Here is a 57,671-nt window from a genome sequence, read left to right as displayed (position 1 = left end):
GTTTGATACCAATAAGCAGAACCACGACAGGGCAAGTACGCCAGACACTGAATATGCTTTTGGTATGAAAAATGTCAACATTGGCAGTGATGGTGTCGTTGTTATTGATGGTGGTTCAATCAAAGGCGGTGACGTAGTCTGGTTAGTTGATGGTGATTTTACCATGGGCGGAAACAGCAGGCTGATAATCAAAGAAAAGTCTAGCCTGACTATCTTTGTAACAGGTAAAGTCAACTTAGGGGCCAGCGCACAAATTGTCACTGAAAAACCTGGTATCACAGCCAGTGGTTGGGGCACGTTTAGTATTTTTTCATCGTATCAGGCTGATCCTAATGATCCGAGTCAAAAGAATAAGCCTGGCGTCAAAGTGAGTGGTACCTCTTCATTATATGCGGTTATCTATGCACCTTTAACTTCTATTTCGATGACGGGGAGTGGTCAGTTTTTTGGTACCGTTCGAGGTGCCACAATCGAAGCGCATGGTGGCAGTGGTGTACATTTTGATGAAGCATTGAAAAACCTGAAAATAGGCAGTGGCGGAACCGTAAAAACACCGGCTCAATTGAAGTTTGATGGCTGGCGATATAAACACCCTGAAGCATTTAGTAATACCGATGAAACGTCCGGCAATGCAAAGTAAAGTTTGTATTGCTGGAAGCTGTAGTGACCAATTCCTTTCTTTATTTTGGCCTCCCAAGTTAGCTAATCAAAAACTTTTTAATTCCCTTTAAACCTTTTCTGTTTCGTTTGCGTCTCATTAATTAAATAAAAACACTGCAATGGCGGGTGAATTCTCCACATAAAACATGAAAAAGTGACTGCATTAAACTTTGATTTTATTTGGTTATTGCTTTTTTTCTTGGAGAGATATGTCATCATCTTCGCCTTGTAGTAAAGGAATTTAAATATGTTGGTTGATGCACAAAACGCATTTGCAGACGATACGCTTGACGAGCTAGTGCTGCGCACTCAGCAGGGAGATCAGGTTGCTTTTGCCGCGTTGTATGAACAGTGTCATCGGCGCGTATATGCGCTGTGCTTGAGGCTACTTGCTGACCAAGCACATGCGGAAGATGCTTGCCAAGAGGTGTTTGTACAGTTGTGGCACAAAATCTCTCAGTTTAATGGGCAGTCACGTTTCACCACTTGGCTTCACAGTGTGACCTCGAATATTGCTATTAGTTATCTGCGTAAGCATAAAAACTGGCTACAAAAGGTTGTTAGCATTGAGAATAGTGGTATGGATGAAGCGGGTATAGCTTTGTGTGGGGACTTGAATGGGTTGGATAAGTTGATATTACGATTGCCTGAGCGAGCACGATTGGTGTTTGTGTTACACGCAGTTGAAGGGTACAGACACGAAGAAATTGCAACTATGCTATCGATGGCGGTTGGATCGAGTAAATCTCAGTATCACAGAGCCAAAAAGTTGTTACAGGAGTGGTATGAAAATGACTAAATCGAACTTTGACGAGTTTTTAGCGAAGGGGTTGGAGCAAAAAAACAATCCAGAACAAATGCCAGAACCTCAAAAGTCGCTTTGGCCTGGCGTTGAAAAAGCCATTAACTCCGCGCCTCACTCTAGTATTGATAGTGAAAGTCGAGCAACGCGCAGTGGGGCATGGCGAAATCTCTCTGCCATTGCTGCTTCAACACTTATTGGTATGTGCGCGGTGTATTTTAGTATGAAGCCACCAGAGCAAAACCCCGTAGTGCAAATGAGCGCTTACTTCGAACAGCAAAAGCAGACTCTACTTGTGCAGTACGGTTCTCAGCCTGCGCTGACCAATGATTGGCAAGTACAGTTGCAAGAATTAGAGCAAGCAGAACAAGCGATTAAAACGGCGCTAGAAAACGACCCCGAAAACGCCGCGTTACTGCAAATGTTGGCGCAAGTTTATCAGCAGCAATTAGATTTAATTAACCGGGTGCATCAACCCCGTTGGCAACAGATTTAGGAGAAGTAGGATGAAAGCAATTATATTGAGTTTGGCATTGTTGCCCGCAGCGGTACTGGCTGGCGAGAAAATTAATAAAGAGATTGATATTGAGCAAGATGGCAAAGTATTTATCGAAAACCAGCGTGGTAATGTCGTTATCAAAACGTGGGACAAGGGCAAATTTAAAGTTGAAGGAGAACTAGACGAAGCGGCTAAAGGCTTCAAGCTTGTCAATAATGGTAGCAAAACAGAATTTATTGTAGAGATGCCTTCTCGTGTTAAAGGGTGGGGCCGTCAACATGAAGGGTCTGAATTAACTATTTTCATGCCACGGCAAAGTGAGTTGGTGTTCGAGGGAGTCCAAGTTGATATCGAAGTGTCTCAGCTTCTGGCTGGCGCGTTTATCAAAACGGTTAATGGAGATATTAAAGCGAGCCAAATTGAAGGTAAGGTAAGGTTGGAAACCGTGAATGGCAATATTGATGGCAAGGATTTAAGCGGCCGCGTACGATATGAGACTGTCAATGGTGATATAGAGGATATGGGCTCTGCGGGAAAGTTGCGTTTTAATGCCGTAAATGGATCTATAGAGAGCAACACTTCAGCCAAAGAGATCAGGCTCGAAAATGTCAATGGAGAGGTCGAATTTGAAATCGCTGAATTACAAGAGCTTAGGTTGAATACGGTAAATGGGGAAATTGAAATCCGCACCAAGAAACTGTTGCCAAATGCAAGGATGAATCTTGAGTCTGTCAGTGGTGATGTCGATTTATATTTTCCGAAAGATCTTTCTGCGCGATTTGACATTGATGCCCATGCAGGTGGAAAAATCATTAATGAGCTAAGCAGTGACAAAGTTAAAAAAGCGAAGTATGGTCCTTCTCGTGAGCTAGAGTTTAGTATAGCAGGTGGGGATGCAGACGTTGAAATTGATACGGTCAGCGGACGTATCGCTCTGAAAAAGAATTAATTGAGCGGAACGACCTGTGTGAACAGGTTGTTCCTTTTCCTTGTATAGCTTTAGACAACTAATCAGCATTCAGTTTTTTTTGATTTAGGGTTACAATAACAAATCCACTCATTTGTTTTTGTCGTAATATGGCCAAACCTGATCAACAAGTCGATACACTAAAAGTTCCTCCACATTCAATTGAAGCAGAGCAGTCTGTTTTGGGTGGTCTGATGCTCGATAACCAAGCATTTGACCGCGTAGCAGAGCTTGTCGTTGCTCAAGACTTTTACACCCGCACACATAAACTGATCTTTGAAGCCATGACTAAACTCGTTGAGCTTGGTCAGCCAATTGATTTAATAACGATTTCTGAAAACCTTGAGAAGAATAACCAACTCGATTCTATCGGTGGTTTTGCATATTTAGCTGAAATCGCAAAAAATACCCCCAGTGCTGCCAATATTGATGCGTATGCCAGTATTGTGCGTGAAAGGGCGGTAGTAAGAGAAATGATCTCTGTTGCCAATGAAATCGCGGAGGCGGGCTTTAACCCTGAAGGTCGCACAAGTCATGACCTATTAGACCTTGCTGAAAGTAAAGTATTCAAAATTGCTGAACAACGCAGTAAGAGTACTGAAGGACCTCAAAATATTCACAGCATCTTGGAAAAAACCATAGATAAAATTGAAGAATTGTATCAGTCTCCGCAGGATGGTGTGACAGGTGTGAGTTCGGGTTATTCAGACTTAGACAAAATGACGGCGGGCTTGCAGCCTTCGGATCTAATTATCGTTGCAGCGCGTCCTTCAATGGGTAAAACGACATTTGCAATGAACTTGGCAGAGCATGCTGCGATGACACAAGACAAGCCTGTACTTATTTATTCTTTAGAGATGCCCTCCGAACAGATTATGATGAGGATGTTGGCATCACTTGGCCGCATCAACCAAACCAAAGTGAGAACCGGTCAATTAGATGATGACGACTGGGCAAGGCTCTCTTCAACTATGGGGCTGTTGATGGAAAAAGGCCAGATGTACATTGATGATGCATCAGGCCTAACGCCAACAGATGTGCGCTCGCGAGCACGCCGTATTGCACGAGACCATGGTGGTATCAGTATGATCATGGTTGACTATTTGCAGTTAATGCGAGTACCAAGTTTGTCTGACAATCGTACTCTAGAAATCGCGGAAATTTCACGCTCATTAAAAGCACTGGCAAAAGAGCTCGAATGTCCAGTTATTGCCCTTTCACAGCTAAATCGTACTCTAGAGCAACGTGCAGATAAGCGACCTGTAAACTCTGACTTGAGGGAATCGGGATCGATCGAGCAGGATGCCGACTTAATTATGTTTATCTATCGAGATGAAGTATATAACGATGATAGTCCAGATAAAGGTACTGCAGAAATAATTATAGGTAAACAGCGTAATGGTCCAATTGGTAAGGTCAGGTTAACCTTCCAAGGTCAATACTCACGTTTTGACAATTATGCTGGGCCTGCACTGGATGATGAGTATTAAGCCCAAATAAATAAGGGTATTAAAATGCGTTTAGCAACAGCCGAAATAGATATTAACGCGCTGCGACATAATTTGGCTATCGTAAAACAAATGGCGCCGTCTTCAAAAGTGATGGCGGTACTGAAAGCCAATGCCTATGGGCACGGGTTAGTGAAAATTGCGCAGTGCTTACAGGGGGCAGATGCGTTTGCTGTTGCTCGTATAGATGAGGCTTTAGCACTTAGGGCGGGCGGCCTGACAAAGCCTATTATTCTCCTAGAGGGCTTTTTTGATTCAAGTGATCTGCCTATTTTATTGGCCAATAATTTTGAGACTGTTGTTCATGATGAAAATCAGCTCGCTGCTATTGAAGCTTGCCAGTTAGAAGCACCGATATCGGTATGGCTGAAAATAGATACAGGCATGCATCGCTTAGGTATCGAGCCTGAACAATTTGAGGAGTTTTATACTCGCCTTAAACAATCTCCGAATGTTAAAGCTGATACTAAGTTGATGACCCACTTTCCTTGTGCTGACGATCTCAACAATCACTTTACCGCCCTGCAAATCGCCTCTTTTACCAAATTGGTCAAAGGTCAGAGTGACGCGCTGTGCTTGGCCAACTCCGCTGGTATTATTGGTTGGCCTGATGCGCATTTTGACTGGGTACGCTCAGGTCTCATGCTATATGGTGTATCGCCTATGCTTGATTGCGTTGGTGTCGATCATGCATTGAAGCCAGTGATGCGTCTAAAAACTCGTGTTATTGCAATTAAGCACGTTGTGTCTGGTGACCGTATAGGATATGGCGGTCGTTGGACCTGTAAAGAAGATACGACACTTGCAGTGGTTGCTATGGGTTATGGCGATGGGTATCCTCGCCATGCGAGAGAGGGGACACCTGTGGTTATTAAAGGTGAACGATACGGTATCGTAGGTAGCATATCCATGGACATGATTACCGTGGATATAGGCAGCAATGACAAGAGTATTCATGTTGGTGATGAAGTGGAAATGTGGGGGCCTAGTTTGCCCGTAGAGGAAATTGCAATTTGTGCAGACACTATTCCATATGAGCTACTCTGTAACATTACACCGCGCGTTAGCTATGACTATCAGGCTGACGGGTAACCAAAGTTAAGGGCAACTTAACAACATTTATTACTCAAGGAGCTGCCCTTGCATGGTTGCCACAACTTTGCGAGGCCCACCATGATCTCTGTGTTCGCCTAAATAGATACCTTGCCAAGTTCCAAGCTTTAAAGTGCCCTGGTAAATTGGAATTGTTACCTCACAACCCAGTGTACTGGATTTGATATGCGCTGGCATATCGTCATCGCCCTCATAATCATGTCTGTAGTAGCTTTGATTTTGTGGCACGTAGTGGTTAAAGTGGCTTTCCATATCCATTCTTACAGTAGGGTCAGCATTCTCATTTATTGTGAGACTGGCAGAGGTATGTTGAATAAATAGGTGTAATAGGCCGACTTTGTAATAGCCCAATTGAGGAAGGTGTGTGAGTAATTCATCGTCAACGAGATGAAAGCCCCGAGCTCGAGGCCTCAACGTGATTACTGTTTGGTGCCAACTCATAGTTTATCGAAGCTGACCTCTATGTTTGCGTTACCATCATCAGATGTGAATGGCATAATGATTTTTGCGCCTTCACATTTATGTGTAATGGTGTGCCCTGGTCCCGAAACAACCAATGGGGTCGCCATGTCGAAATCATAACCTTTTTCACCTAGTAGGTTTTTGGCTCCGCCAGTAACCATATTGGTGATTTCGCCTACCATGTCCGTTACTTCTTCATTAATACCGTCAGGTCTTTCACCTAGCATTCTTTCCATAATGGCCAGTGCTAAGCTTTCGTCAAAAGTAATTGAAAAAGAACCTTTGGTTTGCGGGCCAACCATACCAATTAGTCCCGACACATCTCCTCTGGCGACTTCATCTTTTTTTATCTTTGGCTTCCCTGGCGTGAGCTCAGTTTGTGCCATTGTAGCTAATACATTTATTAGTGAAGATAAAAAAGGGTTGATGAACTCAACATTCATATTATTGTTCCCTTGTTTTATTCATTGTTGCAGTCATTGTCTTAAGTGTAGTGGCTTTTTTACCAGCTGCACTACTGTTGGCACTTTTCGCAAAGCCCGTGAGCTTCAATCGTCTGTGCTTTAACTTTAAAGCCTTTTTCTGCTGATAAGTTATTCAATTCGTGAGAAATTGCACCAGAGTGCAGCTCTTGCACATGTCCACAGCTATCACAGATCAACAATTGAACTGGATGGATATGATCAAAATGGTGACACAGCATAAACGAGTTAGTGCTTTCAATTTTATGGATGAAACCAAGTTCAGCCAAAAAATCCAGCGCACGATACACGGTTGCAGGTTTAGCACTGGCCTCTGTCAATTTTAATTCTTCTAACAGATCATATGCACCTACGCCACCTTGTTTTGTCGCGAGCAATCGAAATACTTTTTCTCTAATCGGTGTAAAACGGGCTCCGCGGTTATCGCAGACCTGTTTCGCTTTACTAACAAGTAGTTCTATATTCATCTTCTAAATCCTTACACTACTTCCCAATACTAACATATTCATTTTAATAGTCTTGTATCGACAAGGATTTATTCTCAATATTCAACGGTTGAAGAGCATATTGCGTCAACCACGCCTCAAAATCAATTTTTGACATAGGTTTACCTAAAAAGTAGCCTTGACCAAAGTCACAATTCATTGCGGCCAAGGTCTCTAATTGTAGTTGTGTTTCTATACCTTCGGCGATCACTTTTATACCTAAATTATGCGACATGACGATGATCGCATTAACCAGCTGTTGCACTTGCTCACTGGTATTCATATCGAAAATAAAACTTTGATCTATTTTCAACACGTCGAATGGATATTGCCGTAAATAGTTAAGAGAGGAGTAACCTGTACCAAAGTCATCCATTGAGATGAGAATCCCCAGTTGGTGTAGCTCAAACAGGGCATCTCTGACGAGCTCATCGCCACTGAGTAATACGCCTTCGGTAATTTCTAGTTCTAGTAGAGCAGTGTCGATTTTAAACTCACTGATTAAGTGGCTTATGGTATTAACTAAACTGGGGTCTTTGAATTGCCTTGGCGATAAGTTAACCGCGATACGAAAAGGTGTGCTCAGAGTTATTTGCAAGTTGTGGATCTGCTTGATTGCCGTTTCTAAAACAAATTGTCCTAGCTCTATGATGTAACCCGTTTGCTCGGCAAGTGGTATAAACTCGCCAGGCGATATCCACCCTAATTCATCATCATGCCAGCGCAGCAACGCTTCGGCGCCTACGACATATTGGCTGCTCAAATCATATTGAGGTTGAAAATAGACCTCAAACTGTTCATTGGTTAACGCCAAACGCATTTTCTCTTCAAGCATTAAGCGCCTATTTAAATCTTGGCTCATGCTTTCGGTGAAAAATGAAAAGGTGTTACGACCAAGTTGTTTTGCACTGTACATAGCTGAGTCAGCTTTGCGTAGCAATTCATTCGGGGTTGTCGCGTCATTTGGAAACACAGCTAAGCCCAAGCTTAGGGAAATTGTAAAAGAACGATCGTCTATTTCAAAAGGTGAACGAAAAAGATGTACCAACTTAGTTGCGATGGCGGATATGTGATGCTGATCGGTGATATCTCCGAGCAAAACAATAAACTCGTCTCCTCCAAGCCGAGCCACAGTGTCGTGTTTGCGCAAGGCGTTTTTCAAAATTGTGGCTGAGTGCACCAATAGTTTATCGCCCACCTCATGGCCCATTGAGTCGTTTACTTTTTTAAAATCATCTAGATCGATAAACCCAACCGCTATTAACTGTTGATTTCGCTTAGCTTCATGGATCATCTGCTGAAGCCTATCAAGCGCGAGAAAACGATTTGGTAATTGGGTCAATGTATCGTAAAAAGCATGATGTAATATCACCTCTTCTTGGCGTTTTTTATCCGTAATATCACGCACTGCGACGACCAATTTATGGGATTCGGGAATGGCACTTAGGCGCGCTTCAAAGTGCTTTATAACATCGTCGGCGTCGATTCGGTATTCAATTTGGGTGAGCTGCCCGCTTTGCTCTGTGGCTGAAATTGCTTTGGTAAAATGCTTCGCCGCATGAGCGGGCAAAACATCAATGAGTTTTTGACCTATAAATGGCATTTTTGGAATATTCATTGTGCCGTTACTGCCATAATGGCATTCCAAAATCTTACCTGTTTTGTCCACAATAAAGAAAATATCCGGTAGCGCTGAAAAAATGCCTTCTAACACACTTTGCTTTTCCAGAGCGCTTTGCTGAGCTTGATTTTTTTGCTCAAACCCTTGTTGCAGTGTATTTGAAGCACTGTGCAAATTGTCTGACAGTCGCTTTAACTCACCACTCCCGGTTACATGGGTCGCATGGTTGAACTTAAAATCGGCTAGCCGATCACTGAGTTCGAGCAAAACAGCAATGGGTTTGTGAATAAAGTGATAGCTGATGGTAATTGCCAGTAGGGAAATCGCCAGTACCGCAGCAATAACAATCCACACGTTGTGATTGTAGTGTGTATACAGGTTGTTTATTTTCTCAGACAATGAATATTGAGTGACTATAAGGAAAGGTCGGGAGTTGGCGTTATCATCTTGGGCACCTGCATGATGAATTTTTCCGAAACTAGTGAAAAGCGCATGCTGTGTGTTATACAAATGCTTTATTGGAACTTCTTTTGAGAGCCCAACCAGATTATTTGAGATTCTGGGAAATAGCGTCAACGCATTTGCCCCAATTTGATTAGGCGTTGAACTATACAAAATGTTCAACTGCTTATCGGTGACGATGACTTGCGAAAACTGCTGAACATGCAATGTGCTTGTGATAATACTGCTAAGTGTTGATATTTGTGGTGCTACTTCAAGGCTTTTTATGGTGTGGGACAGCGTTGTTGATAAATGTGCTTGAGTATCCTCTATCAAAAAGTCCTTCTTCACCTGAAAGCTAAATAGGATCAACGACAGTGCGAAAATTGCAGCACAGCATGTAGAGATCAAGGTTAGCCAAAATTTGAGGTTTATAGAACGCGCTTTATCCATTATTAGTCCTTCAGCACTCAGTTAGTGACCAGCGATACTCTCTATCACTTAATCATTAGTCCTTTAATTTGCTACTGTTGAATGTGCGTATACACTCCTGTTAGAACAATAACACCAGCTAAACGCTCGCTAACAATGTTTCTGTGCTGGCTACCTTCGAGCTAAGTATAGTTTAAATCACAAGATGTGAGCGGGAGAATCGTCAAAGCAAACCCCATGAGTGTGTTGTTGTGTGTTGCCGGTTGCTTAGTAATGGGCTGATGGTGTGTACAATTAGCTTATCAAAAAGATTGATTAAGCGTTTTATATTCATGAGTTAGATGGCTCTATTTATCAGTCAAAAAGAATTCATACTGAGCCTATATGGTTATTATACGAGCCAATGCAACGATACTGTCTTGATGTACGTGTTCCTATTTGTATTGATTGGTGTAATGGCGGGTAATTTACCCCATTTGGCGAATTGGGTAGTGTTCATAAGGAAAACACAATAAACCTCTGTGTTGTTCGGTGTCAAAAATTAAGTCAATGTTAATTTTAAGTAATTTTGATTTATTTTTTTGTTTTGTGTGTTAGCATCATAAACACAGTATTTTTTAAAAAAAAGAATATTCAGTATTCTAGGTATTGTATTTTGTAGTCTAGTTGTCGTGCCTGCGTGAGTAGTATTTTCTTTTATTGGGCCTACATTAAGTTTTTGTTATTTATTTCTTTTTTGTGGGTTTTGGCGCAGTTTTTTAACTAAATTCAATTCGAATTTTAGTTGATCAGCCATGTTAATTTACAACTTAAACGCCCTTACTGGTGACCAAACAAGGTAGTGCACAGTTCGGTTTGTTCGTTGTGAATTTTGAATTGATTATATTTATTCAATTTTAATGGTTAAAGCTAGGATTGCGAACAAGTACCTAATTGCGAAACCTCCAACTTAGTACGTCGACCTAGCTCTTAACTGAGAGATCAATTAATCACTCTTGTTGCGGGCATGGCATGAAAACAGACTTAGTGACTGCATTAGTTACATTGGCAAAAACGCGTGGCGACGATACCGCTTTTCATTACTTTTTCTCTGACGACCAACCTGGTAAAACGCTTTCTTATCAACAATTAGATTATCGCGCTCGGCAAATCGCCGCGCAGCTTAGCCTTCACTTTGAAAAAGGTGATAGAGCTCTATTACTTTATAATTCTGGATTTGAATTTGTTGAGGCATTCTTCGCTTGTTTGTATGCGGGTGTCGTCGCAGTACCTGTTTATCCTCCTAAAAAAAATCAGAACATAGCGCGATTGAGGAGCATTATTTTTGATGCAGGTGCGAAAGGGGTATTAACAAGCGAAAAAGTCAATGCCATAGCGAGGCCACTATTTGAAGCCGAAACAAGCCTCAACAATTTGGCATTATTTGCAACAGACTCGATACAAAATGAGGTTCCAAAAAACTGGCAGGTGTCGCAAGCTGAACCCCATGAATTGGCATTTTTGCAGTATACCTCAGGTTCTACAGGCGCACCCAAAGGAGTGATGGTAAGTCATGGCAACATTGTAGATAACGAAGAAATGATGAAAGTGGCATTTGGCCATGATGAAAGCACTCCGATTGTGAGTTGGCTACCTCATTTTCATGATATGGGTCTCATTTTTGGAATATTGCAACCTGTTTATATTGGCGCCACTGCTTGCTTGATGAACCCTACCTACTTTTTACAAAAGCCGTTTCGCTGGTTAAAACTCTTGAGTGAATTTAAAGGAGTAACATCCAGTGCCCCCAACTTTGCCTATGACTTATGTGTTGATACGATAACGGAAGCGCAACTAGCTGAATTGGATTTATCTCATTGGCAATCGGCGTTAAATGGTGCAGAGCCAGTCAGAGCAAGCACGTTAGAGCGCTTTTATCAGAAGTTTAAACAATGCGGTTTTCGCCGGGAAAGCCTAGCCCCTTGCTATGGTATGGCTGAAACCACCCTATTTGCTACGGGTGGTAACATTCTTGAAAAGCCAACGATACTTTGCCTCGATAGTAAAGTCATGTTGCAAAACCGTGCACAGGTAAAGACGTCACCCGCAGATGCTGCATTTATCAATGATGGTGATTATTACTACGCCGTTTCAAGTGGCCATAGTTGGCAAAATCACCAGATTACAATTGCTTGTCCTGAGACTAAGCAGCGTTGTTTAGATGGAGAAATTGGCGAGATTTGGGTAAAAGGAAATAGTGTTGCAAAGGGATACTGGAACAAACCAGAACTAAGCACAGAAATTTTTGATGCGTATATCGCAGGGGAAGAAGATGGGCCTTATTTACGCACTGGAGATCTTGGCTTTTTACACCATCAAGAGCTATTTGTGACGGGCCGCTCTAAAGATGTGTTGATCTTTAGAGGAAAAAACTACTACCCACAAGACATTGAACTTTCGGTCAGTGAGTCTGACCCCGCACTTGATGCAAATGGCGGCGCCGCATTTTCCATTACTGTGGGCGACGAAGAGCGTCTAGTGATTGTGCAACAAGTTAAACGCACAGCAATCCGAAAGCTAGACGCAGAAAGCGTTTTTGCCAATATCACTGCCGCAATTGTCGAGCAGCATGGCATTACACCTTATGACGTTTTATTGATAAAGCCTGGTCGAGTATGCAAAACCTCCAGTGGTAAAATCCAACGCCAAGAAAACAGAAAACAATACCTTGAAGCACGTTTTGAACCTTTGGCAGCGCACAAGGATAAAGAAGAAGTCAAAACACAAAAGCCCGCTGAGTCAACTGGCAATTCAAGCGATAGTCAACAGGTACGTTTGTTAAAGGCCTGCGCGCTGCTGCAGCAAGTTATTGCGTCAGAAGTGGGGGTCGAAGCTGCGTCATTGGAGCTAGATGCTTCCTTTTTGTCTTTGGGTGTGGACTCGATGAAAGCTGTACGTATTTCTGGCGAACTGATGGAGCTACACGGTATTGAGCTGGAGTCGACCGTTTTGTACGAGTATCCAAGCATCAACCAGCTAGCGGAGTATTTATGCCAATTTGAAGAAGTATGTAAAGCGCTGGATGGCGTCACAGAGGTGCGATTAAATACATCAGTTCAAACTGGAGAGCGTGGTACTACGCAGGGCGCAATGCCTGCAAATCAAGCTCCTTACCAAGAAAACTCGAAGGCACAGTCGAATGACATTGCTGTGATTGGTATGGCATGTCGTTACCCACATGCAGAAAATACAGAAGCATTATGGCAGTTACTTGAGTCGGGCAGTGACGCCATTTCATTACCTAGCGAGACACGCAAAGCGTTAGGACAGGACATTAATAGTGAGCGGTTTGGTGGATATCTGTCTGAAATAGAGCTTTTTGACCATGCATTATTTGGTATTGCACCCAGTGAAGCCAGCCATATTGACCCCCAGCAAAGGTTGTTGTTAGAAAATAGCTATCATGCAATTCAATCAGCTGGGTATGTGCCCTCTACGTTAGCTGGCCAGCGGGTTGGTGTGTATGTCGGGATCTCGCAAAGCGATTACTTTTCACTTTCTCAACAAAGTCAAAAAAGCCACGCTTACCTTGGTACAGGCACAGCGTTAAGTATTGCTGCAAATCGATTATCGTATTTTTATAATTTTACCGGTCCAAGTCTTGCAATCGATACGGCATGCTCTTCTTCACTGGTTGCACTGCACCATGCCATGCAGGCGGTTCGTTCAGGTCAAATTCCTATGGCTATGGTGAGCGGCGTCAATTTGATCCTGAGCGATGAAGTAAGCGCAGCATGTGATAACGCGCAGATGCTGGCCAATGATGGTCGATGCAAAACGTTTTCAGCGCATGCAAATGGATATGTGCGAAGTGAGGGCGTCGGTACAGTATTGTTGAAGCCTTTAAAGCAGGCCTTGCAAGACCATGATGTGATTTATGGTGTGCTCAAAGGTAGTGCGGTGAATCAAGATGGTCGCAGCAATGGGATTACAGCGCCAAATGGGCGCGCGCAGCAGGATGTAATTCGTGCGGCACTCGACAGTGCACAGGTTTCGCCGCAGCAAGTGCAATACGTAGAAGCACATGGAACAGGCACTGAGCTTGGTGATCCAATTGAAGTATCGGCACTTCAGCAGGTATATGGTGAAAAAAGACAAGGAGAAGCGCTTTGGGTTGGCTCTGTTAAGGCCAATATAGGACACCTTGAGTCTGCTGCTGGGCTGGCTGGCTTAATAAAAACACTACTGTGTTTTGAGCATCAACAAGTCCCCCCCCAGCGTTACGTGGGCAAGCTCAATCCGCATATCGCTTGGGATAAGTTTTCAATAAAAGTACCCAGCACACTCGCCTCTTGGCCAAAGCCAGTAAATAGCGCAGCAATTGCAGGCCTGAGTTCGTTTGGTTTTGGTGGCACCAACGCACATGTGATTTGTGCATCTGCACCTGTGAATAAGCACGAGCACGCGGTACTTTGCCAAGATCCACCATTTTATGTCTTGCCATTGAGTGCGAAAACAGCAAGTTCGCTGGCAAGGTTGGCCAAGCGTTATGGAGAACGTTTAGCAGACGCCGATAAACAAACGTTTAATACTCTAGTTTACAACTGTGCTGACAGCCTCCCTTCCACAGGAGTAAAGCAAGCTTTTTATGGTACCTGTAAAGAAGACCTACTGCAGCATTTACACTCTTTAAATGACCCTGCCAAACTCGAGAAACAAGGGAAGAGCATATTTAATGGCTCTGCGCCTAAAGTTGTGTTTTTATTTACCGGCCAAGGGGCGCAGTATCCAGATATGGGTAAATCCCTTTATGATACCCAAGCGGTTTTCAAGGCTGCAATTGAAGAATGCGATACGTTACTGAGCGAGCATTTTGAGGAGCGCTTGCTAGATGTTTTATACCAAGGTGACAAAGCGGGCTTGATACATCAAGCCCGCTGGGCACAATTGAGTGTATTCGCAGTTGAGTATGCTTTGGCAAAATTGTGGCAAAGTTTAGGCATCGAACCTGATTTACTGATCAGTCATAGCGTTGGTGAATATGCTGCGGCATGTATCGCTGAAGTTATGTCGTTACCAGCGTGTATTGAATTGTTGGCGGCACGCGCAGAGTTGATGCAACAACTCCCGGCGCAAGGGACAATGGTCGCGGCGCGGTGTTCCAGTGAGTTTGCGCAGCAACTTATTCAACCTTTTACGGCAGAGGCTGCTATTTCGGCATATCATGGTGAAGCCGGTGTGGTATTTTCTGGCAGTGACCAAGCGATGGGTACAATTTGCCAAGCGCTTGAACAAAGCAAGATCCGGTTTAAGAGCCTAAATACCGCACGTGCATTCCATTCACCATTAATGGAACCAGTATTACCTCAATTTTCTCAAGTAGCTGATAAAGTCACTTTTAATCAGCCTAAATACAAGTTCGTATCTTCTCAAACAGGGGAGGTAGAGCATACAGCATTAACTACTGCCAATTATTGGGTAGAGCAAATTGTTCAGCCCGTTCGATTTGCATCATGTATAAATGAGTTAAGTGCATTAGAGTCCTTTGTCACTTTGGAAATGGGACCAAAACCAATTCTAAATGCGCTGCTTCAAGAAAACCTACCACGTGTTGATGCACTGTATTTAAATGTTTTAAATGCAGTTGGAAGTGACAACGAAAGATTAGCTGCAGATGTGGCGAGCTTGTGTGAAGTCGGTTACAAGTTGAATTGGCAGCACATCTATCAGGTGTTGCAAGATTTACAGCTACCTAGAGTGCCACTACCACTTTATCCTTTTGAGCCTTCTCGTCATTGGATCTCTGATGCAAAGCAAAAATCAGTTAAGCAAACACCAGCATCATCGACGGCAGGTTTTGAGTCCGCGGATGAAGATACACGGCGAGCCGCCATCTTAGAGTTTGTACTTGATACATTAGCCAATGAACTTGGGATGCTTGCTACGCAAATCGACACTCGCATGCCGCTGCTAGAGATGGGTGTTGATTCGTTGATGATAATGCGCGCCGTCCGCACTTATGAGAAACAGTTTGATTTGGAATTTAGTGTTAGACAGTTTTATGAAGAATTGAGCTGCGTTGAGTTATTAGTTGAGCATGTTATTGAACACAGTGACTATCTGAAAGTATCAACTGTGGTTGCTCAGCCCCAACACACGGCAGCAGCAACTTACAATGAATTAAACGAGTTAAAACAGCCTCACCAAACAGAGCAAGGGCTAATTGCCGCTATTTGTCATGCGCAGCTTCAAGCTGCGGCATCGATTACCAACGAAATTGCAAGGCTGGGAGTAGAAACTGTAACCGCACAGCAATTACGGTGGCTGACTAATCAGGCAACCAGCGATCATGATTTGGTTAAGTCTCAAGACGAAATGCCGATACTGCAAAAGAGCAATACATCGCCAGCGGCCAGCAAACAGCCTACTCAGACTATTTTACCTGGGTTTCAACAAAAGCAGCTTCAGGCTGTAACTAGCTCTTTTGAAGTTAAGACGCACGCCACAACACTTTGTGAACATTACTGCGAAAAAACGTCGAGTTCAAAGCAGTTAGTGGCTGCCCATCGTAAGCACCTAGCCGATTGTCGTGCTTCGGCTGGATTTCGTTTATCGAGCAAGGAAATGCTCTACCCAGTCTTTGCCAAGCGTTGTGAAGGTTCACGGATCTGGGATATAGACGACAACGAGTACATAGATATTACGATGGACTTTGGGGTCAATTTATTTGGCCATAAGCCAGAGTTTGTGAATGCTGCACTGGTGGCACAGTTGGACAATGGAATGCAGCTTGGACTCGCTAGCCCTGCGGCATGCGAAGTGGCTGAACTCGTCGTAGAGTTAACTGGACTGGAACGCGTAACGTTCTGTAACTCGGGTACAGAGGCAGTCATGACAGCGGTGCGATTAGCGAGAAACAAAACAAAGCGAGATCGCATTGTACAATTTTCAGGGTCTTATCATGGGCATTACGATGGTACGCTTGCGACCCATGCACCTGATGGTTCCGGAGTAGAGCCGATGTGCTCAGGTGTTCAAGCTGGTGCAATAAGCGGTAATCTGGTGTTAGATTATGGCGAACAATCGGCTTTAGCGCAGATCCGTGAACACGCTGAGTGTATTGCTGCAGTTTTAGTAGAGCCGGTACAAAGCCGCCACCCTGCTTTACAGCCTTTTGCCTTTGTAAAGCAGCTTCGAGAATTAACGAAGGAACTGGGTATCGCGTTAATCTTTGATGAAATGATCACTGGGTTTCGTGCACACCCTGGAGGTGTTCAAGCGCTGCTTGGGATCCAAGCTGACATGGCCACCTACGGGAAAATTGTCGGAGGAGGATTGCCAATCGGTGTGGTCGCTGGTAGCGCGGAATACTTGGATGGTATTGATGGTGGTAATTGGCAATATGGCGATAACTCATATCCGCAAGCGGACACAACATTTTTCGCTGGGACGTTCTGTAAGCACCCGTTAAGTATGGTCAGTGCGGCTGCGGTGCTCAAGGAAATTAAGCGTCAAGGGCCGCAGTTACAGGCACAATTGGCACAAAAAACTACATACCTGCAAACCACACTCAATGACTTTTTCACCCAGCATGGCATTCCTATTGGCGTCGAGTCATACACATCTCTGTTTCGCTTTACCTTTGCACAAAATCTCGATGTTTTCTTTTATGAATTACTTAATCGTGGCGTATTCATTTGGGAAGGCCGCAATTGTTTCATCAGCGCAGCGCACAGCGATGCAGATATTGAGGCGATAATTGCAGCTGTTAAGGCCAGTGCATTGGCGTTAAAAAACGCAGGTTATTTTAGCAATGAGCAAGCGTTACCAGAACAGAGGTCGCGTAACACCGCTTTTGCACTGACGGAGGCACAACAACAGTTGCTGGCCTTGGCAATGCGTTCAGAGCAGGGGGCTTTAGCGTATCATTTACAGGCGAGCGTTAAACTAAGTGGCATGGTCAATATTGACCAGCTAAGCCATGCTGTTGACCGCGTGATTGCTGAATTTTCGATACTGAGTTTAGGTGTTGATATTGATGCATTGACTCACACGGAGCGTCCAGCGCCGCGATTAGAGGTCATAACATCATTGCGTCTCAATGAGGCAGAAGCGTTGCAGCAGTTAACGCAGTGGCGCTATGCTCCATTTGACTTTGAACATCAAGCATTGTGCCGCTTTGCTATCGTGCAAGCTGAAGAAGAACAGCATTATTTGAGCATTGTTGCACATCATATTGTCAGTGATGGCTTATCTCTACAGCTCATTATCGACAGAATCGCAGCCCACTATAATGATGATGCTGAGGAGTGTGAAGATCTTCCACAGTACGCAGACTACGCATTTGAGCTGGCTGCCTACCGGCAATCTAAGCTGTATCGAGCAGATCAAGAGTTTTGGATAGATAACCTAGCCGACAGTGAAGCACTGGTTTTACCAACGCAGCAACAGACTTTCGAGCAAAATGGTTATGGAGTTAAGCAACTCAGTTTGCGGATCCCTCCAACAGTCATTGCTAATATATCGGCACTTGCTAAGTCACAAAGCTGTGGTCTGTTTGCTACGTTATTGGCGGGATACGTGGTGTGGTTGCATAAGTTGAGTCAGCAACAAGTGATAGCTGTAAACGTACCAGTATCTGCGCGTCAACTATTGGCCAAGCAATATGACGTGGAATTATTGGACCAAAAATTGGTAGGGTATTGCACCAATATGATGCCATTGGTTGTGCGTGTTTTGCCACAAAGCACTTTTGCAGATGTCATCAAACAAGTTCAATCTCAAATGTTACATGGACTAGATCACGCTAACTTCCCTTATTCTGCACTGACAAATCAAAATCTTATTTTGCCCACGACCGTTTTTAATTTAGATAGAGTGACTCAATTTCCACAATTTCACGGTGTTGAGCTGAGCCCTGTCAGTACCCACACGCGTTACGGTCACTTTGATCTAAACTGTAATATTCTTAACGTCGGTGACAATTGGCTATTAGAACTTGATTTTAACAGTGACAAGTTTGATGAAGTTATGATGCAAAGCTATGCACAGGCATGGCTTTCGACACTTGCTAAAGCGCAGCCAGAACAAGTGTTATCTAGCACCGCATACGCCCTGCTAAATGAGGATGCACAGCGTATGTTGGTGACTGAGCAAATTGCAAAATTGCACAGTGAACAGTCAGGCATAACATTACTCGATATGATTGAAGAGCAAGTGTTTACTTCTGCTAAACGCATTGCAGTTCAGGATTCGGATTTACAGTTGAGCTATGAGGTTTTACACCAACGTTCAAATCAGCTAGCCCACTATTTAATTCAGCAAGGAATCAGTAGTGAGAGTCTTGTCGCTGTGGCGATGATGCGTAGTTGTGAGTTGCTGGTAACGTTGTTGGCCATACTCAAAACAGGTGCCGCGTACTTACCATTGGATTTAACTTTTCCTCAAGCGCGAGTCAGAGATATTGTGACAGATTCTCAGACCGATTTAGTACTCTGTGACGCGCAGTGTAGCAGCATTCAAGAAATGCTTAGCAACGGTTGTCCTTGTATCAATTTAGACAGTGAATCAGAGTCGATTTGTGCTTGCAATGACACCGTGCCAAGTCGCAGTGTCGCACCGCAACAACGTGCCTATGTTATTTATACTTCGGGCTCAAGTGGTCGACCCAAGGGCGTTGAGATACGCCACGATGCATTGGCAAACTTCCTACAATCAATGGCTCGCATGCCTAGGGTGCAAAGTGCAGACAGAATGCTGGCTGTAACTACCGTTGCTTTTGATATTGCGGCACTTGAATTGTACTTGCCGTTGGTATGTGGTGCGTTTGTCTATATTGCTGATGACGTTGTGTGTAGTGATCCTTTGGCGATTACTGAACTGTTGGATACCGAGCAGATTACGATAATGCAGGCGACGCCAACATTGTGGCGTATGTTATTAAAAGCTTCTGCGAGTAGTGTCTCGGGATTGAAGCTACTAACTGGCGGCGAGCCCTTGGAGCCAAATTTGGCTGAGACTATGCTGCGCCATAGTGCACATGTGTTTAACATGTACGGGCCAACCGAGACCACCATATGGTCGAGTGTGGAACAAATCACTGATGCCAATGATATTTGTATTGGGCACGGGATAGACAACACAGCATTGTTTGTGATGCCTGAGCAAGCCGAATGTGACAGCTTACCATTGCCTGTAGGTGTTTGGGGAGAGCTTTGGATTGGTGGAGTGGGTCTCGCGAATGGTTACTTAAATCGCGCAGAACTAACACAGCAAAGTTTTATTACTCAGCACTTTGAAGGTTCACCAATAAGACTTTACAAAACGGGTGATAGAGCTCGCAGGTTACCTGATGGCCGTTTCCAGCTTCAAGGCCGATTAGACAACCAAGTTAAATTACATGGTCACCGCATTGAGCTTGGTGAAATTGAATATCAAATTCGCAAACTCATTGGCAGTGATGACGTTCGGGTCTTGGTTAAGCAAGATCACGAGGGAGCTGCGAGTTTGTGTGCTTATTGTATCGAACATGGTGAGCTTAAAGTTCAGTGGAGCTACGGCGCAATTCGCCAGCACCTATTGATGAAACTGCCAAGCTATATGGTGCCTGAGTATATTAGCTGGATAGAGACCTGGCCTCTAACCCCAAATGGCAAGCTAGACCTTAAAGCGCTCACTTTACCGCAAATAGAGGTGACTCCAACAGACGTACTACGCCTCCCTGAAACGCCCGAGGAAACTCAATTACATGCATTTTTTAGCGCATTACTACCGATAGAAAAACTCAGTACAGACGTGAGCTTTTTTGACTGCGGAGGCAATTCAGTACTTGCTATGCAGTTGATATCTAGAGTGAACCAGTGTTTTTCGGTGCGTTGCACTGTGGCGGATGTCTTTGAATATCCAAGCATTCAATCCTTGGCGAAACGCCTTATTGAAATTGGCAAAGGTAATACATCAAGTAACCCTCAGGTAGAGATAGTAAGCGATATAGTCAGTGGCCGAGATATTAGCGCCGCTTTTGATGATCAATCCATGACAGAGATGGACTTGTAGAATGGAAAATTCAGCGATAGAAACTTTGTTGGCCGAGTTAGATGGTCAAGGGATATTTGTGTATTTACAAGACGGGCGCTTAAAGCTCAGGAGTCGCAACAGCGATGTTCCCGCCGAAAAGTTAGCGCTGATCCGAGCTCACAAATCGGAGTTAATCGCCTATATGCAAAGGCATCACCAAAAGGTGGGGAGACTGTCTCGAGCGCAGCAGCGTATCTGGTTTTTAGAACAGTACGAAGGAGAGCTAAATGCATACAATATGACTGGCTTGTTGAGGTTGTCACAGTCATATTCTGTAGAGCAAGTGGAACTCGCTATTAATAAGGTGCTTCAAGATTACGACGTGTTACGCAGCCAATTTCGTCAAGAAGGGGGGGAGGTCAAGCAAGTTGTCGATCAAGACGCAGTACTCCATGTTAGTGAAATTGCGGCCTCATCAGAGTTGGACTACAAAGCAGCAGCCACATTAGTCCAAGACAAACTTCAATATCGTTTCAACCTAGCTTCAGATCTTTTAATGCAAGCCAGTTTGCTGACTCACAATGGACATGGCAATTGGTTGTATCTGTGTATGCATCATATTGTCGCTGATGGTTGGTCCATTAAACTCTTTACTCAAGCGCTGTTAGATGAATTAGCCGGTCATGTGCGCCAAGTGCCTGCATTGCAATATTTGGATTTTGTCCATTGGGAAAGTCAACACCAGCAAACCGCAGAATATAAAAAACAACTTGCGTATTGGCGGTCAACTTTGGCTGACTTTACAGTGTTTGAGTTGCCAACCAGCATGCCACGTAATACTTATAAGCATTATCAGGGTGCGCAAAATCGTATCTTATTAAACCCAGATGAGTCTGCGCAGTTTGAGCATTACTGCCAAACCCTGGACGTTACCTTATTCTCAGGATATCTGGGGCTTTTTTACGGCTTACTTCATCGATACAGTCAAAACACAGATATTACCGTGGGTGTGCCAGTATTAAATCGAGAACGACATGACTTTGAATCCGTAGTTGGGTGTTTTATTAACACGCTTCCTATGCGATTAAAGGTGTCAGGTGAGCAATCGCTTAACGCGCTATTGACACAAACACAGGCTCAATCTGTTGAATATCTGGCGAATCAGGCAGTGGCAGTTGAAGATATTATTGATGCGATGGAGCTGGCCAAGTCCACTGCACATTCGGCCTTGTTTCAAGTGTTGTTTAATTATAATGGGGTTGCTAAGCAAGCCCTAGCGAGCGGGACCCTGACAGGGACCTTGCAGGAGCTGGATAATCAAACTGCAAAATATGATTTAACCTTGAGCATCAGTGATGTTGAACAGGGTACTGAGCTTTGTTTTGACTATGCGAGTACTTTATTTGATGCACAGTTTATTGAGCAGTTTGCAAGTGATTTTAAGTCTGTCATCAATGCTGTGGTCACTCATCAAGGGAGTACACCGCTTTGCCATATCAGATTGTGCTCGACGGATGAAGAGACCACCAGTTCGGTACAGCCTTTCACTGACATGACCAAGCCTAAGACCGTCATTGAGGCCATTTATCAAGGAGCGCAAAACTATCCAAATGGCTCAGCTCTGGTGCAAGTAAGCCCAGATACATCAAAGGCCATAACTACCCTGAGCTATCGTGATTTATGCTTACAAGTAGACACTTTAGCTTGCCAGTTATTGACTATGCGCGATACCAGTTCTGGGCCTTTGACTTTACTGGTAAGTAAAGAGATAGACTGCATAATTTGGATGCTCGGCGCAATGCGTGCTGGGGTAACTTACTTACCGATAGATGCGGCAACACCTGCAGCTCGTATTTTAGAGATTATGCATCAAGCTAAGAGCGACTGGTTGCTAGCGCCCGAAGCGCATATGGAGGCGCTTGTTGAGTTTGAAGCGCATAGAATTAATGTCTTTTGCCCGAAAGTGCTTCGCGCTCAGCAGCTTGAAAACGACAGTCTTCCTGCGTTCCCTGACGCGAGAGATGTTGCTTATATTATGTTTACCTCGGGCAGTACAGGCAAACCAAAAGGCGCAGAGTTGAGCCATGAGGCGCTTGATTGCTATGTGAATGGCGTGTCTGAGTCTGTGCAATTTAGCCAAACTACTTGTGCTGGCGTAGTGACTGGGCTTGCAACTGATCTCGGCTTAACAGGGATCTTCCCTGTGCTGGTGGCCGGTGGGGCCGTGGTCATAACGAACACCCAAGAACCGGCTTTGCTTGTCGATTGTTTAGTTAAACAAAGGGTCAACTTTGTGAAACTTACGCCTTCTTTTGCTACAGAGCTGTGGCCATGGTTTGAATCTGCTGATGGGCTGAATATTGCTCAGTGGGTTTTAGGCGGGGAGTCACTCAGTGCGCAATTAGTGGCAAATTTATACTCGTTACCGAGTACAGAAGGTGTTTTAAACCACTATGGTCCCACAGAAGCATGTATTGGCGTGAGTGCATTTGCTGTACCAAGGGGTTTTGATGGGCAAAATGTGCCAATTGGGCAAGCATTTTCTCATGTCTCATTTGCAATACTAGATGCTCATCAGCAACCCGTACCTAGAGGGACTCCTGGGGAGCTCTATATTGGTGGGCCCAGTGTAGCCAAAGGATATGTAAACGATGAATCGCAAAGTGCTAGAAGCTTTGTCACGCTCATAGACAAGGGGGCTGAACCTCTGCGTTTTTATCGAACTGGAGATCGTGTAAAACGCAGTTTTAATCATCAAATTGAATTTTTGAATCGTCTCGATAATCAACCAAAAATAAATGGATTTAGAGTTGATTTGGCTGACATTGAAAACAAGCTTTGTACATTGCCTGAGGTAAACTCTGCAGCCGTGATCAGTCGAGAAATTGCTGGCACAGAAACACTACTGGGGTATTTTGTTGCCAGCGATGAGGCACAGGATTTGGTACTGTGTCAGCAGCATATTCGACAAAAGCTCAAGCAACTTTTACCCACGTATCTACTTCCAACTTATCTAGTTAGCTTAAAAGTGCTGCCAAAACTAGCGAATGGGAAAATAGATCGTAAACATTTACAACAACTAACGTTGTCAGTGAATGGGTCAAGTCGATTGCCTCAAACTCAGTTACAGCGAGAGCTCATCGCGTTATATGAATCTCTCACTGGGTGCACAGGTATTGGCATTGACGATAGCTTTTTCAGTGTCGGAGGTCATTCGTTATTGGCAATGCGGTTACTCAATGAGTTAGCTGCAACATGTTCAGTCTCGCTAAGTTTAAAAGAAATATTTGCCAACCCTAGTGTGGCAGAGCTTGCGGATTGCATTAATCGTCATGAAGCAGACAGTGACGAAATTGCTATTAACAAGGTCGCGACTCAGTCTCGATACCCCTTATCGTTTGCACAACAACGCATTTGGTTTGTCGATCATATGCAAGGTCATAGTGAGCAATACAACCTACAAGGTACTTACACGCTGAATGGCCAGCTTGATTTTAACTGCCTAGAGCAAGCCTTTAACCATGTGATAAATACGCAGCAAATACTGGCGTTTAACTACCATCAAGACCAAGGTGGTGATGTTTATCAGTCGCTTAATCAGGCACTGTCATTTAAGCTTAATCTCGAGGACCTTACGCAGATTTCTCCTCAGCATCAATCCCGTGCCGTGGAGCAATCAGTGGCACAAGATGCTCAGCTGTCATTTAAGTTATGTTCGGAATTACTACTGCGAGCAAAAATACTCAAACTCGCTGACACTGAGCATGTTCTGATTATCACAATGCACCATATTGTCTCAGATGGGTGGTCGATTGGGGTTTTGGCGACAGCCATAAGTGAAGCCTATCGAGAATTGAAGGCTGGTAATGTCTTACCATTGAACGCGGCAGGGCCATATTCCTACATAGACTACATTGATTGGCAATTACGCGGAGCACAGTCTGAAAAGTGGCAAACGAGTTTGGCGTTTTGGCAAGAAGAACTCAGTAACTTGCCGCTTGAGCATGCGCTGCCGACAGATAGAGCCAGATCTAACCAAGTTATTCAAGGTGGTGGATTATATTGTGTAGAACTACCTAAAGCACTTAGACAGTCAATCAAAGCATTTTGCCGAGACTCAGGTTTTACACTGTTTCAAGTGTTAAAAACGGTATTTAGTTTATGGCTAAGCCGCGCTCAGCAGCGTCGTGAAGTTGTGCTGGCAACACCTGTATCTGGGCGAAGCATGCAGGCATTTGAGCCGTTGATAGGCAATTTCATTAATACGCTAATTCTGCGTGATAGATATACCGATAGCACTGATTTTATGAGTGCACTCCAGTTAACTCAAACGCAGCTTGCGACGGTTCAATCTCATCAAGAAATCCCGTTTGATATGTTGGTGGAAGAGCTTCAGGTACCTCGTAGCTTGGCAATACATCCACTGGCACAAGTGGTTTTTCGAGTAAACAATGAAGTCAATGAGACCCTTAAACTAGACGGATTAGATGTTACGCTGCACGCTCAAGCTCAGCGCAGTGCCAAACTAGACTTGGAAGTATCGGTGATAGATGGTCAAGCTAGCTGCACCATTGAATGGTTATATGATACCGCAATTTGGGATGAGCAAAGTGTGATTGAATTTGGCGAACAATTTCAATTGGTATTGCAACAATGCCTAGCTGATCCAGAGTTGCCTTTATCTCGGCTACAACTTTGGTCGCCACAGGCCCAGCAACTATTTATCGCCAAATCTCAACCAATTGAATTTGCTTCAAGCGAGCTGATTTCGTGGTCGACACAGTTTTCAAATATGGCGGCTCGCTTTCCGCAAAACACAGCAGTGAATTTTGCTGGTGAGCAGTACTCATATCAAGCTCTAGAGCAGCTATCTAATCAGTTAGCCCATTGCTTATTGGAGATGGCATTCCCTGCACAAAGTTGCATTGCACTGTTGCTACCGTCTGGGCCTTTAGTACCTTTGGCCATGCTTGGCATCGCGAAAGCTAACCATATTTACGTACCACTGCATAGCGATGCACCAACCAATGTGGTCACACATATTGTGGAAGATGCCGAAGTGATGTTGACTCTGGCTTTAAGTGGGGATGCAGAAAAACTGATTGAAGCGGGTACAGACTTCTTGTTGTTGGATGATGTTTTAAATGCCGAATCTGTGCTCAGTGCATATCCTGCTCACATACCATCTGGAGATGACTTAGAGCCCTGTGATATCTCTTTAGCTAAGCGTCTTAGTTATATTATTTATACCTCGGGGTCGACTGGACAACCAAAAGGGGTGCCGATATCTCATGGAAATTTACAGGGTTATTTGCAGCATGCACATCGTCAATACGTAGCTACTCATACACAACCTATATGCGCTGTAATGAGTACTCCGGTTGCGTTTGACGCAACCGTGACAGCAATTTTACCAACTTTGACAATGGGTGGTGAACTCACTATTACGCGACAAGGAGGGGAGTTAATTCCTGATTTGATCGAATTGCTTTGGCAGGCTCAGGAAAGCTTATTTAAATTGACACCCGCACACCTTCGAGCAGTATTGGCACTAACAAGTGATGCATCGGTGTGTTTGAGTGCGCATACAGTCGTGATCGGGGGTGAAGCACTTGAGAGTGATGTCATTGCTGCACTTCGGGCCAAGTTGCCAAACTGTCGCTGGATCAATGAATACGGTCCGACAGAAACAACCGTTGGTGTGAGCACTTTTGAAATAACCAATGAAATATCGACAGACTTGCTGACTCGAACACCTGATGTGCCGATAGGGTTGCCGATTGAAGGTGTTACTATGCTGGTGGTGGATGAGTTTAATCAGCCGGCAGTGCGCAATATGCCCGGAGAGCTACTCATTGCTGGTAAAGTGGTGAGTAATGGCTACATTAACCAACCTGAATTGAGCGCTGAAAAATTCACAGAATGTGCGCTTTGCCAAGCGCAGTCAATGCGCTGTTATCGTTCAGGTGATATCGTGAAATGGCAAATAGACGAGCAAGGCTACCCTGAACTCCTACGTTATCTTGGACGGATTGACGAGCAGGTCAAATTGCGTGGCTATCGTATAGATTTAGAAGCAATATCGCACCATATAAGAGCATTACCGGAGGTTGAAGACTGCGCTTTAACACTGGATGAGGCTCAGCAACGCCTTGTTGCGCACCTTGTATATCAAACTGGAATGGCACTCAGCGAGCGGCAAATCCGTCAGTCATTAACAAAGCACTTACCGCCTTATATGATACCTTCAGCATTTCATCAAGTTTGCGCGATTCCGCTGACTCGAAATGGCAAGGTTGATAAGCAAGCGCTAATGGACGCCTTGCATGACAGTCAAATGGTGAGTAGTACTGCAACGCGTGTGCATTTCGAAGCGCTGTCAGACATGGAAAAGTACATACTTGATTTATATAAAGGAGTTCTACTGACCGAACACATTGGCCTCAATGATAGCTTTTTTGAATTAGGTGGACATTCATTATTAGCCATCCGCTTAATCAGCCAAATTCGACAGGAAAAGCAAATTGACATTACTTTGCCGCAATTGTTTAAAACGCCAAGTGTAAGTGCGCTAGCAGCAGCCATCCCTCAATTTGACAAGATCACTAAATCACATCAAATCCCCACTGTTTCAAGAGAAAACTCGCTGCCACTTTCATTTGCACAACAACGCTTATGGCTTATTGATCAATTACAAACGGGCAGTGCCCAGTATCATATGCCCGCAAGCTTTATATTCTCGGGTGAACTTGATCTAGTCGCTTTTAGTACTGCCTTGAATAGCGTGATTGCACGCCATGAAGTGTTACGCTCAATAATATTGCCGGGCGCCAGTGGTGAGGCGCCAGAACAATTGCCCAGAGCTCAGGTAGAGACGCCATTGGTGTATGAAGATATAACTGCACTGGAGCCTGCGCAGCAAGTACAAAGAGAGCAGTTATTGGTGTCTCAAGTGTGTGACAAGCCGTTTGACTTAAGTCAGGACGTGATGTTGCGCGTTACGATAATTAAACGTGCTGAGCACAATTATTGGGTGCACTTTAATATGCATCACATTGCCAGTGATGGGTGGTCCATGGCTATCTTAGTACGGGAATTAATTGCTTTTTATCGCTACCACAGTGATGAGCAAAGCTTTCCGCTACCTGACCATTTAGCGACTCCATTATCGATTCAATATGCGGATTATGCGCATTGGCAGCGCGAAACACAGTTTGTAGAAATGCAAAACGCGGCACTTGCGTACTGGCTAGAGGCGTTAAATGATTGTCCTGTTTTACACCAATTACCTTTAGATTATGTCAGGCCGAAAGTGCAAGAATTGGCGGGCCTTCGTCATAACATCAAATTGAATGCATCAATTACTGAAGCGCTTCGAGTGCATTGCCACACCCAAGGTGTCACCTTGTTTATGTGGTTGCACAGTGCGTTTACACTGTTAGTGATGCGTTTGAGTGGAGTAAACGATGTGGCAATAGGATCTCCTGTTGCCGGTAGGGAGCAACAAGCCCTAAACGATCTAATTGGCTTCTTTGTAAATACCGTCGTGATCCGTGGAAAAGTTACGCAGGAGATGAGTTTTAATGCATGGTTAACACAGCAAAGAGACGTTATTCTAGGCGCGTTTAAACATCAATCTTTGCCGTTTGAGCAATTAGTTGAAGCGCTCACTCCAGAGCGTAGTTTAAGCCACCAGCCTGTGTTTCAAATTCTTTTTGCCCTACAAAATAATGAAGCTGCTGATTTTGCTCTCCCCCATCTGCATATAGAAATGGAGCCTGCTCAAGCGCCTCGAATGAAATTTGACTTAGAGGTCAACGCGATAGAACGCGGTGATGGCATTGAATTCGAATGGAATTTCAGCCGTGCTTTATTCAGTGCTGATACGATTAAAGGCTTTGCCGATGCGTTTCTTGTGCTGGTGGAGTCTGCATTACAATCCCCTGAACGCCCTATTTCGCAACTACCTATACTTAGTACTGCCGAGCAACAAGCCATTATAAACGCAGGCGCGATGCAAAATGTGCAGGAGTGCGCGCCGCTTTGTCTACATGATAGATTTGAAAATATTGCTTATTTGCAAAAAGATAAACGAGCTGTCAGCGACAATGCTGGAGTGAGCTTGAGTTATAGTGAGCTTTGGCAACGTTCGGGTGATTTGGCTAAATATTTGTTAGATCAGGGAGTTCGGCCGAAACAACGGATTGCGGTTTGTCTTTCTCCATCAACTGATATTGCGGTTTCTTTATTGGCAATTTTAAGAGCAGGGTGCGCCTATGTGCCTATTGACCCCAAACTGCCAGCTAAACGCATTCAATTTATTCTACAAGACAGTCAAGCAACGGGGCTCGTAACGTGTAACGAATTGAAGCGGACCTTGGCCAATTTATCTGACTCAATTAAGCAAACACCGCTGATTTTATTTTGTATTGATGAGTCAGAATTGTGGATGGGTAGCAAAGAAGAGCTGCCGAAATCAGAGGTATCAGACTTGGCTTATGTGATCTATACCTCGGGGACGACAGGTCGGCCAAAAGGGGTGCAGATCACTCACCAGAATTTATATCACTATTTGTCATATGTAGTAAGAGACTACACCAATTGCGACTTACAAGGCAGCATCGTCAGTACACCGCTTGCGTTTGATGCGACTGTGACTTCCTTGTGGGGCGGTTTGCTCGCAGGACTTGGTATTGAATTTTTGGATGATGGTGAGCAAATGCTGCCGCAACTAGCCAAATGCTTATTCTCAGATCAAGCAAAGCTATTTAAAGTTACACCTGCACATCTTCAAGGTGTTTACGAAATCATAAAGGGAATGTCATTGCAGCGCACCTTTAATGCTAAGCATCAAGTGGTGATTGGTGGTGAGGCTCTCACCTGCGAGATATTGAGTAAACTAGAGACGTTCCTACCTAAAGCTTTATGGATTAATGAATATGGCCCAACCGAAACCACAGTTGGGACCTGTGTTTATCATTGTGACGGTGATGCACTTAAAGCACTCACCAATGCGAATTTCAGGCATGTACCAATAGGTGCACCTTTGCCATACAGCCAGTGTGTTGTGCTTGATGAAGCACAGCAGATCGTACCCCAAGGCGTAATCGGTGAGCTCTATGTGTGTGGTGAAGGGGTAACGTCGGGTTATGTCACGGATGTACCAAATCTTGAACATAAATTTGCCTCTTTGTCATTTGGGACTAGCAATAAGGCCCATCGATATTATCGTACGGGAGATAAAGTTAGATGGGTGATAGATCCGGTTTCTAATAAGGTTCAGTTGAGTTTCGAAGGGCGCACAGATGAGCAAATTAAATTGCGAGGTTATCGGGTTGAACTACATGAAGTAGCGTATTATTTGCAGCAATTACCTGAAGTTGAAGAGGCATGTGTATTACTTAACGAGAAGCAGGATAATTTAGAAGCATTCGTTGTAACAAGTCAAAGCACAGAGCATGCACAACCCAAGCTCATGGATGAAACATTACACACTTTATTGCAGTCTCAGCTGGTGATGCAATTACCGAGCTATATGTTGCCCCATCGCTTTATACAAGTGAGCAGTTTTCCCCTGACTGTTAACGGTAAAGTCGATACTCAGAAACTAAAAGGTATGGCACGCAATGTCCATGTGAGCCATGAGGTGGTTGCTCCTCAGACAGAATTAGAGAAGTCTCTTCTGGCGATATTTATCCAAGTGCTTGAAGTCAATCAATGTGGCGTGACAGATAGTTTCTTTGTTATGGGAGGTCATTCGTTATTGGCAGTGCAATGTGTCGGTTTGATACAAGAGCAGTTAGGCGTGACGATGCCGGTACGGATTCTGTTTGAACGGCCCAATGTCGCAGCACTGGCGAAGTGGGTGCGGATCAATGCGTCTCTTGATGCTGTCGAAAAGGGAAATGCTCAAGACACTCCACTAAATGACTCTTCGAACGATTCTTCGAACGATTCTTCGAACGATTCTTCGAACGATTCATCAGAGGAGATGTTCCTGTGAATGGTGGTGAATTACAAGCAATTGAATCCTTGATCGAAGAAGCACTTGATGCCGGAATTACGTTATATGCCAAAGAGGGGAAGCTAGCATTTCGCCAAAAGCATGGCTTTCCTGATGGATTGAAACAGCGCGTTATTGCAAAAAAAGATCAATTGTTGGCCTATTTTCAGCAGCACAGTGCCATAGGCGATAAAGCACAGAGAGTTGAAATTCCCAAAGCGCAGGTATCGCAATTTATGCCTTTGAGCTATGCGCAAGAGGGGCTGTGGTTTATTGAGCAGTTACAGGGGAGTCGTCAGTATTATATGCCGGCAGAATTTCAACTGCTTGGTAACATCTCGGCAAACGCATTAGAGCAAGCGGTTCAATTTGTGATTCAGCGCCATGATAGCTTGCGTAGCACTTTTCATGCGGATCATGCATCGCAAGGCAAGCCGTTTGTTAAGGTCCAAAATGCATTTGAAACACCGTTTGAATACGTTGATATAAGTGGCGTTGAAGGCGACAAGCAAGTACACATGCAATCTAGATTAGAAAGCTTTTATGCGCGCCCATTTGACTTGTCGAAAGACCTGCTTATACGCGTATTGCTGGTTTCAGATGAGCAGCGTCATTGGTTGGCTTTTAATATGCACCATATCGTGTCTGATGGTGCATCAATGGCTAACTTAGTGGCCGAAATAGAACATTGCTATAGCGCCTTACTCAAAGGTGCTCCAAAAACTTTGCCGCCATTGATGTGTCAATTTGGCGACTATGCCGAGTGGCAAAAAGCACACTTAAACGACGCCTATTTTGAGCCTCACCTGTCATATTTTGAACGTGTCTTACAAGACAAATCACCTCTGCAATCTTTACCACCAGATAAGCCCAGAGCTGCGGTGCAGAAACTGCAAGGCGCGCGCTATGTTCAAACCTTGCCAGCTTCGCTAAGCAAAGCTCTGGTTGCGTTAGCTGCACAGCAACAAAGTTCCTTGTTTATGTGGTTAATGAGTACCTTTATGTTGTTTATTGCTCGTATCAACCAGCAATCCTCTGTTCTCATTGGCACGCCGGTACTCGGGCGAGACAACCCGCAGTTAGAAAAACTGATAGGCTTATTTGTGAATACGCTTGTCGTTGAAGCAGAGATAGAACAAGACTTAGCATTTTCAACTTGGCAAAGTGCCCACAAAGCACAAATCCTTGAGGCGCTTGAGTACAGAGCCTTGCCTTTCGACCGTGTAACAGAATTAGCTGCGGGTGGTCGAGATCTAAGTCACCACCCAGTCGTGCAAATTTTATTTTCCCTCACACAGGGCCAAGATACTTCGTTGCATCTCCCTGGACTTGAAGTCATTGAGACCGCGCCTGTAGATGGCGAACCTGTTGCAGTGAAATGTGACCTTGAGCTAAATGTGCAACAGTTAGACGACACTTTGGTGTTACATTGGAAGTATGACAGTAACTTGTACGAACGAGCCACAATAGAACAGTGGGCGAACAGTTTTTCAGTGATGCTCAATGGCATTATTACTGCGCCCAATACACCGGTCGGGCAACTCCCACTGATGGATGAAGCGCAAAAGTCAGCGATGTTGGCTCAGCCCCAATGCCAATATGTTGATTGGCCTAAGCAAGACACTATTGTCTCTCTTTTTGAGCAGCAAGTAGACAAGTTTGCGTCTAGAGTTGCATTGACGGATTCTGACACGGCTTTGAGTTATGAAGTGCTGAATCAGCAGGTCAATCGACTCGCTGCTGTATTGCAGGCACAGGGTATAAAACCTGAGCAATTGGTACCTGTTAGCCTGTCTCGGGGTATCGATATGGTAGTGACTCTATTAGCTATTCTCAAAGCTGGTGGTGCATATGTGCCTATCGATCCTAGCTACCCGATTGAACGTATTGAATACATTGTCGGTGATGTCGGGGCTGACATACTGATTTGCGATAAGCTGACACGAGAAATATTCTCCCATCTTGCAGTGGACGTGTTGGTTGTAGAGGAAGCATTGAATAGTCGTGCTTTAGAGTCTACTAAACCTTATAAACATGTCGCGATACACCCTCAGCAGCTCGCTTATATAATTTATACATCGGGTACCACAGGCAAGCCAAAAGGCGTGCAAATCGAGCACCGTCACGTGGTACGACTTTTACACCCTACACCCAATTTATTTGATTTTAATGAGCGAGATGTATGGACCATGTTCCATTCATTTTGCTTCGACTTTTCTGTTTGGGAAATGTATGGCGCGCTGTTGTTTGGCGGCAAGCTCGTGATGGTCAAACAGGATGTTTACAAAGACACATCGGCGTTTGCAAAACTGCTATTGTCAGAACAAGTGAGTGTACTAAATCAAACCCCCAGCGCTTTTTACGTATTGCAGGCTTGCATGCTATCACTGCAGGCTGAGTTGGGCACAGTGCCTTCTGTGAGATATGTAATTTTTGGTGGAGAAGCGCTGCAGCCCAGTAAAATCAAGCCTTGGCGTTCTATGCTACCCCACTGTGAATTAATTAATATGTATGGGATCACCGAAACAACGGTGCATGTGACGTTTAAGCGATTAAGTGATTCTGACTTAGAGCTTGGGGTTAGTAATATAGGTAAACCGATACCAACGACTTCTTGCTATGTGTTGGATGAGCATCAGCAGTTGCTCCCACAAGGTGCTGTTGGTGAGTTATACGTTGGCGGAGAGGGGGTCGGGCGTGGTTATTGGCAACGTCCCGAACTAAATAGTGCGCGCTTTATTGAAGTAAGCTTGTCATCACAACATCGTGAGCGTGTTTATCGCTCGGGTGATTTAGTCAGGCTATTACCCAGCGGTGAGATGACGTATGTAGGTCGCATCGATGATCAAGTCAAAGTACGTGGCTACCGCATTGAGTTGGGTGAAATTGAAAATCAGCTCAGGTCGCATCATTGGATTGATGAGGCGGTAGTACTGCTGGACACGAATGCTTTGCTAGGCGCGACGATTGAAGCGTTTGTAAGTGTGAATTCCGACGCTCAATTTCATAAGATGACTAATGAGCTAATCGCGTTTTTAAAAACAACCTTACCTGATTTTATGTTGCCGCGCAGTATCGTTAGTGTGGTGGAAATACCGCTTACCAGCAATGGTAAAGTTGACAAAAAACAACTGCTCTCATTGCTGGAAAACTGTGAGCAGATTAGTGAATACGAATCTCCAAAGAGTGAGGCAGAGCAACAAGTCGCAAATGCTTTTGAACAGGTATTGCATTGTCAGCAAGTCGGTAGAGACAGTGACTTTTTCAGTTTGGGTGGACACTCATTACTTGCCGTTGAATTAGTCAGCTTTTTACAAGCCCAATATCACGTATCGGTGTCGCTCAAAGATGTCTTCCAATTTTCAAGCGTGGCTCAACTCGCAGCACAACTTGATAAGGGAGCAGCGGTATCGGATGAGATAGGTATACCCGTATCCAACGATCAGCTTCGTGCGCCGTTGTCGTTTGCTCAGCAAAGGCTGTGGACATTAGATACGCTTGACACATTGGGGGAAGATGCTGCGCTTTACCATGTGCCACTACTGTTTGATATACAGGGGCCATTAAACCAATCTGCTTTCGAGCGAGCATGGCTAAGTGTTGTGAAGCAACACCCTGTGTTACGCACTGTGTATAGAAAAGCTGAGCAGGGCAATATCGAGCAGCATGTACTGCCAATAAAGACAATGCCAATTGTATTTGTCGATGCGAGTGATAAATCTCCAGCGGAAATAGAGTTTGCTTGGCGCAAGCTACAACGCGATGATGGTCAACGCGCATTTGATTTGCAACATGATCTTATGCTGCGGGTGCACTTACTAAAGGCATCCTCATGTCATTTTAAACTGTTAATTAATATTCATCATATTGCCTGTGATGCTCATTCGCTACGCTTGATCGTCAGGGATTTTACAAAGGCATACACCGCGCTATGTACAAATAGTGTATTTAACACTGCAAAAATAAGTAAGCCTAGCTCGACGAGTTATATTGATTATGCTCAGTGGCAACGGGCTTGCATGCAACAACAGTCGCTTGAACAACACCGTGAATTTTGGCTGGCGCACTTATCAGGTGCGCCAGTGGTACATCAATTGCCCCTTGATAGGGCTCGTGCCAAACAGGCCGCTCAGCATGGTGGGCAATATGTTCAGCATTTTAATAAACAAAAATATAAACAGATAACCGAGCAGAGCCAGAATTTAAGTGTTAGCACTTTTATATGGCTTCACACTTTATTTTCATTATGTGTAGCGCGCTTTAGCAACACCCGTGATGTGGTCATAGGTTCCCCATTTTCGGGTCGAACAGCACATCAGTTGGATGAAGTTGTTGGGTTCTTTATTAATACATTGCCTATTCGTATGTGCTTTGACGAGCAAATGACAGTCAAATCACTGATGGAGCAGCAAAAAGAAGTGATGCTAGCTATTCATGAGCATCAAGCAATGCCATTTGAAAAAATAGTGGATACATTGCAGCAACCGCGTGATTTAAGTCATCACAGCATATTTCAAATTAGCTTTGCTTTTAACCCTAAAGAACATACTGAGTTGAAGTTGCCTGAGTTAATTGTGACACCTGCTATGACAGAGCAGGTGAAGGCCAAGTTTGAACTGGATGTCACCTGTAGTGAAGGTGATGAAGGGTTGACTTTAAATTGGATCTACAACAAATCATTATTTGAACCTGTGACCATTGAGCGCTTGGCCAAGGCGTTTGAAGTGCTTGTCACTGGCGCTTTAGCGTCTACGAGTGACAAGGTCAGTTTGTTACCGATGGTTTCAGACTGGCAAGGGGCAGTTCTACATGGGCGCAGTTGCGCACATCAGGCAAATGATGTGATCTCGCAAGTATTGTCCCACCAAGCTGATCCTGCTCTTTGGCAACGTACCGCGCTGTTAGAGCCCGATGGTCGGAAGGTCAGCTATCAAACACTTGAACGCAGTTCGCAACAGCTTGCGCATGAATTACTAAACGTAGGCGTTACAGTTGGTGATACTGTGTTGCTATGCCTTCCCGCGGGTATTGATTGGGTGGTAGCAATGTTTGCAGCTATGCGTATTGGCGCGAGTTATGTTCCCGTCGACCCTGACTACCCAAAAGACAGGATACGCTATATCGCTGAAGATAGCGGCTGTACGTGTGTTGTAACATACACCAAGCTGGCCCATTTGATCGGTTCTCCAGAAAACCTCTCAGCCCAGATAATTAAATTAGATACGAATCGCGCGCAGCTAAATGTCGAAAGTTTGCCCGTTTTGCAACTCGCAAAGAACCAACCTGCTTATGTCATTTATACCTCAGGCACGACGGGCCAACCAAAAGGGGTAGTCGTACCACAAGAAGGGTTAAGCAATTTATGTCAGTGGCATCAACATGCGTTTGCAGTAGATAGTCGCAGTGTTGCGACTCAAACCGCGAGTGTGGCGTTTGATGCAGCCACATGGGAAGTCTGGCCTTATCTATGTGCTGGTGCGACGCTAACTTTCGTGCCAAAAACCACCTTTAGCGATGCAAAGGCCCTCTCAGCTTGCATGGATAAATACGCTGTTACGCATAGTTTTTTAGCCACCCCAATTGCAATGGCTGTGATGGCCGACCAAGCATTTTGTCCTCGTGATTTACAGTATCTGTTGGTGGGAGGAGATAAACTTGGCGTGACAGACACGCAACGCTTTAATTTCAAGCTGGTTAATAACTACGGTCCCACAGAAACCGCTGTAGTTGCAACTTCGGGCGTAGTAGAGAATCACTTAGAAATCCCTAACATTGGTGGACCAATCGACAATACATTGCTGTTGGTTTTGGACGGTGCTGGTCAGTTACAACCACCTGGCGCGGTAGGTGAGCTGTATATTGCGGGTGCAGGAGTCGCACTTGGTTATCTTAACCGTCAACAGCTTAGTGAACAGCGGTTTGTCCACTGGAAGGCACCAAATGAGGAGGTGATTAGAGCATATCGTAGTGGTGATTTAGTGCGTCAGGTAGACCATGCTCACCTTGCATACCTTGGTCGCAATGATGAACAAATTAAGCTGCGTGGTTACCGTATTGAACTGGATGAAATTACTGCTCAATTAAAACAGTCTGTAGCAGTTGAGGAGTGTGTTGTATTAGTGTGTAAAAGTGCCAATGAGAGCCAGCAGTTGGTGGCTTTTGTGGTCCCCGCGAATGCTGACCTTAAGGGGTTTAGTGCGCGAGCAGTGAAAGAGCAACTGCAAAAAGTATTGCCTAGTTACATGTTGCCGAGCCATTACATCGTGCTCAGTACATTGCCACTGACAGCGCATGGCAAAGTGGATAATCGAGTCTTGCAAGCCCAGTTTGAAGCGCAACACATTGAGTCAGATTTACACACATTACCAGAGCAAAACGCTTCGCCGCTTCAAAGTAAGTTACTTGGACTTTATCGTGAGGTACTAAACAGCTCCTCTATGGATGTGAACAGTGACTTTTTTGCTTTAGGTGGAGACTCAATTTTAAGTATCCAAATTGTTAGCCGTGCTCGAGTGCTCGGCTTGGATCTAAACGTGGCAGATATATTTGCTTTCCCAAGTGTGGCCAAGCTCAGCAAACATTTGAATGACTCTCAGCCCGACCTAGAACAAGGCGATGAGAATGTGATGTGCGAAGGGGTATTGATGCCATTACCTGCGCAGCAATGGTTTTTAGAGCAAGAATTTGAAGACCCTGAACACTGGAATCAGGGGGTGATGGTATCTGTAGACAAAAGCGTTAAAACTGCTGATATCTACCAAGTGATGGAGTATTTGATTGAGCATCATGACAGTTTAAGGCTAATAGTCGAGCGGCCCAATTTACTTAAATTTGCTTCCGATGTTGTCATTCTGCAAGTTGTTGATGTGTTGGATGTTAGCAATACAGAAGACTGGCGAAACCAATTACACACGCATTGTGAACAAGCTCAACAGTCATTGCGCTTTGATGGCAGTATCTTGTTTAAAGCACTATATGTTGTTACGCCAGCTGACGAGCAAACGAATCGATTGGTGTTGATCGCCCACCACTTATTGGTGGATGGGGTTACTTGGCGTGTGTTATTAGAAGACTTGGCGCAAGGCCTAGAGGCCAGTACCAGTAACTCAACAATGCCAAAAAGACGACAGCAGGCAAATCTTCAACAAGTTTCAGCCCACTTTAGGGAGCACGCGCAGCAAGTTGCAAAGGTGAGTAACTGGACTACTTGTGTGGCGGCTGCTAATGCCCAACAGTTTATAACTTCGTCTTCAACGAACTCCTCAAGCGCATTGGCGCAATTGCAGTTGACGCTGTCTAGGGAGCATACTCAAACATTACTAACCGATGCCAATCAACCTTATAACACGCGTATTCAGACGCTACTGTTGGCTGCTTTGCACCTAGCCGTAATGCAGCAATATCAGGTGCAATCACAGGTGGTGATGATGGAAGGTCATGGCCGCACGCAATTACAAGGACAGGTAAAAGGAAGTGAAACTGTAGGCTGGATGACAGCCATGTATCCACTGCATTTATATGCTAATTCTAATGCTGTGAAGGATGTGATTTGTGCAGCAAAAGAAGCCTTGCACAGTACACAGTTAATTTCAGATGAGTATGGCATGTTACGCTATATGCATCCCGAAGAGAAACACAGAAATGCGCTTCATATTGATACCAAGGAGCTCATATTCTTTAACTATCTTGGTCAGTTAGACACGGTTATCCGTCAGCAAGGTGTATTGGGAGATGCCGCAGAGAGCTGTGGAACCTTGATCGGTGAGCAAAACCATGCTTTTTATGCCATGCAGCTTACGGCTGCAATTTCGGCTGGTGAACTCAGTATCAATATAGACTTTGATACAGCTTTGATAAGCAACCATGATGCAAATGCATTCAAACTTGCACTAGAAAGTGCTATTGAAGACATCATCACCCATTGTAAAGGGTTGTCCAAACGCTGGTACACAACCAGTGACTTTTCGCTTTTAACTCGTTGCTCATCACGTCAGTTAAATAGTTTAGTGGCACAGTACAAAGCTGAGAATGTCGCTGATATTTATCCCTTGAGTTATTTACAGCAGGGAATGTGGTTTCAAAGTCAGCTAAGCCCTTCAGACTGCCGGCCTTATCTTGAACAGAGCAAGATGATTTTTAGGGGGCATTTTGACAGCGAGGCATTTGTATATGCATGGCAGCAAGTCATGGCGCAGCACAGCATATTGCGCAGTGCGTTCAATACATTAGACGGAGAGCCAGTACAATTGGTATTGGAAAACTGTGAACTCCCTATATGTATTGACGCCTATCTCGATATACCTGTGAATGAACAAAAAGGTCACCTAGAAACTGTGGCAGAGCGAGAGTATCAGCTTGGTATTGCACTCGATGCAGCGCCTTGTATGAAGCTACGTTTGCTGCCTATGGCTCAGTCTCATTGGGGATTAGTTTGGACTTACCATCACATGATCATGGATGGGTGGTCACTGCCGGTACTGTTCAATAAGCTTTTACGTTTTTACAATGCTCGAATTGCAGCTCAAAGTGCCTTAATTCAACCAGATAACTATGTAGACTTTATTCGATACATTAAGGCAAATAAACAGCCAGAGGCTGCGCAGTTTTGGCAGACATATTTACAAGAAGCATATAGACCAACTTTGCTCAGTGAGCATCTTCAAACGGGTGTTCACATAGAGGAGGCCGAGTATCGAGAAGACACGTTACAATTCCCTGTAGCTCTGTGTGAGCTAATTAATAGATGTACAACAAAGTTGGGGATCACGGCCAATCATCTTATCCAAAGCATGTTCGCCTATTGGTTGAGCGTGTGTTGTCAGAGTCAATACGCCTTATTTGGCCAAACTATTGCGGGTCGACCTGCTGCATTACATAACATGGAAAATCGAGTTGGTGCTTACATAAATACGCAAGCGGTATTGGTGCCAGTTGATTTAGAAACGTCTGTCCATGACTTTTTGCTGGGGTGCAAAGATAACTTTGCATCTTTGACCAATTATACTCAAACCGCGTTGAGTGACGCGCATCACTGTAGTCCCATAGACAATCATAGTGATCTTTTTGATGTTTTATATGTGTTTGAGAACTTTCCTCAATCCCCATTGGGAGCTCAAGCGAATGCGCCATTTGAGCTAGTGTATCGCAGCGAACGAGATCAAACGCATTACCCCTTTACGCTGGTTGTATCGGGTAGTCAGCAGCTATCCTTAACTGCTTGCTACCAAACAAGTTTATTGTCAAAAGAGCACGCTACCCATTTCTTGGCGATGCTTGCGCACTTAATCGAGGTGGTTTGCAACTCGCCGCAGCGGCTATTGGGTGAGCTCCCACAAGTGTTGCCAAATGAACGCAGTGCAGATAAATCATTGTCCATTCCGACTGCGAGCTTTGGTTTTTCTGATCGACAAGGCGGGCAGCCAATTCTCTCTCAAAGTTCCATTCCTGATGCCTTTTACGAGGCCGCAAAACGGTTTGAACATGATGATGCGGTGGTGTTTTACGATGGGGAAAATAGCTCACCAGTCCACAAATTGAGTTATGGCGCATTAGATAAGCAGTCATCACAATTGGCGAGTTGGTTACAAGCCCAACTTGATGAATGCAGTGCGCAACCTATTGTGGGCATTTGTATTGAACCCAGTATTGATTTAGTCGTCGCCATTTTAGCTGTTTTGAAGGCTGGGGCGGCCTATCTGCCAATCACTGCTGCTTTGCCTGAAAGCAGAAAGAGCCTGATTGTCAATGACGCTGGAGTTGCTTTGATTTTGGCTGACAACCAGCTTTGGCATACGGAGCAAGTTAACTGCAAGACATACCTGCTAGCGGAAATAGATTGTGTTCAAAACACCAGTGCTCAGATGAACATTGCTAAATCATCTCCGACAGATCTATGTTATGTGATTTATACGTCAGGAACTACAGGCGTACCAAAAGGCGTTATGGTAGAGCAGCGAAGTGTTCTCAATTATGTGCGCTTTTTATCTCGTGAATATGGCATTTCTAATCGAGACAACTACTTACAATTTGCTAGCTTCAGCTTTGATGTATTTGCTGAGGAACTGTTTTGTAGCTTATTGAATGGCGCAACCTTAGTGCTCAGTGAGCAGACAAAGCTGTTGGATGTGCAGAAGTTAAGCACCTTAAGTCATCATGCCGATTTAACTCTTATGAGTTTACCTACCGCGTATTGGCATCAACTTTGTGCGAGTGAATTTTGCCTTAACCCGCAGTTGCGCGTCATCACTATTGGCGGTGAGCAAATGCAAGTAGCTGCATTACGTAAATGGCAGCAGAAGCAGGGAGAGCGCATACATTTGATCAATGCGTATGGACCAACAGAGGCAACTATATCTACAACCTTACAAGATGTGACTCAATTCAAAGGCGATGAAGTTGCCATTGGCCGAGCTGTTGCCGGAGTCAAACTGCATGTGCTAGATGCACGTTTAAAGCCTGTTCCTAATTATGTTTCCGGTGAGTTGTATGTTAGTGGTGTTGCGCTTGCCAGAGGCTATTTAGGTGATGAACAAAAAACGACACAGTCCTTCATTGTCGATCCTGATACTGGAGTCAGGTTATATAAAACTGGCGATAGAGTAAAAGTTAATGACCAAGGAGAGCTTGTTTATATTGGTCGCCAAGATGGGCAAGTGAAAGTGCGAGGCTATCGCATCGAGTTGGCTGAAGTCGAGCGGCAAGTGTTGGCTTTGGATGGCATTGAGCAATGTGCAGTAGTGATTAAGCAAGATGCCAGCGACCATGCACAGTTAGTTGCCTTTGTAGAATTCGGGGACCAATACTCCTCTACGGCAGAATTAATTGATCAGCTGAAATTGCGCTTACCCAGTTACATGGTCCCTCAGCAGTGGGTGCCTATTAACCGTTTACCTCATACGTCAAATGGTAAGCTAGACCGCAAAGCCCTCACTTTGCAGGCGCAGCAGCTAAAAGCACAACAGAAAGAATATAAAGTGCCTGAGAGTTTATTGGAAAAATGTTTAGCTAGGCAATTTGCCACGCTGTTAAAGGTAGACCGTGTAGGGCTTGATGATGACTTCTTTTTACTGGGTGGTCACTCATTATTAGTGATGCGCTTGGTGGCAGGAATTGAAGCACAACTAAACTTATCTATTCCGTTGACTGTCGTGATACAGCACCCAAGTGTCGGTGCGCTAGCAGGATATATTGAGCGGCAAAGAAAAGAGTTACGAGAGAATGAAGCTGTTACACGTACATTAATGTGCTTGCAGGATGGTGAGGCCGGTTTTACTCCTGTTGTAATGATTGCAGGCGCTGGTGGTATGTTGATGGCGTTTCAACGTTTAGTCGAAGAGTTGGACTCGCGGATCCCAGTATATGGTTTACAACCTGAAAAAATAGCAAATAAACCAGAGATTGTTGGGTCGGTGACACGCACCGCTGAACACTACTTAGCAGCCATAAAAATGTTGCCATCTGTACACTTGGTTACTCACTCCTTCGGTAGTTTTATTGGTTATGAAATGGTCAGGCAAGCAGAGCAAGGAGAAATCACTTCTTTGACAATACTCGATACACCGTTACCAAGTAAACCGGCGAGTGCTGTGAGCGAAACTCAAATTAGCCAATTTATACTGGATAATCTTTGTGAGTTTTTTGACTTATCACCGCGACAAAATGAGATTGCCCACTATATTCAAATGGCTGAATCGACAAAGCTTGAGATGTTAGCCAGCTGGTTGGAACACGTTGGTATTTACTTCTCACAGGCTCAACTTGGACGGTTTTATCAAACATATAGGGCACAGCTACTGGCAAAAGTCGTACTGGAGGCCCCATTACCAGATTTACCTGTTACCGTGATTAAAGCAGCGAAAACGTCAGAATTTGAGGGTCAAGAAATCAAATTAGACATGGGATGGCAGCGTGTGGTTAGGGACATCAAGGCGTTTGAAATAGACGGTGATCACCTTTCAATTTTACGAAACCAAGAGGAAGTAAAACACCTAGTGGTAGAGATAGAAAGTAACTACATACTGCACAAATAAATGTAAATATTATGTTGTAATTTTATCTTACCTAGTTAAGGATGGGAATAGAATGGATCAGTTACTAGCGCTCGATAATGAGGCCAATTTGGCCACAAGAGATAGGTTTATTCATGACCTATCGGCTCACAAGCAAAGTGGATTAGCTTGGGTAAAGAGCCACATAAGAGAGATCAATGAATGGGTAGACAATGACGGTGTAGCATTGCTTCGCGGTTTAAATATTGTGAGTACGAACCAATTTAGCAGCATTTTAGAAGCTATTTTTGGTGAACCATTGAGCCAATACGTGTACCGCTCTTCGCCGCGCACTGCATTGAGAAATAATGTCTATACCACAACGGAATATCATGCCGATCAGGTGATTTTGCAGCACAACGAAAACGCGTATTCCAATTGCTGGCCAATGAGAATGGGCTTTTTTTGTGTGGTGCCTGCAAAAACGGGTGGTAATACCCCACTGGCAGATAGTCGTGAAGTCTACAGAAAGCTTCCACATGCCCTTCGTGATAAGTTTGAAAACCTTGGTGTGATGTATGTCAGAAATTATGGTGATATCGATTTGCCATGGCAAGAAGTGTTTCAGACCCAAAGTAAGGAAGAAGTAGAGGCTTACTGCTGGAAGAATGACATTATTTTTGAATGGAAGTCGGATAATCATTTACAAACTAAGCAGATTAGACCTGCGGTAGCCACTCACCCGCAAACCAAAGAGAAGGTTTGGTTTAACCAAGCGCACTTATTTCATTGCTCCAGCATAGACAATCAAATGCCAGAGTCTATGCGCGAAAGTATCGGTTTGGATAGGTTACCTCGCAATGCCTATTTCGGAGATGGTACTGAGATTAGTGCCGAGGACATTGCAACAATCAACGAGGTATATGAGTCGGTAACGTTTGCATATCAGTGGCAGCGCAATGACATTATGTTGTTGGACAACATGTTATATACCCACGGTCGAGAAGCGTATACCGGGACCCGTAAAGTCTTGGTGGGGATGGCAAAAGCAGCGTATTAGCCATTGTAAAAAGCGAGAAGAGTTTTGTTAGTAGTAGAGAAGTTGGCAAATTAACTTAACAACTCTAAGGAAACAAAAAATGAACGGGCTTTATCAACAGCAACTGAGAGTCATATGCTTGTGTTGTCTTAGTATGCTTTTGACTGCGTGCTTTAATAACAGCGTGGCAAAAGACAATACCATCACGGCTGAACAAATTGAGAAATTTAAGCTCACGGTTAATGACTACTGCGACAAAATGGTATTTTTTGGCAGTATTTATGTCACCTCGGGTGAAAGCGTGGTGTATGAGGCCAACTGTGGACCACAAAACATTCAGTACAATGTTGCTAATACTTCGGATTCTAAGTATCGAATTGGCTCAAATACTAAAGAGTTTGCAGCGGCTATTCTGTTAAGAATGCTTGCTGGCAAGGATCTTAAAACAGAGACCATTGGTGATTACTTACTTTGGTATCCTAAAAATCAGTGTGCAGATGTATCTTTGCATAACTTATTGAGCATGTCCTCCGGCATTGACAATTATAGTGATAACCCAGAGGTTTATTTGAACTGGGGTTGGCGACCGTATTTATACGACGATACGCTTAACTTAAATGGCCCTGAAGGGTTTGGAAATCGTTTTTGTACATGCACAGAGCAAGACAATAAGCCCAGTTTCACACCAGGCTCTAAGTTTACCTACAGCAACTGCAATTACTATCTGATCGGCAATATTATTGAGCAGATTGCCGCTGGCAAACAAGGTGAAATAGACCCCAGCTTTTATTTTAGAAATATCGTAAAAGAGCAAATTTTAGATCCGCTCAGCATGACTGACAGTGGCGCATTCAACGCCATTGGTATTTATGAAAATATGACCACAGGGTATGTATTTGACGAAAACCAATATTTACCACTGACCACGGGCCGCCCGCCAGAAACTGGAGGCCCTGCACCTTATGAGCACATTTTTAAAAATCCATATAGCAATCCATTGGTACTTTATTCTGCGGGTGATATGTACTCTACGGTAAAAGATATGCATAAGTGGGATCAAGGTTTATATGGCGATACGATTTTAAATGCTGAGCAAAAAGAAATGGCATTTTCGCCTTATCAAAACACGCAAAATAGTGATGAATGTGAGTACTTTGGCTATGGTTGGTTTGTCACATACATCGACCCTAACCAATATGGCAAGGTAGCAAATTGTCCAGACGATCCTACCAGCACCAACCTCAATAAGTATGAAAAGTTCCTACAGTATTCTGGAAGTTACCCCTATTCATGGGTAACGAGCTTTTCGCGTTTGCTTGAGCGTGACCAGACGGTGATGGCATTTAGTAATTATCATAAAACCGGTTATGAGTCGGATTGTATAGCAGAAGAAATCCGTAACATTATTTTCTATAACGATCGTCATCGCACTGAGCAATGTCAGGAAGTATTGGACGGTGCAATAAACTAAGTAAATAGCATTATTAATTGGGCTGCCTGTAGTAGGGCATCAAAGAAGTAACGTGCTTTTGTCGGCCTATGATTAACACGAATTCCTGCTTTTTCAGATGAAATTGCAGCGATAAGGGCAAGTCAGTGACAATGAAAGCAGTATTAGTATTGTCCTGGTTTGGTGGGTTCAACAACTGTTTAAATCTACATCATAGAGGATGAATTATGACAGCGACAAAAACAGCAAAGGACGACAAGGCAAGTGAAGCAACTGCATCAGCTTCTGCTAGCGCATCAGCGACAGAGCAGTCTAGCACTGCAGTACAGGCAGAAGACCGAGCAGCCGTGGCGCAGATCATTGTTGATAAGTACTCTAAGTGGTCATTTGGCTCAGGGTTAATTCCCATTCCAGCCGTCGATTTAGTGGCTTTAACGGGTATTCAAATGAAGATGATTGGTGAAATTGCTAAGGTTTATGGCCAATCATATAGCGACAATAAACTGCGTGGCACGGTCAGTGCTGTGATCGGGGGGTCATTCCCGCAAACGCTTGGTGGAGCAGGCTTAAGCAGCTTCTTAAAAGCGGTACCGGTGATTGGAACTTTAAGTGCGATCGCATTTATGCCTGTGGTTTCTGCAGCATCTACTCATGCGGTAGGTAGCACCTTTATACGTCATTTTGAAAACGGTGGCACGCTAATCGACCTTAATCTCGCGAGCATTAAGGGTGATATTGCGGAAATTGCTGCTAAATATCGTAAAGACAAAGGTGATGCTAGCGCACAGCCGAGTGGAGCCACTGCACCATAGTAGTGGCTAATTCTAGATAAACCAGCAGGCTACCTGTTGGTTTATCTACGCAACATATGGACTTCTGAGGAGCATATTATGATTATCGCGTTGTATTTGGTGCTATGTATATTATCAGGATATTGGGGACGCAATACATTTGCAGGCCCTGTTGGCTTTTTTCTTATAGGTTTGTTTTTTACGCCGATTGTCAGCTTACTAATTTTATTACTGGCGCAGATGCGCCAACCTCAACAGGAAAGTGAGGACGACTAGCCACATAAAAAATAGATGCGCTAAACGAGCAAGGTTACCTTGAGTGACGTTGCCCATAACAACAATGATAAGAAAATTACAATGGTATTATACGATCTGATCAGTCGGAATATAAAAATTAAGAAAAGGACTTTCGTGGCGTTAGGCTGTATTTCTGGCTTGGCGAATGCGTTGGTACTTGCTTTGATTAACAATGTGTCTGAAAACATTTCAGATATTCACAAAGAAAACCATATTCTTTATTACCTAGTGCTGTTTATTCTTACTATTTCGATTTATGGTTTGACTCAGCAGCGCTTAATGACAAAAGCGGCCAAAATGGTTGAGAAAGCCATTGATAGATTGCGTGTTCAAATATTTGAAAGTGTGCGCCATACCGAGCTTTCAACATTAGAGAAAATCGGCAAGGAACGCATTTTCAATACACTGAGCAAAGAGTTGCAAACCATATCTCAGTCCGCCCAGCTATTTGTTATTATCGGACAGTCCATTAGCTTGGTATTTTTCACTTCTTTATACATTGCTTGGCATTCGTTTGTTGCTTTCTTAGTGATCTCAATACTCATTTTGATGGGAGCGAGTATTCACCGGCTACGCGCCAACGAAATTCAGCGCAATATGCAGTTATCTTTCGAGAGTGAAAATAAGCTGATTCAGCGTTTATCTGACCTACTTGACGGCTTTAAAGAGGTCAAGCTGAGCGTGCCGCGAGCGGATGATTTAGAGCATGAGTTTGTGATGGACTCAACGCGAGCCAAACGCGCTAAAACAACCACTCAAACCTTATTTGCCACCGACTTTGTGTTGTCGCAAATCACTTTCTTTGCTGCAACAGGGGCGATGGTTTTTATTGTCCCAAGTTTGTCTCATGTTTATACGGATGTAGTCATTAAAGTCACCACGGCCTCATTATTTTTAATTGGACCCATTACCAGTATTGTGGGCGGTATCCCTATATACACGACAGCGACGGAAGCTGCGCAAAACGTATTAGCACTGGAAGATGATTTGAAGCGTGAGTCCACGCAATCACATAATCAAGATCATGAACATGTTTCTCATGTACATGGCTTTGAAGAGTTACGCTTTGAGGGCGCGTATTACCAGCATGCCCATAAAGGTGGTGATAGGCCTTTCTTTGTAGGGCCCGTAGATCTCAATATCAAGCGTGGCCAAGTAACCTTTATTACTGGCGGAAATGGTAGCGGTAAAACCACCTTTATTCGCATGCTGACAGGTCTTTATGAATTACAAGCTGGACAAATTGTATTGGATGGTCAACCTGTTACAGAAAGTATAAGAGATGCTTATCGCAGCTTATTTACAGCCGTATTTGCCGACTTCCACTTGTTTAAACAGCTGTATGGTATCCACCACAATAGCCAAGAAGAGATTGACGACTGGCTTGCATTTTTGGAGATGAACACCAAAGTCAGTGTTAAAGACGGGGAGTTTAGTAGCATAGACCTCTCCACCGGCCAGCGAAAACGACTAGCACTATTGAGTACCATTTTAGAAAATCGACCAATTTACATCTTTGATGAGTGGGCAGCCGATCAAGACCCAATTTTTAGGCGCAAATTTTATGAACAAGTGCTACCTAAATTAAAAGAACGTGGTAATACGGTGATAGCCATCACCCATGATGACGCTTATTTCCACCTTGCTGATGTACACTTGAAAATGGTCGAAGGACAGTTAATGGAACACCATGAAGTTGAGGGTAAAGGAGTAACACCATGAACGTCATACTCCCTTCAGATATTACACTGACGATTATCATTAGCGCCATATTGGCGATTATTTTATCCAATTTACTTATGCGTTTGCTTAAACGCTACCAACCTAAGTTAAGGCGGCGGATTTTGTCGTGGCGCTTTCGTGCCGGATTAACCTTACTGATCAGTATTTTTATAGTAATCGCGCTGATCCCAGTAATATTTATTAAGGTGGATTCGGGGGAGGTCGGTGTACTTTGGAAGCGTTTTGCAGGTGGTACCTATTTAAAAGAGCCATTGCAAGAGGGGACTGTATTGGTATTCCCATGGGACACGCTCACAATTTATTCGAGTCGCTATCAAACAGCTCATACCAATGTGTATGCCATTACCAAAGAAGGGCTGAGGATCACGCTCGATATTACTGTGCGTTATCGCCCTGAAGTGGAGTATATACCATACTTGCATAAACTCGTTGGCCCCAATTATGTAGATGAAATTATCTTACCCGAAGTGAGTTCGGGTGTTCGCATGATTGTCTCTCAGTATGATGCTGAACAGGTATATGGTAATCAGCGAAAAGAAGTACAAGAGGAGTTGCTTGGTCAGGTGCTTAATGAGTTAGAACTCAAAGAAAAATCGATGTTACGTCAAGAAGCCAAAGACATGGCGGGGCATCACTTGGTAAACCTCGATGATGTATTGATAAAGCGTGTTGATTTGCCAGACAAAGTCCACACCGCAATTATTTCTAAAGTGAATCAAAACTACATTTTAGAAGAGTACAAAATGCGGGTTGAAGTCGCGAAAAAAGAAGCTCTACGCAAAGAAGAAGAGGCTAAAGGGATTGCATTATTCCAAGAAAAGGTCAGTGATGGTATCTCTGAAGCGTATTTAAAGTGGCGCGGTATTGAAGCCACGATAGAGCTTGCCAAATCAAATAATGCCAAAGTCGTCGTAATTGGCAGTGGTAAGGATGGCTTGCCGCTAATACTGAATACTGAAAGCAGTTTGACATCAGAAAATGCCCGCTTTAAAGAGACGCATAAACCCGGTGAACTCAAGTCTGAATTGGATGAGAAAGACGAGTATTTAAATAGCGTTGATAAGTATGGCCATAAAATAAAACCAGACCTTCGCCAACCAGATAAAACACTCACAGATCCCGCTTTACAAACTGGTGAGCCCATGGAGTATTTAAAGTAGAACCCAAAGCGCCTTTGCCATTGAGCGGGCGCTTTATTTTTTACACCGATAGGAGAGTGGCCAAAATACGTGTATTAAGCAACATAGTTCAGCTGTGCTATGGCTTTGTACTTGCTTTTAAGTAATATAAATCATGAGTTAAGGACATAGATACTTAAAAGCATCCAAAGGAGATACTATGAAAGTTTTATCCAAATTATCAGCGCAAAAAACGATACATAACTCAAAACAACCCTACATACCAAACCGTGAAGAGCTAAGCAAAGTATGTGGTGGCTCAGGAACGCATAAAGGCAAAGATCCCACAGAAGGAGAACCGGACAACGCAACAAGGTTCATTCCATAAGAGGCAGTTGAAACTGCTGATAAAAATTACGTCAAAGGTTCTACATCGGGTGTTATTCAATACTTGGTAGGGCCTTTAAAACACATCAATATGCTAAAGAACAACACAAAAATAAGCAGGATATGATTTATAACGAGAATATATAGAGATTAAGGAAAACGTTTGAAATTTGAATAGATTTAAAAAATGGTGGCCCCACCTGGACTCGAACCAGGGACCTACCGATTATGAGTCGGGTGCTCTAACCAACTGAGCTATAGGGCCATTTTTACGTGATTGTGTGAAAACAATCTTTTGAAGCGCTGGCAGTATATGAACTTTTTAGGCGCTTGTCACTAATAAAAGCTGAAAAATCTAGCTTATCTTGTTCAATTGATTAATAAAAAGGCAAATTGTTTAGTTCCTAATAAAGAAAAAGCCGGTTTTAACCGGCTTTTCACATTAACTTTGCCTTAAAGGCCTAGTTTCTTCTCCAGATAGTGGATGTTTGTACCACCATTTTGGAAGTTTTCGTCTGCTAGGATCTTTTGGTGTAATGGTGTGTTGGTCTTAATTCCATCGATCACCAGCTCGTTTAACGCGTTGCGTGCACGAGCGATAGCAACATCACGGTTTTCACCGTAAGTAATTAGCTTGCCAATCATTGAATCGTAGTGTGGTGGTACCGTGTAATCAGCGTAAATATGGCTGTCCCAACGAATACCTAAGCCACCTGCAGGGTGGAAACGTGTGATCTTACCAGGAGACGGGATAAACGACTCAGGATCTTCAGCGTTGATACGACACTCGATTGCGTGACCTTTGATAACAACGTCATCTTGTGTGATTGATAGAGGTTGACCGGCAGCAATTTTTAGCTGCTCTTTGATTAGGTCAACGCCAGTAACCATTTCAGTTACAGGGTGCTCTACCTGAATACGTGTATTCATTTCGATGAAGTAGAATTCGCCATTCTCGTATAGGAATTCAAACGTACCTGCACCACGATAACCGATTTCGATACACGCACGCGTACAACGGTCACCGATGAACTTACGCATTTCTGCAGTAATACCAGGCGCTGGCGCTTCTTCAACTACTTTCTGGTGACGACGCTGCATTGAACAGTCACGCTCACCTAGGTGAATTGCATTGCCTTGACCGTCAGCAAGTACCTGTACTTCGATGTGACGTGGGTTTTCTAGGAATTTTTCCATGTAAACCATGCCGTTGCCGAAGAACTGCTGTGCTTCAGTTTGCGTCAGTGCGATTGAATCTAGTAACTCTTCTTCTGAGCGAACAACACGCATACCACGACCACCGCCGCCGCCTGCTGCTTTGATGATAACAGGGTAACCGATGCGCTTAGCGATTTGGACGTTACGCTCGTTATCTTCAGTTAGTGGGCCATCAGAACCTGGTACACAAGGTACACCTGCTTTACGCATTGCTTCGATTGCAGAAACTTTATCACCCATTAGGCGGATAGTGTCGCCTTTTGGACCGATAAAGATAAAGCCGCTTTGCTCAACTTGATCAGCAAAGTCTGCATTTTCAGATAGGAAGCCATATCCTGGGTGGATTGCAACTGCATCAGTTACTTCTGCCGCAGCGATGATGCGAGGAATATCAAGGTAACTCTCAGACGCAGCTGGTTTACCGATACAAATTGTTTCGTCTGCAAGTAGAACGTGTTTAAGGTCACGGTCAGCAGTTGAGTGTACTGCAACCGTTTTAATCCCAAGCTCCTTGCAGGCACGCAATACGCGAAGTGCAATTTCACCTCGGTTTGCAATGACTACTTTATCTAACATAGTGTTTGCCTTCTTGGGAATTATTCGATGATGAATAGAGGTTGATCAAACTCAACTGGCTCGCCGTTCTCAACTAGGATAGCTTTAACAGTACCTGCCTTGTCAGACTCGATCTGGTTCATCATCTTCATCGCTTCAACGATACAAAGCGTGTCGCCAACATTAACTTTAGCGCCAACTTCAACATAAGCAGCTGCTGTTGGTGAAGATGCAGAGTAGAAAGTACCAACCATTGGAGACTTAACTTGGTGACCCGCTGGTGTTGCTGCTTCTGCTGCAGGTGCTTCAGCCGCTGGAGCCGCAGGTGCTGCTACTGGTGCCGCAGCAGGTGCTGGCACTGCGAATTGCTGAGGCTGAGCCATAACCGGTGCACTGCTGTGACGGTTGATACGTACTGACTCTTCACCTTCGGTGATTTCTAGCTCTGCAATACCTGATTCTTCTACTAGTTCGATTAGTTTTTTAATCTTGCGAATATCCATAACTTGGCCCGCCTGTTAGTTAATTTGAGTTATTTTGGTTGCGCAACTGGTCAATAGCTGCCAGTAATGCGGCATGATAGCCAGTTGCACCTAATCCACATATTACGCCCTTTGCCACATCCGAAAAATATGAGGTGTGGCGAAATGGCTCGCGTGCGTGCACATTAGAAATATGCACTTCGTAAAATGGGACGCTGATACTGAGCAACGCATCGCGCATTGCGATACTGGTATGTGTAAATGCGGCTGGGTTAATAATAATGCAGTCCACCTTGCCATAATGGTCGTGGATAGTATTAATCAGCTCAGCTTCACTGTTGCTTTGAAAATGAGTCAGCGTCACATCGTGTTGTTCTGCGCACTTTATCAGTGACTGCATTACCTCAGCTAAGGTTTGTGTGCCATATTTATCTGGCTCGCGTCGCCCTAACATATTCAAATTGGGGCCATTTAGTACTAAAACCTTAAAATTTGCTGACATAATGCGTGAAATTCCTTTAAATGGGAAATAAACCGACTTTTCGTCTTTTGCTTTGTCTAACTTAAGCGCTTGTGCGATAAATAGCAAATATTTCTCACGTTCGCGAACTATTATAGAGTGTTCGAGGTAAATAGCAGCAAAATACTGGTCTAATCAGAGATAAAGTGTCGCCTACTTGATGGCTAAACTCAAGTAGGCATGTGGAAGGGAAGGATATTTACTGGTAATCGCGCACTTTACGTAGGTGTTCTGCAAAGTCTTCTGCATTCATAAAGCCAGTTACGCGAAGTTCAGGGATTTCATTGCCGTCTTTGTCGAAGAACAGCATACTTGGCAATCCAAAGACAGTGAAATGGTCCATAATTTCAAAAGTTGTGTCATTACTCTCTGTTAAGTCGAGCTTCAATAATTCGAAATGCTGGAACTCTTTTTGTACTTCAGCTTCTGGGAAGGTGTACTTCTCGAACTCTTTACATGCGACGCACCAGTCTGCGTACAAATCAACAACCGCGATTTGGCCTTGTTGATTGGCTTTTGCAACTTCAGTATTTAAACCCTCTAGGCCTTCAATCAACCTAAACTTTTTCTCTTCTAGCTGCGAACTAACAACGGTAGTTTGAGAAACAGGTTGTTTGAAAAGAACTGACTGGGCCATAAGAAAAGCACTGACAAATAGCGTCATGGACATCGCCCATAAAATAGTTTTGCCTTTACCTTGTTGCTGACCGCTTTGCCAATAGTGCAGGTAAAGTGCTGTAGCAATGGCAAGCACAGATGCCAACATCACTATGATGTCAAAGTCTAAAATACGCTCTAATAGTATAAGTGGTACAAATAGCATTAAGAAGCCGAATAGGGTTTTCACTTGTTCCATCCAACCGCCGGCTTTGGGTAGCAATTTCCCACCAGATGTGCCAAGTAGAAGTAACGGTAGTCCCATTCCTAAGCTCAGTGCGTACAAAGTTAAGCCGCCCACAAGGTAGTCGCCACTTTGAGCAACATAAAGCAATGCAGCAGATAATGGTGCGGTGGTACACGGGCTAGCAATAAGGCCCGATAAAACGCCCATCATAAACACACCTGTATAATTGCCCCCTTTTTGTTGATTGCTGATCTCCGTCAACTTACTCATCATGCCACTTGGCAAACGTAGCTCAAACCAACCGAACATGGCAAAAGCTAAAATAATGAACAAGATACTAAAGCTGATTAGTACCGCAGGGTGCTGAATGTAGCCCTGTATATGACCGCCAAAATAGGCGACAACAAGGCCAAGAGCCGCATAGGTAACAGCCATACCTTGCACATATACAAATGAAAGAGAAAATGCTTTTTTAGTTGAGAGGTTTTTCTGCCCAGCAATTAGGCTAGACAAAATCGGAAACATTGGGAACACACATGGCGTGAATGCCAACAGCACACCCACTAAGAAAAATGCACTTAGGTTGGCAGCAAAGCTTTGTTGGGCTAAACGTTCATTGAATGACAATTCGCCATCATCTTTTTGTATCGGCTTTGAAACTGGCTCGCTCTGCTGCTTGGTATCGTGAGTGGTGGCTGGTGTGACCGCAGCAGCACCAGAGCTGCCAAATGCAGTTAATGGAATTTCGATAATTTCAGGCGGGTAACAGAGTCCAGCTTCGGCACAGCCTTGGTAGCGAATTTTTACCACCGCACCTTGGGCGACATTTGAAAGCTTAGACACCACAGAAAGTTCATCAAAATAGACTTCGGTACGACCAAAGAATTCATCCTCGATCATTTTGCCCTTCGCTAGCTCAGGGACTTTTATGTCAGCCTCCTTGCCTACAAACTCAAGTTTATGCTTATAAATGTAGTAACCAGGCGCTATGTCCCAGCCCGTAAATAGCACACTACCTTGTTGGTCAAAATCGAACTGAAAAGCTTGATCGACGGGTAAAAATGTCTGTTGTTTTGGCGCCAGTAAACTATCTAGCACATTATTATTGGCCTGAGCCTGAAAACTGCTGATAAAAAGCAGTGTGAAAAAAGAAAAAATGAGCGTCGTCAGTCGCATTAATTCAGTACCTCTTCCATCCAGTTAAAGTATTGTTGTGCACCATTGGTTATTTCTATGACCTGTACTTCAGGCACATCGTAACTATGCTCTGTTTGGATCACTTCAATGACTTCATTAACCAGTGCGGATTTTGTTTTGATCAGTAATTTAAATTCGTCACTTTGTGTAACTTCTCCTTGCCACATGTAGATTGACTCTAATTGGGGCAATATGTTCACACAAGCTGCTAATTTATTTAACACTAAATGCGCAGCTATATGCTTTGCATTATCTTTGCTATCACAAGTCGTCATGACCAATCTGTATGGAGTACTCATCGTATTTTGCCGACTATTCTGTTTTATCCATATAGTATCGAAAGACAACCGGGATCCCAAGGTGTGCTCGTTGAGTTGCATTTATATACTATGAACTTTCATTTTTGGTTTTACTCTAAACAACAAAGTGTTGTGCTGTACAAAGCCACATAAGAAAGCCAAAGAGTTATAGGATGCTGACTGTAAGCTTGAAATTAGACCTGAGAAGCCATACATCTATTTCAGTTTATTTGGAGAATCTATGTTTAAAGTTCTTTTTCTACTATTTATTGTTGTACCAATTGTTGAAATAGCATTATTAATTCAAGTTAGTGATGTCATTGGTGGGTTTGCGACAATCGCATTGGTTATTGCTACTGCAATCCTTGGCGCTAAGCTAGTTAAGCAACAAGGGCTTGGAGCTTATTCCAATGTACAAAGCCAGATGGCATCGGGCCAATTGCCGGGCCAGGATTTATTTACTGGGTTATGTGTGATCATCGCGGGTGTATTCTTAATGACACCAGGGATCATGACAGATGCTTTGGGTTTTATGTTATTGACCCCAGCGATTAGACAAAGGATTGCTAAGACCTTAATAGAGCAAGCCAGTGTAAAAATGAAAAGCTCAGCTCAAAGCAACATGTTTGGTCAAGGTTTTGGTCAACAACACACACATCAAGATGCACAAGCTCCCTTTGAAGGGCAGAAATATGATCCTTTTGAACGTAAAGCCCCTCAATCTGAGTCTCAGCCAACTACAACAATTGAAGGTGAATATAAGAGAAAAGATTAAAATTTTTTAATTTTTTCTCTTGGGTTTTAAATATCCACCCCCATCTAGAATTGCAAGTTAAGTTTTAATCCAGAGGGTCGCGTTTGAAGCCTCCTTTATAGAGGTCGCGGCTCACTCTGAATAGAAAGATTATTTCTGTCATTGTTCAGAAAAGTTAGGAGAACTAAATCTATGAACATTCGTCCTTTACATGATCGCGTTATTGTTAAGCGTCTAGAAGAAGAAACTAAATCTGCTGGCGGTATCGTATTGACTGGCTCAGCGGCTGAAAAATCAACTCGTGGTGAAGTTGTTGCTGTAGGTAACGGCCGCGTGTTGGACAGTGGTGAAGTAAGAGCACTAGAAGTAAAAGCAGGTGACACAGTACTTTTCGGTTCATACGTTGAAAAGACTGAAAAGATCGAAGGTCAAGAATACCTGATCATGCGTGAAGACAATATCCTAGGTATTGTTGAGTAAGCATTAGCTTGTAAAAAACAAAGTAGCTTTTAACTAAAAGAATTTAGAGGAATAAAAACATGGCAGCAAAAGAAGTTCGTTTTGCAGGTGACGCTCGCACAAAAATGCTTCAGGGTGTTAACGTATTAGCTGACGCAGTAAAAGTAACACTGGGTCCTAAAGGCCGTAACGTTGTACTTGATAAGTCATTCGGCGCACCAACTATCACTAAAGATGGTGTTTCTGTAGCGAAAGAGATTGAACTTGAAGACAAGTTTGAGAACATGGGCGCACAGATGGTTAAAGAAGTTGCGTCAAAAGCAAATGATGCAGCAGGTGACGGTACAACCACTGCAACAGTTCTTGCACAATCTATCGTAAACGAAGGTCTTAAGTCTGTTGCTGCGGGTATGAACCCAATGGACCTTAAGCGTGGTATCGACAAAGCAGTTGTTGCTGCTGTTGAAGAACTTAAAGCGCTTTCTGCACCATGTGCTGACACAAAAGCAATTGCACAGGTAGGTACTATCTCTGCAAACTCTGACAAAGAAATTGGTGACATCATTGCTGAAGCAATGGAAAAAGTAGGTCGTGAATCAGGCGTTATCACGGTTGAAGAAGGCCAATCGCTTGAGAATGAACTAGATGTTGTAGAAGGCATGCAGTTTGACCGCGGTTACCTATCTCCATACTTCATCAACAACGCTGAAAAAGGCCAAGTTGAGCTAGACAACCCACACATTCTACTGGTAGACAAGAAAGTATCGAACATCCGTGAACTACTTCCTACACTAGAAGGTGTTGCTAAGACAAGTAAGCCACTACTAATCATTGCTGAAGACCTTGAAGGTGAAGCACTTGCAACGCTAGTTGTAAACAACATGCGCGGTATCGTAAAAGTAGCTGCTGTTAAAGCACCTGGTTTTGGTGACCGCCGTAAAGCTATGTTGCAAGATATTGCTATCCTAACTGGTGGTACTGTGATTTCTGAAGAAATCGGTCTAGAGCTTGAAAAGGCAACACTAGAAGACTTAGGTACAGCTAAGCGCGTTGTTATCACTAAAGACGACACTACAATCATCGATGGTGTTGGTGAGCAGGCAGCTATCGACGGCCGCGTTTCACAAATCAAAGCACAAATCGAAGAAGCAACGTCAGACTACGACAAAGAAAAGCTACAAGAGCGCATGGCAAAATTGGCTGGCGGTGTTGCAGTAATTAAAGTTGGCGCAGCAACTGAAGTTGAAATGAAAGAGAAGAAAGACCGCGTTGAAGATGCATTACATGCAACACGTGCTGCGGTTGAAGAAGGTGTTGTACCAGGTGGTGGTGTTGCACTAGTTCGTGTTGCTAGCAAGATCGCAGGTCTTGAAGGTGACAACGAAGACCAAAACCACGGTGTTAAAGTTGCACTACGTGCGATGGAAGCGCCACTTCGTCAAATCGTTTCAAACGCAGGTGATGAAGCATCAGTGGTTGTTAATGCTGTTAAAGCGGGCGAAGGTAACTACGGTTACAACGCTGCAAACGGCCAGTACGACGACATGATTGAAATGGGTATCCTTGACCCAACTAAAGTAACGCGCTCTGCACTACAGTTTGCAGCATCGGTTGCAGGTCTGATGATCACAACTGAAGCGATGGTTGCTGAAATTCCAAAGGATGAGCCAGCTGCTGCACCAGACATGGGTGGCATGGGCGGTATGGGCGGCATGGGTGGTATGATGTAATAAACATCATCTCCTAAGCACTACACGCTTTAGAAAAACCCTAACATCTTGATGTTAGGGTTTTTTGTGTCTGAAAATTGCTAAAGCTTGATCTGGACCTCCCAGCTTTCACTAGACAGTTTTAACTCAGAAAAATATGCTTCCTCAAATTTAGCAGGTGAAACACTGCCTGTATGCGAGTGACGTTTTTTCGGATTGTAAAACATTTCTATAAAAGTAAATATCTCTGCTTTCGCATCATGGCGTGTTGAGTAAATCTTCCTGTTAATTATCCGCTTTTTAATCGTTGAAAAAAGCTTTCCGCAACGGCATTGAACTGCTTTAATTAAAC

Annotated in this window: 29 protein-coding genes and 1 tRNA gene (1 of these 30 running past the window's edge); 19 read left to right on the top strand and 11 right to left on the bottom strand. The window is 43.9% G+C overall.

The features are described 5' to 3' along the window. From N475_RS08670 to alr, 6 genes are all read left to right on the top strand, one after another. Positions 1–640: the 3' end of a DUF7305 domain-containing protein gene (locus N475_RS08670; RefSeq protein ID WP_063356308.1), read on the top strand. Its footprint begins 1,187 nt before the window's first position; only the last 640 of its 1,827 coding nucleotides appear in the window; its start codon lies beyond the left edge, outside the window; its stop codon occupies positions 638–640. A 267-nt stretch (positions 641–907) separates the two neighbouring features. Beyond that, entirely contained in the window at positions 908–1,459 is a 552-nt protein-coding gene (locus N475_RS08665; protein ID WP_063356309.1) for an RNA polymerase sigma factor, read from the top strand. Then, positions 1,446–1,958: a hypothetical protein gene (locus tag N475_RS08660; RefSeq protein WP_227008471.1), complete on the top strand. Its 513-nt coding sequence runs from the start codon at positions 1,446–1,448 to the stop codon at positions 1,956–1,958. Before N475_RS08665 ends, N475_RS08660 begins: the two co-directional genes overlap by 14 nt. A 10-nt stretch (positions 1,959–1,968) precedes the next feature. Then, the gene (locus N475_RS08655; protein ID WP_063356310.1) at positions 1,969–2,910 is read left to right on the top strand and encodes a DUF4097 family beta strand repeat-containing protein; all 942 of its coding nucleotides are present in this window, start codon (positions 1,969–1,971) and stop codon (positions 2,908–2,910) included. A gap of 128 nt (positions 2,911–3,038) precedes the next feature. Further along, entirely contained in the window at positions 3,039–4,418 is a 1,380-nt protein-coding gene (gene dnaB, locus N475_RS08650) for a replicative DNA helicase (protein ID WP_063356311.1), read from the top strand. Between the two features lie 24 nt (positions 4,419–4,442). Continuing rightward, the gene (alr, locus tag N475_RS08645) at positions 4,443–5,528 is read left to right on the top strand and encodes an alanine racemase (protein WP_063356312.1); all 1,086 of its coding nucleotides are present in this window, start codon (positions 4,443–4,445) and stop codon (positions 5,526–5,528) included. A gap of 30 nt (positions 5,529–5,558) precedes the next feature. On the opposite strand, the gene N475_RS08640 is transcribed toward alr, so the two are convergent. From N475_RS08640 to N475_RS08625, 4 genes are all read right to left on the bottom strand, one after another. Then, complete coding sequence (locus N475_RS08640) at positions 5,559–5,990, bottom strand: secondary thiamine-phosphate synthase enzyme YjbQ (protein WP_063356313.1); 432 nt, start codon at positions 5,988–5,990, stop codon at positions 5,559–5,561. After that, complete coding sequence (locus N475_RS08635; RefSeq protein ID WP_063356314.1) at positions 5,987–6,454, bottom strand: chemotaxis protein CheX; 468 nt, start codon at positions 6,452–6,454, stop codon at positions 5,987–5,989. The genes N475_RS08640 and N475_RS08635 overlap by 4 nt, the downstream gene beginning before the upstream one ends. A gap of 71 nt (positions 6,455–6,525) precedes the next feature. Further along, entirely contained in the window at positions 6,526–6,960 is a 435-nt protein-coding gene (gene zur, locus N475_RS08630) for a zinc uptake transcriptional repressor Zur (RefSeq protein ID WP_063356315.1), read from the bottom strand. A 43-nt stretch (positions 6,961–7,003) separates the two neighbouring features. Further along, positions 7,004–9,493, bottom strand: coding sequence for a putative bifunctional diguanylate cyclase/phosphodiesterase (locus N475_RS08625; protein WP_081215874.1), 2,490 nt, complete (start codon positions 9,491–9,493; stop codon positions 7,004–7,006). Between the two features lie 990 nt (positions 9,494–10,483). Between N475_RS08625 and N475_RS08620 the strand changes: the two genes are divergently transcribed. The 10 genes from N475_RS08620 (at position 10,484) to N475_RS25420 (ending at position 49,283) form a co-directional block, all read left to right on the top strand. Then, positions 10,484–20,506 (top strand): hybrid non-ribosomal peptide synthetase/type I polyketide synthase, encoded by a 10,023-nt coding sequence (locus tag N475_RS08620; protein WP_063365065.1) that lies wholly within the window; start codon positions 10,484–10,486, stop codon positions 20,504–20,506. A 1-nt stretch (position 20,507) separates the two neighbouring features. Next, entirely contained in the window at positions 20,508–30,470 is a 9,963-nt protein-coding gene (locus N475_RS08615; protein ID WP_063365064.1) for a non-ribosomal peptide synthetase, read from the top strand. Next, positions 30,467–42,499, top strand: a complete 12,033-nt coding sequence (locus tag N475_RS08610) for a non-ribosomal peptide synthetase (protein ID WP_063365063.1) — start codon at positions 30,467–30,469, stop codon at positions 42,497–42,499. Before N475_RS08615 ends, N475_RS08610 begins: the two co-directional genes overlap by 4 nt. Positions 42,500–42,551: 52 nt before the next feature. Next, positions 42,552–43,517 (top strand): TauD/TfdA family dioxygenase, encoded by a 966-nt coding sequence (locus N475_RS08605; protein WP_063356320.1) that lies wholly within the window; start codon positions 42,552–42,554, stop codon positions 43,515–43,517. Positions 43,518–43,596: 79 nt separating this feature from the next. Then, positions 43,597–44,967 carry a serine hydrolase domain-containing protein gene (locus N475_RS08600; RefSeq protein ID WP_063365062.1) on the top strand — a complete coding sequence of 457 codons (1,371 nt, stop codon included), beginning with the start codon at positions 43,597–43,599 and terminating at the stop codon, positions 44,965–44,967. 206 nt (positions 44,968–45,173) lie between these two features. Then, positions 45,174–45,758, top strand: coding sequence for a YcjF family protein (locus tag N475_RS08595; RefSeq protein ID WP_063356322.1), 585 nt, complete (start codon positions 45,174–45,176; stop codon positions 45,756–45,758). 78 nt (positions 45,759–45,836) lie between these two features. Further along, positions 45,837–46,013 (top strand): hypothetical protein, encoded by a 177-nt coding sequence (locus N475_RS25830; protein ID WP_169809459.1) that lies wholly within the window; start codon positions 45,837–45,839, stop codon positions 46,011–46,013. 81 nt (positions 46,014–46,094) lie between these two features. After that, on the top strand, positions 46,095–47,756 hold the full coding sequence (locus tag N475_RS08590; protein ID WP_063356323.1) for a cyclic peptide export ABC transporter: 1,662 nt from the start codon (positions 46,095–46,097) through the stop codon (positions 47,754–47,756). Further along, the gene (locus N475_RS08585) at positions 47,753–48,937 is read left to right on the top strand and encodes a prohibitin family protein (protein WP_063356324.1); all 1,185 of its coding nucleotides are present in this window, start codon (positions 47,753–47,755) and stop codon (positions 48,935–48,937) included. The genes N475_RS08590 and N475_RS08585 overlap by 4 nt, the downstream gene beginning before the upstream one ends. A gap of 178 nt (positions 48,938–49,115) precedes the next feature. Beyond that, on the top strand, positions 49,116–49,283 hold the full coding sequence (locus N475_RS25420) for a hypothetical protein (RefSeq protein WP_155730863.1): 168 nt from the start codon (positions 49,116–49,118) through the stop codon (positions 49,281–49,283). A 187-nt stretch (positions 49,284–49,470) separates the two neighbouring features. Here the strand turns inward: N475_RS25420 and N475_RS08580 are convergent. From N475_RS08580 to cutA, 6 genes are all read right to left on the bottom strand, one after another. Next, positions 49,471–49,547, bottom strand: a tRNA-Ile gene (locus tag N475_RS08580). 188 nt (positions 49,548–49,735) lie between these two features. Next, positions 49,736–51,076, bottom strand: a complete 1,341-nt coding sequence (gene accC, locus N475_RS08575; RefSeq protein ID WP_063356325.1) for an acetyl-CoA carboxylase biotin carboxylase subunit — start codon at positions 51,074–51,076, stop codon at positions 49,736–49,738. Positions 51,077–51,096: 20 nt separating this feature from the next. Beyond that, entirely contained in the window at positions 51,097–51,558 is a 462-nt protein-coding gene (gene accB / locus N475_RS08570) for an acetyl-CoA carboxylase biotin carboxyl carrier protein (protein WP_063356326.1), read from the bottom strand. Positions 51,559–51,577: 19 nt separating this feature from the next. After that, complete coding sequence (gene aroQ, locus N475_RS08565; protein ID WP_063356333.1) at positions 51,578–52,039, bottom strand: type II 3-dehydroquinate dehydratase; 462 nt, start codon at positions 52,037–52,039, stop codon at positions 51,578–51,580. Between the two features lie 217 nt (positions 52,040–52,256). Then, entirely contained in the window at positions 52,257–54,077 is a 1,821-nt protein-coding gene (locus N475_RS08560; protein ID WP_063365061.1) for a protein-disulfide reductase DsbD, read from the bottom strand. Continuing rightward, complete coding sequence (gene cutA, locus N475_RS08555) at positions 54,077–54,397, bottom strand: divalent-cation tolerance protein CutA (protein ID WP_063356328.1); 321 nt, start codon at positions 54,395–54,397, stop codon at positions 54,077–54,079. The genes N475_RS08560 and cutA overlap by 1 nt, the downstream gene beginning before the upstream one ends. A gap of 241 nt (positions 54,398–54,638) precedes the next feature. On the opposite strand from cutA, the gene N475_RS08550 reads away from it, so the two are divergent. The 3 genes from N475_RS08550 (at position 54,639) to groL (ending at position 57,340) form a co-directional block, all read left to right on the top strand. Then, on the top strand, positions 54,639–55,172 hold the full coding sequence (locus tag N475_RS08550; protein WP_063365060.1) for an FxsA family protein: 534 nt from the start codon (positions 54,639–54,641) through the stop codon (positions 55,170–55,172). Positions 55,173–55,343: 171 nt separating this feature from the next. Then, on the top strand, positions 55,344–55,631 hold the full coding sequence (locus tag N475_RS08545) for a co-chaperone GroES (protein WP_063356330.1): 288 nt from the start codon (positions 55,344–55,346) through the stop codon (positions 55,629–55,631). 59 nt (positions 55,632–55,690) lie between these two features. Next, positions 55,691–57,340, top strand: coding sequence for a chaperonin GroEL (gene groL, locus N475_RS08540; protein ID WP_063356331.1), 1,650 nt, complete (start codon positions 55,691–55,693; stop codon positions 57,338–57,340). A gap of 80 nt (positions 57,341–57,420) precedes the next feature. Here groL and N475_RS08535 read toward each other — a convergent pair. Continuing rightward, the coding region (locus tag N475_RS08535) for an IS3 family transposase (protein ID WP_155730864.1) at positions 57,421–57,671 on the bottom strand (251 nt) is incomplete at its 5' end.

It is taken from the genome of Pseudoalteromonas luteoviolacea DSM 6061 (genome assembly GCF_001625655.1).
Classification (GTDB): domain Bacteria; phylum Pseudomonadota; class Gammaproteobacteria; order Enterobacterales; family Alteromonadaceae; genus Pseudoalteromonas; species Pseudoalteromonas luteoviolacea.
This window is presented reverse-complemented; position numbering and strand designations above follow the sequence as displayed.

Excerpts from the sequence above, each read along its gene's own strand:
- N475_RS08665 (WP_063356309.1), top strand. The coding sequence starts at position 908 with ATGTTGGTTGATGCACAAAACGCATTTGCAGACGATACGCTTGACGAG.
- N475_RS08660 (WP_227008471.1), top strand. The coding sequence starts at position 1,446 with ATGAAAATGACTAAATCGAACTTTGACGAGTTTTTAGCGAAGGGGTTG.
- N475_RS08655 (WP_063356310.1), top strand. The coding sequence starts at position 1,969 with ATGAAAGCAATTATATTGAGTTTGGCATTGTTGCCCGCAGCGGTACTG.
- dnaB (WP_063356311.1), top strand. The coding sequence starts at position 3,039 with ATGGCCAAACCTGATCAACAAGTCGATACACTAAAAGTTCCTCCACAT.
- alr (WP_063356312.1), top strand. The coding sequence starts at position 4,443 with ATGCGTTTAGCAACAGCCGAAATAGATATTAACGCGCTGCGACATAAT.
- N475_RS08640 (WP_063356313.1), bottom strand. The coding sequence starts at position 5,990 with ATGAGTTGGCACCAAACAGTAATCACGTTGAGGCCTCGAGCTCGGGGC.
- N475_RS08635 (WP_063356314.1), bottom strand. The coding sequence starts at position 6,454 with ATGAATGTTGAGTTCATCAACCCTTTTTTATCTTCACTAATAAATGTA.
- zur (WP_063356315.1), bottom strand. The coding sequence starts at position 6,960 with ATGAATATAGAACTACTTGTTAGTAAAGCGAAACAGGTCTGCGATAAC.
- N475_RS08625 (WP_081215874.1), bottom strand. The coding sequence starts at position 9,493 with ATGGATAAAGCGCGTTCTATAAACCTCAAATTTTGGCTAACCTTGATC.
- N475_RS08620 (WP_063365065.1), top strand. The coding sequence starts at position 10,484 with ATGAAAACAGACTTAGTGACTGCATTAGTTACATTGGCAAAAACGCGT.
- N475_RS08615 (WP_063365064.1), top strand. The coding sequence starts at position 20,508 with ATGGAAAATTCAGCGATAGAAACTTTGTTGGCCGAGTTAGATGGTCAA.
- N475_RS08605 (WP_063356320.1), top strand. The coding sequence starts at position 42,552 with ATGGATCAGTTACTAGCGCTCGATAATGAGGCCAATTTGGCCACAAGA.
- N475_RS08600 (WP_063365062.1), top strand. The coding sequence starts at position 43,597 with ATGAACGGGCTTTATCAACAGCAACTGAGAGTCATATGCTTGTGTTGT.
- N475_RS08595 (WP_063356322.1), top strand. The coding sequence starts at position 45,174 with ATGACAGCGACAAAAACAGCAAAGGACGACAAGGCAAGTGAAGCAACT.
- N475_RS25830 (WP_169809459.1), top strand. The coding sequence starts at position 45,837 with ATGATTATCGCGTTGTATTTGGTGCTATGTATATTATCAGGATATTGG.
- N475_RS08590 (WP_063356323.1), top strand. The coding sequence starts at position 46,095 with ATGGTATTATACGATCTGATCAGTCGGAATATAAAAATTAAGAAAAGG.
- N475_RS08585 (WP_063356324.1), top strand. The coding sequence starts at position 47,753 with ATGAACGTCATACTCCCTTCAGATATTACACTGACGATTATCATTAGC.
- N475_RS25420 (WP_155730863.1), top strand. The coding sequence starts at position 49,116 with ATGAAAGTTTTATCCAAATTATCAGCGCAAAAAACGATACATAACTCA.
- accC (WP_063356325.1), bottom strand. The coding sequence starts at position 51,076 with ATGTTAGATAAAGTAGTCATTGCAAACCGAGGTGAAATTGCACTTCGC.
- accB (WP_063356326.1), bottom strand. The coding sequence starts at position 51,558 with ATGGATATTCGCAAGATTAAAAAACTAATCGAACTAGTAGAAGAATCA.
- aroQ (WP_063356333.1), bottom strand. The coding sequence starts at position 52,039 with ATGTCAGCAAATTTTAAGGTTTTAGTACTAAATGGCCCCAATTTGAAT.
- N475_RS08560 (WP_063365061.1), bottom strand. The coding sequence starts at position 54,077 with ATGCGACTGACGACGCTCATTTTTTCTTTTTTCACACTGCTTTTTATC.
- cutA (WP_063356328.1), bottom strand. The coding sequence starts at position 54,397 with ATGAGTACTCCATACAGATTGGTCATGACGACTTGTGATAGCAAAGAT.
- N475_RS08550 (WP_063365060.1), top strand. The coding sequence starts at position 54,639 with ATGTTTAAAGTTCTTTTTCTACTATTTATTGTTGTACCAATTGTTGAA.
- N475_RS08545 (WP_063356330.1), top strand. The coding sequence starts at position 55,344 with ATGAACATTCGTCCTTTACATGATCGCGTTATTGTTAAGCGTCTAGAA.
- groL (WP_063356331.1), top strand. The coding sequence starts at position 55,691 with ATGGCAGCAAAAGAAGTTCGTTTTGCAGGTGACGCTCGCACAAAAATG.